Here is a 57671-nt window from a genome sequence, read left to right on the forward strand (position 1 = left end):
CACGAACGAACCCGGGGCTACTTCGAGTTGTTCCCCTCATCAAAGGAAACGCCTTCACCGAGCACATCGAACAAAACGAACGCAATGAGCGAAACGAATGCAACGGCACACATGCGCCCACCGATCAAAACGAACAGGGGGATTTAATATCGGTGTGTTCCTTTCGTCAAGCGATACGCCCTCACCGAACGCATTGAGCGAAACGAACAAAACGAACCAAACGAAAGACATCATTCTATGAACTCTACACGAATCACCGTCGCGAACCAGAAAGGTGGCGCAGGGAAAACAACCGACGTGATCCACACCGGTGGCGCACTATCCGCTCGCGGGCACGACGTCCTCCTCGTCGATATCGATTATCACGGCGGACTCACGTGCTCGCTCGGGTACGAAGACCTGTACTACGATACCGAGCGGACCACGCTGTTCGACGTCCTCGACTTCGAGCAGATGGGGTCTATCAACGACATTGTCGTCGAGCACGAGGAATTCGATATACTTCCGGCCAGTGAGAAACTCGCAAACAACAAGAACATCCAGACACTGCTCGAAGCCCCCAAGAGTCGGGAACGGCTTGGAATGGCGCTCGACGAACTCGAATCCGACTATGACTACATCATCGTCGATACCCCACCATCGCTCAACGTTCTCACCGACAACGCACTGGTCGCGACAGGTAACGTCCTGATCCCCGTGATCCCCGAGAAACTCAACGCCAACAGTCTTCAGATCTTCGCCAAGCAGTTGAGTTCGCTCGAACCAGCCTACGGCGACATCAACCGACTCGCCATCCTCTGCAATCGTGTCGAGCAAAACGGCGAACATCGACGCACGATCGACGAGATCAACGACGCATACTCTCTGCCCGTCTTCGAGATACCGAAGCGGACGGACCTCTCACAATCGATCGGCGACGGCGTCTCCATATTCGGCTTCGGTAAGGAGAACAAGCGTGTCGAAGACGCCCGCGGGCTATTCAACGAAATAGCCGATCTGTTCGACGAGACCTTCGAAAAGGCTGCGACTGAGCAGGTGACAGCATGAGCGACGGCTGGGGGGATGCCTCCGGTATCGAGGGCAACTACGATGACGACGACTCCTCGGATACAGATGTAGAGGAGGAACCGGCTGAAGCCAGTTCGTCGACGGCACCGAACGAATCGAGCTCCACGAGTGAATCGACTGCAACGAACGAAACGAACGAAACGAACGAAACGAGCAAAACGAAGACGAACATCAAAGACGAGTGGAACGGCCGGACAATCTATATCCCGGACGGCATTCTTGGCGACCTGGAAGATACTTATCTGGAATCACAACTGAAGCTCAGGAAAGCGGGCCAGGACGAGTTCAAGAAAAATCGGCATTTTTACCCCCTCCTCGTCCAGTTTGGCCTCGAAGGACTCGCCGACGCCGATGCCGATGAACTGCAGAATCGATTATCCGACCTCTGAAAGGAGTAGTGGAGACTCATCCGGGGATTCCTACTCTACTCTGTCAGGGTTCGTTTCGGACTCGATCAGCGCACGCCGGAGGACCGTCAGCAACAGATACGTTTCGTATTTTTGTGTCCGGCAGTGCTCACACGGAGCCATCTCTGCCCCGACCGAATCGAGGACGTCGCCGTACTCGGACCGTAGTTCGGAAGCGAGTTTCGACACCTGAGGCGCAGCGGCGTCGATGAGCGGCCCGAGGTCCTCCAGCGCACCATCCGGTAGCTGGTACGAGAGCACGATCGTATTTGCCCGGTAGTGCTTGGTAGTGCCACCTCGGCGTTCCTCGAGGCGTGCAACGTCGACGAGACCCGCGTCGCGGAGCTCGTTCACGTGATGGCGGACCGTGTTCTCGGTGCGTTCGTACCCCCGGTCGGCTAACTCCTCGCTGATTGCGGCGATCGTCATCTCCGACTCGGCGAGCATATCGAGAATCATTGCTCGCGAAGGTTCGTCGACCGCGCTGGAGATAGCCGGATCGCGGATGGCGACGTCTTCGAGGCCGACGTCGGTGGTGAATTCAGTCATCAACTGAACAGTACAGTAGCCTCCCAGTAGAACCGTTCGGTTCGCTCAGCAAGCCCCAAACGAGCCATTGTACCGGCCCAACAGCTCGTAATTGTATCCAAACATATCATATCGATAATACTTATGGGTCGATGGGTGCTACGTATACTCGTCCAATGAACGAAACACTCCAACTCAGGGTGCTGGATTTTAGCTGTCCAAGCTGTGCGAACACAGTCGAACGAGCGATCGGGAAACTAGATGGGGTTGCAGACGTCGAAGTCCACTTCACGACGGGTCGGGTCGAGGTCGAATACGAAGAATCGGCGGTCGCGACTCGGGATATCGAGACAATTATCGAGAAACAGGGCTACACGCCCCAACCCGCGTGAGCAGCGATGATGGCTCGACTCGAACGAATCAAACTGACAGTCCGACGTAACCGTACCGCGGTAGTGGCGGCGATGAGCGGGCTGTTCTTCGTTGTCGGCTGGGCGCTCGATTTCGCTACGTCCTACCAGACGGCGAGTTCGGTACTCCTCGTCGCCGGGGCAGTCGTTGGCGGATTCGACATCGCAAAGAAGGCGTACTACACGCTTCGGAGCGGGACCGTCGGCATCAACACGCTGGTAACTCTGGCCGCAATCGGTGCGATCCTCATCGGCGAGTTCTGGGAGGCCGCCGGCGTTGTCTTCCTGTTCTCGCTCGGGAACTATCTCGAAGCGCGGACGATGAGTAAGACCCGGACGGCGCTCACGGAGTTGCTAGAAATGACACCGGACACGGCGGTGGTTCGCCGTGATGGCGAGCAAGTCGAGATCCCCGCCCGCGAGGTCGAGACTGGCGAAACTGTAATCGTCAAACCCGGAGCCAACATTCCGGTTGACGGCGAGGTCGTCGACGGCGAAAGCGCGGTCGATCAATCCCCTGTCACGGGTGAGAGCGAGCCGGTCCACAAGGCCGCCGGCGACGAGGTCTACGCGGGCACGATCAATCAGGAAGGGGCCATCGAGGTCGTGGCGACGGGGACCGGCACGGATACGACACTCCAGCGGATCATCCGGCGGGTCGAAGCGGCCCAGGAGGCCAAAGCCCCGACCGAGACGATCATCGAACGGTTCGCGAAGTACTACACGCCGAGCATCATCCTGCTGGCTGCGGGAACGTATCTGGTGACCGGCAATGTCATCATGGCGCTGACGCTACTCGTGATCGGCTGTCCGGGTGCGCTCGTCATCGGCCCGCCGGTCAGCATCGTCTCCGCTATCGGGAACGCTGCCCGCAACGGCATCCTGCTGAAAGGTGGCGAACACCTCGAACAGGCCGGCAAGATCGACGTTGTCGCCTTCGACAAGACGGGGACGCTGACGAAAGGGGAGACGGTCGTCGCGGGCGTCAAAGGGTTCGCGGGCGACGCCGAGGAGGCGCTCCGACTCGCTGCGATCGCCGAACAAAAAAGCGAACACCACCTCGCCAGTGCGATTCTCGACGCCGCCCGAACCAGTGGTGAGGGACCGAGCATCGCGACGGATGGCGGCACCGCTGTTCGTGACGTCGACGAGGAGGCTTCCGAGCCATCGATTCCCGAGTCGGATCGCTTCGAGGTGGTTGCCGGCAAAGGAGTCATCGCACGATACGACGGCCACGACATCGCCGTCGGAAATCGGACACTGCTCGACGAACGGGATATCTCGATACCCCCTGCTGTCGCCGACCACGTCCGCGAGCGTGAAGCAGACGGTGAGACGGCTGTTCACGTCGTCCACGACGGCGTTACTGTCGGTGTGATCGCCCTTCGCGACGAACTTCGCGAGACTGCACCGGACGTCGTGCAGGCGCTGAAAGACAGCGGGATACGGACCGTGATGCTCACCGGCGACAACGAGCGGACAGCCCACACAGTGGCCGACCAGGTCGGTATCGACGACTACCGGGCGGAACTCCTCCCCGAAGAGAAACAGGAGGCGATCCAGTCGCTCCAGAGCGAGGAGCACGTCGTCGCGATGGTCGGTGATGGGATCAACGACGCCCCGTCGTTGGCGACCGCCGATGTCGGGATTGCCATGGGTGCGGCCGGCACCGATACCGCCATCGAGACGGCGGATATGGCGCTGATGGCCGACGATCTGGAACGAATCCCGGAGGCAGTGTCGCTCAGTAAGGCGACTCGCCGCAACGTCTTCGAGAACATCGGCATCGCCGTCGCGACGGTCGGCCTGCTACTCGCGGGCGTGTTCACTGGCTACGTCCACATGACCACCGGGATGCTTGGCCATATCGGTAGCGTTCTCCTGGTCATTCTCAACGGGATGCGCCTACTGCAGAGCTAACAGACAACTACCCCGATCTCCACTACAATGATCCAACAGAACGAAAAGAAACAGACGAACTGGAACGTCGAGTACGACACCGTCGAACCGATTCGGCTCCGAGATCCTGTCGCAGAGGCGCTGGCAGTTCTGGGGCCGGGTGATCCGTTCGTCATCAGCTATGCGGACGTCGTCAAGGCGGCCGGTCACTCCTGTCCGACGGCCGCGGGGGCCTTCCGAATTACTCAGATCGGGCTTGGCGCGCTCTATCTCGAGGGAATTCCGGTCCGCGGCGAGATCGAGGTCACCATGGGCGGGCCGAAATCGGATCCCACCTACGGCGTGCTGTCCCGACTCGTCTCGTACATCACCGGGGCCGCCGAGGAGGACGGCTTTGCCGGCCTCGCTGGCGGCTACGGTGGACGTGATGAGTTGCTCGACTTCGGCGAACTAGAGGCTGACGGGCCGACTGTCGCCTTCGAACGAACCGACACGGGCGACCGCGTTACCGTCACCTACCACGTCGACGAGATCCCGGCCGCTGGACCTGCAACGCAGCATCTTCAGAAGATAATCGACGGGAGGGAAACGCCCGAAGAGCGCGCCGCATTTGCCGACGAGTGGCACACTCGCGTCCAGACGATACTGACTGACGACGACTGTTTCACCGTCTCGACGGTCCGGCGGTAGGCGGACCTAGAGCTACCAAAATCCGGTGACGTGAGCGTTCCCATTTTGGAGGAACCTATCTCACTTCTCAGAGAGTGATTGCGAACGTGTTCGCAACACGAGCCATGCAGTTACTCCACAGAGTAATGGATACGATGACAGAGATCGATGTCAGGGAGATCCCGCCCAACGAGCGACACGACCGGATCCACGCCACTTTCGACGGCCTCGATGCCGGCGAGACGCTCACGATAATCAACGACCACGAGCCCAAGCCGCTCTACTACGAGATGGCCGCTGAAGTGCCAGCGTTCGACGAAGACGGCTACGATGTCGAGCGCGAGGGCGCGTCGAAGTTCATCGCCCGGTTCCCGAAGGTCGACACTGACACCTCGGACCGAACGGAGCAATGAGCGCGCTTACAGCTTCCCTGACCAACCCAACCAACCGACCACGAGTTATAGACCGATGACAGAAGACACCAGACTCGACCGACGACGATTCGTACAGATCACCGGAGCAGCGGCCGCAAGCATGTTTCTTGCGGGTTGCTCAGGTAGTGCCGACGGTGACGACGGTAGCAACGCAGACAAATTGGGCGACGAACCGGACTACGAAGGCTGGTTCAGCGACGTCAGTAACTATGATGGGACAGTGGACAAGACCGGGAGCGACGAAGCGACCGTCGATGTCGGTGCCGGGAACGGTTTATCATTCGGACCTGCTGCAGTCGCTGTCTCCCCTGGTACGACCGTCGTCTGGGAGTGGACCGGTAAGGGCAGTGACCACAACGTCTCGGCGGAGAACGGTGACTTCGAGAGTGAGACCACAGGTGAAACGGGCTTTACCTTCGAGCACACCTTCGAGGAGTCCGGCGTTCACAAATACGCGTGTACCCCCCACAGATCCGTCGGCATGAAAGGTGCAGTCGTCGTTCAGTGACGTCGAGCGATCACAGATAATATCAACCTATGACACACAGACCACAACAACGACCGAAGACGACGAACGACGACGAGAGCAAAGCGGCATCCGACGAGGAATCCGACTGGCTGCTCCCCGGATTCAAGCGTCGCGACTTCATGAAGGCCGGCGCGGCTGCCGGTGGCCTCGGCGGACTGGCTGGCTGTACCGACCTGCTTGGGGGCGACAACAACGATGGAACGGCTGCTGCAGACGCCAACCACTCGGTTCCACCGGGCGAGCACGACGAGTACTACGCGTTCCTCAGCGGCGGCCAGTCCGGCGGCATCCGCGTCTACGGGCTGCCATCCATGCGCGAACTCGCCCGTATCCCCGTGTTCCAGCCCGATAGCGGGACCGGATACGGCCACGATGACGAATCTCGCGAGATGCTGGAGGAGGCTGGCGGATACACGTGGGGTGACACACACCACCCGCGGATCAGTCAGACCGACGGCGACTACGACGGCCGGTTCGCATACGTCAACGACAAGGCAAACGGTCGGATGGCTCGGATCGATCTGACGTACTTCGAGACGGACGCCATCGTCGATATCCCGAATCAGCAGGGGACCCACGGATCCTGTGCGCAGCTCCCGGACACCGACATCATCTTCGGCGTCGGCGAGTTCCGTATCCCGATGCCGAACGACGGGCGCGACCTCGATGACCCGGACGCCTACGAGTCGGTGCTGGCCGCGATCAACCCCGAGTCGATGAACGTCGAGTGGGAGGTGCGTGTCGACGGCAACATGGACAACGGTGATGGGAGCAAGGAGGGCCGGTACTTCTTCACGACTGGGTACAACAGCGAGGGCGCCGTCACCGAGCAAGGGATGACCCGCTCGGAGCGCGACGACGTCAAGGCGTTCGATATTCCCCGAATCGAGGAGGCCGTCGAGAACGGCGAGTACGAAGTCATCAACGAGGTCCCGGTCGTCGACGGTCGGAAGGACAGCCCGCTCAATCAGGGCGACGACCCCATCGTCACCTACATTCCGACGCCGAAAAGCCCCCACGGCGTCAGTGTGACGCCGGACAACAAGTACGCAATCGCGAGCGGGAAACTCGACCCGACCGCATCAGTCATCGATATCGACATGATCGACGAGGTCGACGACCCGACGGATGCGATTGTCGGGCGCCCCCAGCTTGGCCTCGGGCCGCTCCACACCGCCTACGACGGTCGTGGCCACGCCTACACCACGCTGTTCATCGACTCACAGATCGTCAAGTGGGACATCGAGGAAGCCGTCGAGGCGGAACCAGGGTCCGAGAGTCCAGTGATCGAGAAGCTCGACGTCCACTATAACCCGGGCCACCTGATCGCCGCGGAGTCCTACACCGAAGACCCCGCCGGCGACTGGCTCATCTCGCTGAACAAGCTCTCGAAGGATCGGTTCCTGCCCGTTGGGCCGCAACATCCGGAGAACGACCAGCTCATCTACATTGGCGACGATGAGGCGGGGATGGAACACGTAAAGGACTCGCCCGCACACGCCGAGCCCCACGACGCGTCGATCTGTCACCGCTCGAAGCTCGATCCCGCGGCAACGTACGATCCGGACGACCTCGACCTCGAGTATACCGACGAGGGCGACGAGACGATGGAGCGCGTCGAGGATGACCGCGTCGAGATCAAGATGTACTCGACACGGAACCACTACGGCTTCCAGGAGATGACCGTCAAAGAGGGCGACACTGTCGAGTTACAGGTGACGAACATCGAGTCAACAAGCGACCTGCTCCACTCGGTGGCGATCCCGGAACACGACGTCCACATGCGGGTCGCCCCGCAGGAGACGCGAAAAGTGACGTTCACTGCCGATGACCCCGGCGTCTACTGGATCTACTGCGCGCACTTCTGTAGTGCGCTACACCTGGAGATGCGCTCACGGCTCATCGTCCAGCCGGAGGACTGACTCCATGCGATCATCGCTCGCGCGTTTCATCGAGATCCGGCGGGCGCTACCGCTTCTTGCAGCGGTGCTGCTGATCGCCGCACTGTTGATCCCGGTCTGGGAGATCACGCTCACCGCACCACAGTATCCCGGCGATCCGATGATCATCGAGCTGTACGTGTATCCGCATCTGAGCGGCGATTTTGTCGAGATTCAGGGCCTCAACAAGTACGCTGGGTTCTACTTCCCTGATCCGGTGTACGTCGAACCGAACTACGACGTACACGAGAAAGCAATCGACACGCCGGAATGGGTTCTCGGCCCCGTCGTGTACCTCCTGCTTGCACTGACTGGGATATTCGTCTCCCTTGCGCCGACGGTGCGAAAGCTCAAAATGGGCCTGATGGCCCAGTTCGCCGGCACGACGAGTGTCTTTCTGGGTATGTTTGTCCTCATCCAGTACCGCCTGTATCAGGCTGGACATACACTCGACCCCGACGCCCCACTTCGGGGTATCGAGGGGTTTACGCCACCACTGCTCGGAAGCTATGAGGTCGCGAACATCAGCGGATTCGCCTGGTTCGGCCCTGGCGGATACATGACTATCGCCGCCATCGGCCTGCTAGCTATCGCGTACCTTGCCCGGGATACGGAAGCGACTGTTCTGGATCTCCCGGCACTACTGCGGACGATCCCGGAAACAATCCGCGAGAGAGTTACCCACCGCCGCCAGCGGGGGGATCATCACGATGACAGGCCAAACGGTACGGAGGACCGAGAAGACCATGCGTAAAAACTCTGCCGAGGTGGGGTTCCTGCTGGCAGTCTGTGCGGTCCTATTTCTCGCACTCGCGGTGCCGGTGTTCGCGGCAGGAAGCGCAACGCCAGCGGAGTCGGATTCCGCCCCCGAGGTCCGGACCGATACCGCTGCGACCTCCGTAACCGCGCCGGAGATGGATGGGACCGCAACCGTCGGAGATGAGCGCTACGAGACGGCAGAAGCAGCGGTCCAGGCGGCGGCTCCGGGCGAGACGGTCGTACTCAACGGCGCGTTCGACGAGCGATTGAACGTCTCGACTGACGACGTCACGGTCACCGCCGGCGACGACGGTGCCGTCCTCGATGGCAGCGGCGAGGAGCGCGTCCTGACGATCAGCGGCGAGAACGTCACCGTCACCGGGCTCTGGATCCGTGCATCCGGTAGCGACATCGGGTCCGAAGACGCCGGCGTGTTCGTCTCGGGCGACGACGCCCGGATCGATACCCTCCGGATCACCGACTCCGCGTTCGGTATCTGGATCGATAGCGCGGACGACGCCGTAATCGAGAACGTCCGTATCGAGGGGCGCGAAGACGTCTATCCGGTCACCGAACGTGGAAACGGCATCCAGCTTTACGAGACGACGGGGACGGTCGTTCGTGACAACGAGATCACGGACGTCCGTGACGGAATCTACTTCACCTGGGCGACGGACGTTCTCGCCGAGAACAATACGATCCACAAGGTCCGATACGGCGTCCACTACATGTACTCGGACGACAACCGCCTCATCGACAACGTCGCGGCCGACAACGGCGTCGGCTACGCGCTCATGGTGAGCGACGGGCTGACGGTGCGGAACAACACCGCGATCCGCAACGGCGACACGAGCGGCCACGGGATTCTGGTCAGGGATATCGAACGCTCCGAAATAAGCGGGAACGTTCTCGTGGACAACGCGAACGGGCTGTACGTATACAACGCACAGGACAACGACCTCACCGACAACCTTGTGCTTGGAAACGACATCGGGATTCACAGTTCCGCCGGCAGCGATGGACAACTCGTCGCCGGAAACAGCTTTATCGGGAACATCGAGGACGTCAAGACGCCGCGGAACTCGCTCGTCGAGTGGAACGCCACTGATCGGGGCAACTACTGGTCCGACGCGAAGACCGCGGATCGAACCGGCGACGGCGTGAGCGAGATCAGATACCGACCGTCAGGACTGGTCGAACAGATCACAGCGGAGCATCCACAGGCGGCCGTCTTCGCGAACAGCCCATCGTTCGAGGCGATCCGACTCGCGGAGAGTTCGTTCCCGGTCATCGAGGCACCGGGAGTTATCGACCGGAAGCCGCTCGTCGAGTCGCCACACGACTGGCAGCAGTACACGGACCGATCCCGATCGGAGGACGACGATTCATGAACGTTCTAGCCACTGACGTCCGCAAGACGTACGACGACGTAACTGCACTCGATGGCCTTTCACTGTCGATTCCGAGCGGTGCCACGTTCGGGGTCCTCGGCACGAATGGAGCCGGTAAATCGACCCTCTTCAGACTGCTTGTCGGCCACGACAGGCCGGATGGGGGAACCATCACCGTTGGCGGGCGGGACGTCACCGAAGAGAGCCGTCAGATCAGAGAGCACATCGGCTATCTGCCGGAGAACATCGGCTTCCCGCCGGCGCTCACCGGTCGAGAGGTATTGGAGTTCCATGCGACCGTTCGAGGACTCCCGGATGACGGTCGGATCGAGCGAGCGGTCGACCGCGTCGGCCTCGACCCGGCGGAAGCCGACAGGGCTGTCTCCGGGTACTCGAACGGGATGCAGCGTCGACTCGGACTCGCGACGGTACTGCTTCCGGATCCCTCCGTGTTGATCCTCGACGAACCGACCGCAGGGCTTGATCCCCGCGGTGTCGACGAGTTCCACCGAATCGTCGAACAGATCAACGACGAGACAAATGCGACAGTCATCTTCTGCTCGCACGCGCTTGCAGAGGTCGAGCGACTCTGTGATCGAGTCGCCATACTCCACGAGGGGAGCGTTTGCACGGCGGGACCGGTCGAGGAGATAGTCGGCGACGCCGTCGACGCCAGCACCGGCCGTTCCGGATTACGGAGAGCGTTCAACGAACTCGTCACGGACACCGGTGCCGAAGCGGCGGCGGAGGTGTCGCGATGACCGACTCGGATCGGCGAGACGTGGAGGCCGATGCTGCTGCGGAGGCCCGCTCTGACGGTGGCCACGCAGATGCACGTCTAAACTCGGGCGAAGCCGCTAACCCGACTACTGAGACGGTCGCTCAGTCGACCGGCAGTGACGGTTACCGGGCAGCACTTCGACACATGTTCACCATCGCGGCCACGGAGTATCGGCTCGCCGTTCGCGGCCGGTGGGCGCTCGCGCTGACAGGGCTGTTCACAGTGTTCGGCGCGATGCTGCTGACGTTCAGCGGCTCGGCCGTCGGCCCGGAGGGGGTGGATCGAATCATCGCGTCCCTGACGAGCCTCGTCGTGTACCTGGTTCCGTTGGCGGCGCTGACGTTCGGCTACGACGCTATCGTTGGCCGGGAAGAGGAGGGCTGGCTCGCAGTCGTCTTCTCCCTGCCGGTCCGACGAGGCGAAGTAGTCGTCGGGAACTATCTGGGCCGATTACTCGTGCTTGCCGGATCGATGGTTCTCGGGTTCGGATTTTCCGGGTTCTTGCTCGTCCGCGAGTACGGGACGGCCCGATGGAGCGCGTTTCTGACCTTTCTCGTTGCGACAGTCGCCGTTGGCGCAGTGTTTCTCGCGCTCGCCGTCCTGCTCTCGACTATCGCCCGGGAGAAGACCCATGCACTCGGTGCCGCGCTCTTGGTCTGGGTCTGGTTCGTCCTCGTCCACGACCTCATCGCTCTGGGCGTTCTCGCGGCGTTTACGCTTCCCGACGTCGTCCTCTCGGCGCTCGTGGTTGCAAACCCGGTAAGCGTCTTCCGCGTGCTGGTGTTGAGCGAGCTAGGGACGGCCGCCGGAGGCGGGTTCACCGCTGCACTCGCTGGAGCGGGGCTCTCACAGGCGCTTCTCATCGGTGCGCTCCTCGTCTGGTGTATCCTCCCTGTGGCATCGGCGTCTTGGCTCGTCAGGCGACGCCGACTCTGATCCACGTCCTCGCGTGGCCCCTTCGAGAAACGAACGCTACGGATCATCTCGGGGGAAGAACGACCATTCACCCGAACGGCTTCGGCACCTTTCCGGCGACGCCGAAGCGCTACCCGAATACCGTGAGCGAGTCGCCAGGGACCACCCGACGGTACTTAAATAACCGAATAGTTCGGGAGTAGATACCTGCAGGATTCGGACGAACTCATAGTCATGGGCATACCCTTCCGCTTGACGGTAGCCAGTATATCTTGGCGACCCGGTCCCCGTTCACGGGAAGACAGGTCTTGCGCCGCCCCCCGGGACGGCGCTGGCCGTTTCTTGCGACGGAGTACTGTCGATCGAACGACGGAGTCAGACACTGCACAGACCAATGGATAGACGAGCTATCGTAATCGTCCTCGTGGTGCTCGCGGTGTTGATTCCGACGTGGTTCGTCGCGATGCACGGTGAACCACCGTCCGAGGAGATCCGAATCGATCAGAGCGTGAGCGAGATCCAGCCACTCGATGGAGTCGTCGATACCCCGAACAAGCTCTCGCCGAGTCAGGTTGGCGTCATCGTCTGGGTCGCGCTGTTCGGCCTGTTGGGCGTCGTCTCGTTCTTCCATCGGTTCATGAACGAGGCGGCCCGGCCGACCGAGGAGAGTGGCGGATCGGCAGACACGACTGCCGCGGACGGCGGCACGACTGGTAGCGCACCGCATGCGCGAACGACCGTACCGTGGCTGGAAACCGAGCACCGCTGGATCGTCGAGTACAAAGACGCGAGCGACGCCAAAACGGGACTGATTGCGATGGGCGGCCTCACCGTCCTCGCAATCACGTTCGCGGCGCTGTTTACCGTGGAGTATCTCACCCTCGCTCGCACCCAGTACTTCGGATTCTACACGTTCGGCATGTTCATGTCGCTCACTGGCTCGACAGTCTCGTACTACGCGTGGTTCATGCCCCACGTCGAAGTCGCCGAACGGAGGGATCACTGATGACGGAGGATACCAACGACTCACGACCGACGGCGAACCGAACCCACACCGACGGACACCTGCACCCGGACGGCGGTGGCAACAGCGAGGTCGACGACTGCACCGAGACGGACGCGTGTGATGCCTGCCCTGACGGTAAGGGCCCTGATATCGAGCCGAGCATCTACGAACCGTTCTGGGAGGACACTCGAGCGGCACTCGAACGGCGCGACTACGCAAAGCTCCTCGCGACAGTCGGCGGACTCACCGCACTCGGGAGCCTCATCGTCCCGGTCTCCGGCCTCACGCAGGTCTTCGACCGCAAGTACCAGGGGCCGGTCTACTCCGAGGGCGTCCCGCTCGTCGACGAGACGGGTGCCCGGATCGCTGAGGACACACTCGACGTGGGCACGCAGTTAACGGTGTTTCCGGAGCCACGACCCGGAATCGGGGACGCCCCGACGATCCTCGTTCGGTTCGAGGAGTCGGCCTACGGCGACGACGTCCGCGACGAGTACACGGTCGGCGGCTACGCCGCGTTCTCGAAAGTGTGTACGCACGCCGGCTGTATGGTCGACGACCGTGACGGCGACGTCCTCGTCTGTCCGTGTCACTCCGGACGGTTCGACCCGTTCACCGGTGCACAGGTCGTCGGTGGGCCGCCGCCACGAGCGCTCCCGCAACTTCCGATCACGATATCGGGTGATGGCTATCTCGTTGCGACCGCCGATTTTCAGGGGCCAGTCGGCCCCGGAGGTGACTGATGTCTCGACTCGAAGCCGCCTACGACTGGGCCGACGACCGGCTAGACCTCGACGACGCGCAGGACTTCATGGGGAAGGCGTTCCCCGCGGAGGACTCGTTCCTCCTCGGCGAGGTGGCGCTGTTCTGTTTCCTCATCCTCGCCGCGACGGGCATCTTCCTCGCGTTCTTCTACGAACCGAGCACGACAGCCGTCGAGTACGAGGGCAGCGTCGCGCAGTATCAGGGTCAGGAACTCCCTGCGGCGTTCAAGAGCGTTCTCAACATCACGTACGACGTCGAGTTCGGGATGTTCATCCGGCGGCTCCATCACTGGGCCGCACACCTGTTCGTGGCGTCGATAGCGCTTCACATGCTCCGCGTGTTCTTCACGGGCGCGTACCGCAACCCTCGCGAGCCGAACTGGGTCGTCGGCACCGGTCTCGCCGGACTGGCTATGTTCGCCGCCTACACCGGGTACGCGCTCCCCTACGACGAGTTCGCGAGCACCGCCGTCGGCATCGGCTACAACGTGGCGAGTTCGATCCCGATCCTTGGCGATCCCATCGCGAGCATCATCTTCGGCGGATCGTTCCCGACCAGCGCGACGATACCGCGGCTGTACTTCCTGCACGTCTTCGTCATCCCGGCGGCCATCGCGGCCCTGATCGCCGTGCACATGTTCATTCTCATCCGGCAGAAACACACCGAGGGCGTCCGTGACGAGGACGTCGTCGGGCCGATGCCGGCGGACGCCAGTTCGGAGAGCCCATCGGTCGAGGCAACCGACGGCGGCGTCGAGACCGTCGACAAGGACGACGACAGCATCGTGATCGGTCTGCCTGCGTTTCCGAACCAGGCCGCCGTGAGCGCGATGGTGTTCTTCGTCACGATGGCGTTCCTCTCGTTACTGGCCGGTCTGCTACCCGTGCACAACATCGCAGAGTATGGCCCCAACGATCCGGCGGCGACGCCCTCGCTCATCATGCCGGACTGGTTCCTGATGTGGGGGTACGGCTTCCTCAAACTCGTCCCCTCCTGGCTGAGTTTCGACCTGCTGGGCGTCCACTTCAGTTCGGAGTTCATCGGCGGGCTTCTGGTGCCCGGTATCGTGTTCGCGCTCGTCGTCGTCTGGCCCTTTATCGACCGGACGGACGAGCCGGAGCACTTCAGCCGGAACCCGCTCAACCACCCGTTCCCCACTGCCGTCGGCATCGCCGCCATCACGTTCATCATGGTCGCATCGGTTGCCGGGATGGACGTGATCCTCGCCGAGGTACTCGGCACGTCGACCGCCGCGCTCAGATCGTTCCTGATCGGAGCACTCGTTCTCGTTCCGACCCTATCGGGCGCCATCACCTACGCCGTCCTCGGTGGATGGGAGGACGAGGAACCGCCGGGCAACGAGAAGAGCGCAGCAGGCGACCGACCGGAGCGCCCCAACGAGGGTGTAGCCGACGATAGCGAGGTGGCGAGCGATGACTGACGCGACCGCTACCCGCGGGCCCGCACTGACCCCGCGTCGCTACCGCTGGGTGGACCGGCTGACGAAACTAACCGGCCTGGCGCTGATCTCCGTCGGATTCCATACGGGCATCACGACGCTTGCCGGTCTCGTGCTTGTGCTGCTCGGCCTCATCTCTGGCCTCGTAACTGTACTTATTGACAAACAATGACTGACTCAACCGACCCTACTGACGAACAAGCAACTGACGGCCTCGATACCGCCCGCCGTGACTTCCTCAAGGGAGCCGGCGCAGCCACCGTCGTCGGCGCAACCGGCCTCGGCATCGCCGACGACCTCCTGCAGATGGACGGTCTCGACGTCGTCGACGATCCGATCGGCAACTACCCGTATCGCGACTGGGAGGACCTCTACCGCGAGGAGTGGGACTGGGACAGCAAGGCCCGGTCCACGCACAGCGTCAACTGCACTGGCAGTTGCTCGTGGCAGGTGTACACGCGAAACGGGCAGGTGTGGCGCGAGGAACAGGCCGGTGACTACCCGCGCTTCGACGAGTCGCTCCCCGACCCGAACCCCCGGGGCTGTCAGAAAGGCGCGTGTTTCAGCGACTACGTGAACGCCGACCAGCGCGTTACGCATCCCCTGAAAAGCGTCGGAGAGCGGGGGAACGGGCAGTGGAAACGGATCTCATGGGACGAAGCGCTCACCGAGATAGCGGAGGAGGTCATCGACACCGTTCAGGACGAGGAGTACGACGCTATCAGCGGGTTCACGCCGATTCCCGCGATGAGTCCAGTCTCCTTTGCCTCCGGCAGTCGCCTCGTGAACCTCCTTGGCGGCGTCAGCCACTCGTTTTACGACTGGTACTCGGATCTGCCGCCGGGCCAGCCGATCACGTGGGGTACCCAGACCGACAACGCCGAGAGCGCGGACTGGTACAACGCCGACTACATCATCGCGTGGGGGTCGAACATCAACGTCACCCGGATCCCCGACGCGAAGTACTTCCTCGAAGCGGGCTACGACGGCGCGAAACGCGTCGGCATCTTCACCGACTACAGCCAGACGGCGATCCACTGCGACGAATGGATCGGCCCCGAACCTGGCAGCGACACCGCGCTCGCGCTCGGAATGGCCCGCACCATCGTCGACGAGGGACTGTACGACGAGGCCCATCTCAAAGAGCAGACGGATATGCCCCTGCTCGTCCGGGAGGACACCGGGAAGTTCCTTCGCGCAAGCGAGGTGCCCGGGCTGGACGTCGACGCCGACCGACCGGAGAAGGTGTTCGTCATGCAGGCCGCGGACGGCACTCTCCAGACTGCACCGGGGTCTCTCGGCGAGCGGGACGGTCAGCACGACCACTCTGTGAGCATCGAACTCGACTTCGATCCGGATCTCGCCGTCGAGCGCGACGTCTCGACAACCGACGGCACCGTCGAGACGCGCTCGGTCTGGCTCAACCTCCGCGAGGAACTCTCGGAGTACACGCCCGAGCAGGTCAACGAGATCACGGGCGTCGGCGTCGAGACCCACCAGAAGATCGCCCGCGAGTTCGCCGCGGTCGACCGCGCGAAGATCATCCACGGGAAGGGGGTCAACGACTGGTACCACAACGATCTGGGGAACCGCGCGATCCAGTTGCTCGTCACGCTGACGGGGAACCTCGGCCGACAGGGAACTGGTCTCGACCACTACGTCGGCCAGGAGAAGATCTGGACGTTCAACGGCTGGAAATCGCTCTCCTTCCCAACCGGGAGCGTCCGGGGCGTCCCGACGACCCTCTGGACGTACTACCACTCCGGCATCATGGAGAACACGGACCCCGACACCGCCGAGAAGATTCAGCACTCTATCGACGAGGGCTGGATGCCACTCTACCCGAGTGAGCGGGATACCGGCACCCGTCCTGATCCCCGGATGATGTTCATCTGGCGAGGGAACTTCTTCAATCAGGCCAAGGGTAACATTGCTGTCGAAGAAGAACTCTGGCCGAAACTGGATCTCGTCGTCGACATCAACTTCCGGATGGACTCGACCGCGCTCAACAGCGATATCGTCCTGCCGACGGCGAGCCACTACGAGAAACACGACCTCTCGGTCACGGATATGCACTCGTACGTGCATCCGTTCACGCCCGCCGTCGAGCCGCTGGGCGAGTCAAAGACCGACTGGCAGATCTTCCGCGAAATCGCCGCGAAGATCCAGGAACTCGCCGAAGAGCGGGGGATCGAGCCCATCGGAGACAGGAAGTTCGACCGGGATATCGATCTGCAGTCGGTCCACGACGACTACGTCCGCGACTGGCTCGACGAGGAACCGGGCGGGCTCGAAGAGGACCGAGCCGCCGCGGAGTTCATCCTCGAACACTCCGAGGAGTCGAACCCCGAGGACACCGAGGAACAGATAACGTTCGACGACATCGACGAACAGCCCCAGCGGCTTCTCGAAGCGGGCGACCATTGGACCTCGGATATCGAGGACGGCGAGGCGTACACCCCGTGGCAGGACTACGTACAGGACAAGAACCCATGGCCGACGTTCACGGGCCGCCAGCAGTACTACATCGACCACGACTGGTTCCTCGAACTCGACGAAGCCCTGCCGACCCACAAGGAAGGGCCGGTGCTTCAGGAGAAATCGGAGTACCCGCTCGGCTACAACACACCACACAGTCGGTGGTCGATCCACTCGACCTGGCGTGACGACACCAAGATGCTTCGCCTACAGCGTGGGGAGCCGACCGTCTTCCTGAACCCCGACGACGCCGAAGAACGCGGCATCGAGGACGGCGATATGGTTCGCGTGTACAACGACCTCGACTCCGTCGAGGTACAGGCGAAGCTGTATCCGAGCGGCGAACCCGGGACTGTCCGGCACTTCTTTAGCTGGGAGCGGTTCCAGTACCCCGACCGGAACAACTTCAACTCGCTCGTTCCGATGTACATGAAGCCGACACAGCTAGTCCAGTATCCCGAGGACACGGGCGAGCACCTGCACTTCTTCCCGAACTACTGGGGACCGACCGGTGTGAACAGCGACGTTCGCATCGAAGTCGAGAAAGTCGAGAGCGCCGAGAGCCAGGAGTCGGTCGACGGCAGCGGCGTCCTCGATGGGATCACGGGATTACTCGGGGGTGACGACTGATGAGCCAGTCCGATGACACCGGCGTCGACCTAGCCGACGGCATCGACCACCAGGTTGCGATGGTGATGGACCTGAACAAGTGTATCGGCTGTCAGACGTGTACAATCGCGTGCAAGACCAACTGGACCGAATCCGGCGGCCGCGAGTACATGTACTGGAACAACGTGGAGACCAAGCCCGGTGCCGGCTATCCGCGGGACTGGGAGGAACTCGGCGGTGGCTGGGACGAGGAGGGTGAAGAACGCACACCCGGCGAGTTGCCCGATCAGGAGGACTACGGTCGGGCGTGGGAGTTCAACCATGAGGCGATCATGTACGAGGGCAGCGACGAGCCGCTTCGTCCCCTCGAAAACGCGGACTGGGGCCCGAACTGGGACGAGGACGAGGGGGCGGGCGAGTACCCGAACTCCTATTACTTCTATCTCCCCCGGATCTGCAACCACTGTACCCACCCCTCCTGCGTGGAGGCCTGCCCGCGCTCGGCCATCTACAAGCGCGAGGAGGACGGTATCGTCCTCGTCGATCAGGACCGCTGTCGGGGCTACCGCTACTGCGTCGAGGGGTGTCCCTACAAGAAGGTGTACTACAACGCCCAGACGAAGACCAGCGAGAAGTGTATCTTTTGTTACCCGCGCATCGAGGGCGAGGGTCCCGAGGGCGAAGTTCGACCGCCATCGTGTGCCGAGGACTGCCCGCCACAGCTTCGTCACGTCGGCTTCCTCGACGACGAAGAGGGGCCAATCCACAAACTCGTCAACGAGTACGAGGTCGCCGTCCGCCTGCATCCGGAGTACCGGACCGAGCCGAACGTCTACTACATCCCGCCGTTCGCGCCCCCGCAGACGTCCGAGAGCGGGGAGACGGTCGATGCCGAGCGCATCCCGCGGGACTACCTCGAAGAACTGTTCGGGTCGCAGGTCAACGAAGCGCTGAACACGATCAGCCGCGAGCGCGACCGTGTCAGACGCGGCGAGGAGAGTGAACTCATGAACCTACTTACGACCGTCAACAACGACGATCAGTACCGCCTGGAGGTGTTCGCCGATGACGACTGAGGAGTCTGGGCTCGCTCGCCTCGGGACACGGGAACTCGTGCTTGCCGCCGTGCTCGCGCTTGCTATCGCGACGTCGGCCGTGGCATTCCCGATGCTCGTCGACGCGCGCCCAGCCTACGAGATTCCAGTCGATCAGCAGGGTGATCCGGCCGATCTGGCCGAACCGACCGGGGACGCCTGGGAGGAAGTGCCGGCCGCGAGCGTCCCGATGAGTAGTGCTGGCGCGGCCGTACCGGGGGGCGACGACACCGCCATCGAGGGCGCGCGCGTCGAGGCGGCACGCACGAGCGATCAACTGTACATCAGGCTCTCCTGGGGCGATACGAGCGAGAATCGGTCGACTGAATCCCTCAACGAGTTCGCGGACGCCGCCGCCGTACAGCTACCGGCGAACGGGACCGACCGACCGCCGATCGCGATGGGTTCGACCAGTAATCCTGTGAACGTCTGGTACTGGTCCGGGGACAATACCTCCGAGGCGCTTCTCGCCGGCGGGGCTGGCACCACGACCGAGATAGAGGAGACGACCCTTGAGACCGCCGCGACCCACGAGGACGGCCGGTGGAACGTCGTGTTCACGCGACCGCTCGCCGCCGATGGCGAGAACGTGGCAGACGCCACTGCGACCAACGAGATGGACGTCGCCTTTGCGGTCTGGGAGGGATCGAACGCCGAACGGTCCGGACAGAAGGCAACGACTGAATGGTACTATCTTGCGCTCGAACCCGACACGAGCGCCGCACCGTACGAGACGATCCTCTGGACAGTGGCGGGACTCGCCATCGTCCTCACGACGCTCGTAACGATCGAGGGCGTCAGACGAACGCGGGGTGACTGAGCATGTCCGAACCGACTCCGGACCGTGATAGCTCCCGTCCCGCTGTCGATATCGACACCGAGGCGCTAGACACCGCGACCGGAGCGCGTGGATCAGTGTACGCGCTCGCCGCCCGAGCGCTTTCCGATCCGGACCCGGAACTATACGCCGCCCTGGCGGACGGTTCGATCGATTCGGCCGTGGCCTCGCTCGTCGACCAGGCCGGACTCGACATCGAGGCTCCCGACCTCACCGTCGAGGACGACCGGGATACGCTCGCGGCCCGCTACAACGATCTATTCGTCGTCGGCTACTCGGAGGTGATCGACGGGACGGATGGGACGATCGACAGTCAGGGGCCGCCGGTCTCGCTGTACGAATCGACCTACCGGTCGGACGTCTCCTGGAACGACGTGAACCTCGATCTGGCCCGCGCCTACGAGTTCTTCGGCTGCGAGATCGGCGGCGAGGAGCGCCGTCACCACGATCACATCCGGCTGGAACTCGAATTTGTGGGCTACCTCTGTCGGGTGGCCGCCGCAAACGACGCCATCGGCAAGCGTGGCGACGACCCCAACGTGAACCGCGCTCGACTCGACTTCCACGACCGCCACCTCACGATTCTCGTCTCCGGGCTTCGCGAACGGATCGACGACGAACCGGGGACCGGGTTCTACGGTCGGTTCGCCCGATTCCTCGACGAGTTCATCACCGCGGACGTCGAGGATCTCGCAACACGGCTCGACGTCGGTGCCGGTAGCGAGCGAGAGCACGTCCAGCAGACCGGTTCGAACGCGGGTGGGAACTCGTGAGTTCTCCCACGGCAGATGTCGACAGAGACGGCGACGGTACGACAACCAGGACCGGACTGATCCGTGGCCGTCCTCTCGGCGTGCGACTGCTCGCACTCAGCGCGCTTGCGACGCTTGCAGTCGCGGCCACGACCGGGCTACACGTGCTCTACAACGTCCCGGTCGACCCGGCCAACGTCTCTACTCGTCTGCTCTCGACGGTGGGCACGGGGGCAGCGGCCCTCGTCGCGCTGGCGCTCGTCGCAGTCGCACTCGCGAGCACTCGTCCCGGCGTCCGTATCGGCTTCCTGTTCGCCGGCGTGTTCGGCATGCTCGCGACCCTTTCGAACGCCGCGGCGGTCCCGGCAGTCGTTGCGATCACGGGTGGCGCGGCGGTCGCGCTCGGCCCGGGACTCGGCAAGCCGTCGACGTACGACGAGTTCAGACGCCGTGCCCTCGGAATCGCGTTTCTCGCCGCCATCGGGCTTTCGCTTGCCTCGACGACGGGGGTCCTCGATGCAGGCTACCGCGGGACGGGGTCGGCCCTCTTTCTGGTGGCACTGACACTGCTCGTCGTTCGCACAGGGAGCGATCCGGTCGCACTCGTGGCGGGCGTGGCCGGCCTCGTCGCGGTGCTCGCCGTGAGTACCAGTGCGCCGTTCATTACGGGGAGCGCCCTGCTGATCGCGTTCGGCGTCGTCGGCGGGCCACACCTGCTCGCCGCGACGGCAGTCTTCGGCGGGGTGGCGGCCGCCGTGGCCGGACTCCGGGACGGCGACTACGCACTCGTCGTCGGTGCGGCCCTCCTGCTCGTGGCGGGCGTCCCGGCGTCGCCAGCGGCCGCGATGGCCGTCTGTCTCGGTGCGACACTCGCCTGCATCGACGTGGGGTCCGTTCTCGGGAAGACGGACCAGCGGGCGACACTCTCGGGGGTGAGTGACTGATGAGAGATGCTGACGAGGCGACCGACGGACCCACCGACCCGCGCGTCCACCCCGAGGAGAGCCCCGGCTTCGGCGAGGACGCCGACGGTCTCGAAGATATCGAGGTGAGCCGCGACGTCACGATTGGAGAAGCGACTCCGCGAGAACTCCAGGCGACCGACGTCGGGCCGATGGCGAGCGACGATGCCGCCGCCAAGATCGAAACACTCGCCGAGGGCGATGCCGTCGAACGCCGCCGGGCCGCCCTCGCGCTCGCTGACGAACGACCTACCGAGGCAGTCATCACCGCGCTCGTTCAGAACGGCCTTGGCGACGGTGACGAGGACGTCCGGCAGTTCGCGGTCGAAGCGCTCGGCCAACTGGGCGGCGAGCGGGCCGGCGAAGCCGCGGTTGCAACGCTTGACGATGACGATCCGTGGGTGCGCGCAGAGGCCGTCGTCGCGCTCGACCGGACCGACCGCGTTGCCTACGCCGACGCAATCGAAGCCGCACTGGACGACGACCATCACGCCGTCATCAGAAACGCGATGGTCTCGCTGTTCAAACTCCGCGGCGAGGCCCTGCTTCCCGTGCTCCTGGAGCACTCGGCGGCCGAGAGCGAGCGCCTCCGCGAGTGGGCGGTCCACCTCCTCGCCGGCGTCAAGGACGACCGAGCGACCGAACGCCTCGAAGCGGTCGCGAGCGATGACGAGGAGCGGCAGGTGGTCCGCAGCACCGCGGCGCGTGCACTGGAGGCCGACTCCGGAAAGTTCCGTCGCCAGTTCAGCGGGGGCACCGAGAACTCCAGTGCGGACCTCCCCGGAGAGAGCACGCTCAACCGACAACCCGATCTATAATGACCGAGAACACTGTCGATCCATCGGATGCCGACGCACCGACCGCCACCGACGACGGTGGTGAATCTACAGCAGGCCAGACGCTCTCGACGGCGGCGGTAGAGGCGGCACTCAAGCGCGTTCGCGATCCGGAGACCGACATGACCCTGTTCGATGCCGGCGTCGTCGAGAACATCGAACTCGACGGTCGGCGCGTCACGATAGAGGCGGATCTGCGGGAGTTCCCCCCAGAGGCCGCCGAGCAGGCCTCCGCAACCATGGTCCGGGCAGCCTCAGACGTCGAGGGTGTCGAGAACGCCCGCGTCGAACAGATCGATCCAAGCCCGGATCTCGACGGCCGGAGGTCCGGCATCGAGACGGCGGACCGCGTCATCGCAGTCGCAAGCGCCAAGGGCGGCGTCGGGAAGACGACAGTCGCAACGACGCTTGCGTGTGCACTCGCCAGCGAGTCCGACTCGGTCGGCCTCTTCGATGCCGACATCTACGGGCCGAACGTGCCGGAGGTCCTCGAAGCGAGCGGGCCGGTGTACAGCGACGACGACGGCAACCCGGTACCGGTCGACATGGACGGACTCGAAGTGATGAGCATGGCGTTGCTCTCCGACGGCGGCCCCCTCGCCTGGCGCGGCGCGATGGCCCACGACGCGCTCTCGGATCTCTTCGAGGAGACCGCGTGGAGCGATCCGGATACCGTCGTGGTCGACATGCCCCCTGGAACTGGCGACGTCGCCCTGACGACGCTTCAGGAGGTGCCCGTCGACGGCGTCGTCCTCGTCACGACGCCGTTTCACGCGGCCGTCTCGGACACTGGTCGCGCGCTCGAACTGTTCGAGGAGAACGAGGTGCCGGTGCTCGGCGTCGTCTCGAACATGGGCGAGTTCGTCTGTGACGACTGCGGCACCGCCCACGACCTCTTCGGCGGCGACGATCCGATAGCGGCGCTCGACGTGCCGGTGCTCGCCGAGTTCCCGTTCACTCCGGAGATGCAGACGACGCCCGAGCCAACCCCCAACGGGGTTCCCGAGTACGGGACCGACCTCGCCGCCGCCGTCGAGAAGCGCTACGAGGACGTCTGGACGGTCGACCCGCCCGAGGGGGCCGTCGACCTCCGTGGCCTCGACCCCGACACCAGAAAGGAGCGAGTGCAGGAGCGCTTCGAGGCGCTCGACGCCGGCGAGGAGTGTTTCCTCGTCAGCGACCGCGATCCCTCGCCAGTCCGTGGCTTCCTGCTCGAACTCGCCGAGACGGAGTCGCTGCCAAGCTTTCAGGTCAGACGACAGAACCCCGAGACGTGGTTCGCGCGAGCGACCCGTCCGTAACATCAAAAACACCACCTACCATCATGCGCTGGCCCAGCCAATGTCGTTGGCACTGTTTTCATGTCGTGAGAACGAACAACGATACTATACTTGAGAACGTAGATGCTCCAATTGGTATGGCAGACGGGATCCATGTCCGGTTGGCGGTTGACGGCTGCGATGGCTGCCCGGTAGCGACGCTATCGGAGCGGACGACGGTAGAGGACCTTCGCGTCGATTCCAGCGACGAGCGAGTCGAGTTCGTCACGACTGATCCGCCCACCGACCCGCCGGAGACGGTCGAACTCGTCGATTTCGGCGGCCAGACACATGGCCGGTACGACCTTTTGACGGAGCCCCACGCTACCGACGGCGGCGTACGGACGGCCGTGTCCGCAGAACAAGGAGCCGTCACCGGTGACGAACCCACGCGCGGCACCAACGAAGCCCCACCGGCTAGCGACACTGGCGACCACTCTGACGACCCCGGGTGCGACGACTGTTCCTGCCGGGGGATTACGTCCGTGTTCGAGGCACTACCAGTCAGACCTCGCGAGACGCGAATCGAAAACGGCGAACTACTCCTCTCGTTCGTTCTAACCGGGCACGAGGAACTGGAAGCCATCGTCGACGCCTTCGCCTCGGTTGGACTCAACGCCGAACTCCGGCAACTGATCGTTGGCCGGGACTGTGGCGATGACTGCGACGTCGTACCAGTCGATCTATCCTGTGTGACGACGCGCCAGGCGGAGGTCGCCGCCATCGCGGTCGAACAGGGATACTTCGAGCCCGGGGGCGCCTCCGCAGCGGAGATAGCCGCCGAGCTAGATCTCGCAAAATCCACCGTTTCGGAACACCTCCGGATAGTGACTGCCACGCTCTTCTCACAGTTGTTCGCGGACGAGTCTCAGTAGGTAGCAGTGGGTTCGGACACGGCAACTCCGAACGTGTTCGCGACACGAACCATGGACATAGAGAACCGAGTAGAGAATACAATGACCGAAATCGACGTCAGAGAGATTCCGCCCAACGAAAGACACGACCGGATCCACGCCACTTTCGACGGCCTCGATGCCGGCGAGACGCTCACGATAATCAACGATCACGATCCGAAGCCGCTCTACTACGAGATGGCCGCTGAGGTGCCGGCGTTCGACGAAGACGCATATACTCTCGAGCGCGAGGAGCCCTCAAAGTTCGTCGCGCAGTTCCCGAAGGTCGAGGCCGACCCGACGGTAGATCGGGCCGATATCGGCGCGCTCGACGGCGAACCACACGCCGACGTGTTCCCCGGCCAATCGCCGAAAACCGTCCGTCTCTCGCTGACCGCGGGAGAGAGCCTCCCCGAACACGAGCACCCCGAGCGAAACGTCCTCTTCCAGGTGCTGTCGGGGGCGGTAGATCTCTCTCTGGACGGTGACGTTCATCGCGTCAAAGCGGGCGAGATACTTCGGTTCGACGGTGACAAGCGTATCGAACCGGTCGCGGACGAGGACAGTACCGCGCTAGTCGTGCTGGCTCCGAAAGCCGCCGAGTGACCGAGAGGCGTCCGTCGCCGTTCGGCTCGGCCCGGAAGTATTGTGTTTCGCCTCTCGAACAAAAGACTCAGTCGTTCTGATACTCCTTTTCGAATCCCCGGAACTCGGTCCGGTGGGCCTCCTCGTCTGCAAGGACCGTCACAGCGAGGTCTTCGGTGACAGGGTCGTCGGCGTCCTTGGCGGCGTTGATAAGTGCGCGATACGTCTCGATAGCATCCCCTTCGGCGTCTAGAACGCCTCGGATAACCGAGAGGACGTCGGTCGAATCCTCCGGTGGTTGTAGCGAGTCCTGACGTGCGGTGAACTCCGCGGAACTGGGTGGTCGCGCATCCAGTTGCTTGAGACGGTTTCCGAGCTGTTGGGCGTGGGCCAGTTCCTCCTGAATGTCCTGCTGCAGGCTCTCTTTGATCTCTTCGGCGCGAACGCCGTCGAGAACGATTGCGTTCGTCTGGTAGTTCATCACGGTCTCCATCTCGTCGCCGTACGCTTTCTGGAGGAGTTCGATGACGCGGTCTGAGCTCATACAAATACGGATTCTCTCTACCTGAGGATATAGCCATCGCCGAATCCCGCTCGCTTGGAATACCCCACCGACTTTTCAGCCGCTTCAACCTGAGGCCGAAGGGATCTCGACCGTAGTTGGGAAAGTAGAGTTTGCAGTCTACCGCCCATTCCATAGTTTGCTGGCAGACCAGCCATACCAATCAGGGTTACCCCACGCGCAAAAATGCAGGTACTCTGCCTGTTCCTTATAATCACCATGGCGCACCATACTAAAGAAAAATATCGCAGGACGTTCTACACAACCATGACTCCCTACCACACCCCCTGCCCCTCAATGGGCGTTCCAGACGGTCGGGAGTCAAAATATGCTATTGGATGGGGACGGTGCTCATCCTACCGTTCACATCTTCTGACCGCGGGTGGAGCCGTCTGTCACATACGCCCCTCTCTCTTGGAGGATACTTTTGGCAACAATCGCATGTCTCAGTCGGGCAGTCACGACTCGCCGGGAGTATTCATCACAGGAGTAGATACGTCCGAGAAGCGGTCGGACGTAGGGCTCTGGCCCTCAGTTCACTCGTTGCTCTCTTGGAGTAACTCTTTGATTTCGCCGAGTTTGATGTAGGTAGCGAGTCCGAGAATCGTCCCGGGCCACAGGCCGATAAACTCTCCACGCTGTTTGTTCCCTCGGACGTAATAGTAGTAAAGAGCCAGAGCGACAGAACCGACAGCAGCCATCACAGTCAGATCGAGATTGTTTTCATCAACTTCTACCACGGTCTCTGCTGCTCCCTCTGTTGTTTCACTCACATATAAAATTCAGGAGTCTGTACGTAAACCACCTTCGCAATGACACACCATGCAGTTTATATAATCGCTTCGGTGCATCGGCTGCGGCCGAGTTTTTCGTCCTGCATGCGCGGTTACTCGGCAGTGTCTGATCTATCGCTTTCGATATAAATAGACTATAACTCTAGACCACTCGTAAGACGATGAGAACACCTGCACTACGTGGATGGGAAGTGTATATTAGAACAGATACCATACCACAAGGCATGCCTGAAGCACTTGCCGATCAGGACTGTGAAGCATGCACCTCCGAGGACGAACCCCTCACAGAGGAGGAATACCGCGAGTATGTTGCAGAGATCGACAGCGAGGTCTGGGATGTCGTCGACGACCACCATCTCGAGGGCATGTACGAGTTCGAGGATTTCCGCGACGCACTGGAGTTCACCTACGAAATCGGTGAACTCGCCGAAGACGAGTGGCACCACCCCGATATCCATCTCCAGTGGGGAGAGGTAACGGTCGAGATGTGGACGCACAAAATCGACGGGCTACACAAGACGGACTTCATTATGGCCGCACGGATGGATCGAATCCACGACGAGTACGTGCCGGAGTGAGCGACCCGCGGGATGCGGCCTGCACTACACTTCTGTTGGACCACATGTCTGGACAGAATACGAAGACTCCGTAGAGCCGACCGTTTAGAACGGGGCCTCGAAATCGGGCGTTGCCGTCCCTGTGGATTCGCCAATGTCGGATTTACCGATCTGGACTCTGAACTCGCCTTGTTCTTTCTTCTGGTACTCCCAGCGGAACTCCGCACCCGCTTCGGCCTCGAACTGGTGATAGAGCGGCTTTGGGTCGTGGTCGTTGATCAGCACGAATCCCTCCCCGTCCTGTAGCGCCTCGTAGGACTCGAAGATCAGTTCGTGGCGTTTCGCCGGTGGGAACTGCCGGACGTCGAGTTCGTCAGTAATCGTCAGTTCCTCGCTAGACTGTTGATCCTGGGACTCGGACTCTCCCGTGTCGGCATCCCCCTTCGTGATCCAGACACGACAGCGGCCATGCTCTTTCTCCCGGACGTCCCACTCGAACCGCTCGCCGTACTGCTGGCTGAACTCCCTGTGAAGCGGTCGTGGCTCGTGGGGAGCGATCAGCTCCAGGATATCCCCGGCCGAAAGGTTGCTGAAACGGTGATGGATGGTCGGATGTCGCTCCTGTTTCGGTATCTCGCGGACGTCGAAGGACGCCGCCACGGCCTCGTTCCCACTGGTGCTGGTCTCCGTTTTGAGTATCTCCACTTTCCAGGCGTCCGACTCGCGACTGCGATACTCCCAGTCGATACCCTCACCGTGCATGGAACGGAGTTCGTGATACAGCGGTTTCGGATCGTGATCGTTGACGAGAACGAACCCGTTGCCTGGGTCGAGATTTTCGAATGTTTCGGTCAGGATCGAGTGTCGTTGCTGTGGCGGTAGCTCGCGGACGTCGAACTCGGTCAGTTCTGCGGTACTCTCACCGGTCGGGCGAGCGGTAACAGCCCAGGTGTCCGGTCCGTCTTCCTCGTATGTCCACGTTAGCGATCGATCCTCCGTAATCTGGGCCTGATAGAGCGCTGGGCCGGGGTCTCGATCAGCAGTGATCGTCACTACGTTATCCGGTTCGGCCTCGTGGAGTGCTGCCAGAATCTCCATCCGTGCTTGACCAGGCGGCGTTTCAGTCACGTCGATATCGGATACCATTATCTCGTATCCGACGTCGCCGGCATGATGGGTAGGTCCTGTGGCGAACAGATTCGGGACATGCAGTTCGTGGCCAGCGTTCGGAACAATCGTTAGGTGCTGGACAGCGTATGGGAGCGTATGCATCTAGAGACCCTTTGCATCGACGGGTCGGTATCGGTACTCTTTCCGCCAGAACTGCTGCGCGAGAAGTTGAGCGACCTACCAGTCGAGATTGTCATCCTCGACGATTCGATAGACGAACTCTCCACAGACCAGGGTGTGGTGACACTCGCTTATCGCGAGGCGTTCCTCGACGCCGGATGGGTTCACTCGGTCCAAGCGGGGGTCGATCGCTTCCCTCTCGATCGGTTCCAGGAGGCTGACGTCTATCTTACGAACTCGACGGGCATCCATGGCGACGCGATCGGAGAGACCGTTGCGAGCTACCTTCTCGCGCTCGCCCGACGACTGCACGAACACGTGGCGAATCAGCAACGAGCGAACTGGTCACAGCCCGACTGGAACGAAGCGTGGACGGTTAGCGGCGAGACGGCCTGTGTCGTCGGTATCGGTGGGCTTGGGCGAGGTATCGTCGACCGACTGAACGGTCTCGGACTCGACGTGATCGGTGTCCGGCGAACACCGACACCGGAACCCGGTGTCAAGAAGGTCTACACGCCTGATCAACTACAAGCGGCCGTTTCGGACGCGCGGTTTGTCGTTCTGGCCGTTCCGCTCACGGAGCAGACCCGTCGGATGGTTGGTCGTGACACCTTCGAAGCAATGCGCGAGGACGCGTATCTCGTCAATGTAGCTCGTGGCAGTGTCGTCGATCAAAATGCACTCGTGACGGCGCTCGAAGACGGATCTATCGCAGGGGCCGCACTGGACGTCTTCGAGACCGAGCCGTTGCCCGAGTCCTCGCCCCTATGGGAGATGGACGACGTAATCGTCTCGCCGCACTGCGGAGCCTTCACGCGCGACTACTACGAGCACGTCGGAGCGCTGGTCCGCGAAAGCGTTACTCGAATTCGTACCGGCGATGAGCCGGTTAACCGAGTCGTTTGAGGCGTATATCTTCGACGAACACCCACGCAGTTTCGTGAAGATGGATCGGACAGGAACTACCGGGTGGATCAGTGCGGTCCAGCAGAGTATATCGCCACAGTGCTAGAGGAGTATCTCACTCGGACTGGAACAGTCGCCCACAGTCGGGACATTCCCCCTCAACTACCGCAACCTCCCGCTGACAGTCCGGACAGTACTTTCGGCGACAGGGTTGTTCGCCCATTGGCGAAATTTTCGTTCCGAGAGTTGAAAAATCACGTGCACCCCCTCACCGGGTCCGTGCTATCGGATGTTCCGTCGACGACAGAGGAGTTCCTCGCCGTTCTGAAGCCGTTGGTTGCCCTATAAAAACACTCGCGAAGATATTCGTCAAAGAGTATTCCCGGCATGGTAACAACACAATGAGATATGTCCAAAAGAGCGAGGCGATACGAGGGACGTGAACCGGTCACCCGTTGCGTACACGACCGACCATGGGTTGCAAATCTCGAGTCCTCCGCACACGCAATCGACCGCGGATTAGTCGTCAGCGAAGCTATCGACGCCATCGAGCAAACGGTTCCGGGGACCCGTGTCGACCTAATTACTCACAAGCGTCATGGAGACCCCGCCGCGTATCTGTATTCACGGCTCGAATCTCGGTTCGATCATATCGGCCTCTCGGCCGATGGGCGATGTCACTGTGGCGGATACGTGACCTCGGTGGTGGTCTAAGATGCCGCGAATCGACTTCGATGCTGAACGGTCCTACGACGACGAGCAGTTCACGGCAAACGGCGTCTTTCAAAGCGATCACAAAAAGGTCGTCTGTGGCTATTTCGAGCCGGAACAGTTCATTCCGGTCCACGCACCGAGCAGCGACCTGACGGTCATCGTTCGGTCCGGTCGGGGGGTCGTCCGCGACGGCGACACCGAACACGATGTCGAAGAGGGCGATATCGTCATCGTCGAAGCGGATACGGAGCGCGGCATCAAAGCCGATGAGGACTCCAGATTGGAGGCGGTACTGGTGACCGCACCACCGCCAACCGACGCCGAACACGACCCAGTACGCGAGGGGCTTCGGACCGGACAGTTCGATCCGCGCAGTGAGCAGTCATGACGACTGCTCATACTATCGACGACCACGACGGCGAGCCATGCGCGAACTCCGTTCCGAGAAGTTGCTCGGCGAGGCTAACTCACTCTTCGTAGTAGTATTCGCCGCTGGCCTGTTGCTTCCTGTCGAGTTGGCTCCCCGGCTTGTTGACCCGCGGTCGGCCCGTCCCTTCGTCGCGCCGGAAGGTGATGCCGAGCGAGGAGAGAAACGCGTTCATACCGTCTCTAAGTGACTGTGGCGGGGTTGCACGGCCGTTCTCTCCTGACGTCCCCTCGAACACAGTAACCCGGTCGGCAACCCGGTCGATCACGAAGAGGTCGTGGTCGACGACGAGAACGGGCTTGTCCGTCTGATCGCTGAATCGGGAGATCTGATCGGCGAGGGAGACCCGCCGGTCAACGTCCAGAAACGCGGATGGCTCGTCGATGAGGTACAGATCCGCCTCACGGGCGAGGCAGAGCGCGATGCCGACTCGCTGGAGTTCGCCACCGGAGAGCGAGTCGAGCGACCGGTCGTACAACGACTCGATTTCGAAGGGATCGCGGATCCGCGTTATGAAGGCCTGTGAACGGATGTCCGTGATCGGTTGGAACTGGCTCCGAACCGTTTGGTCACTGTCTGCGCTGAGATGCTGTGGCTTGTACGAGACAGTCGGCGAAACCGGAACGGTCCCGTCGTCAGCATCGAGGCTTCCGGCCAGGAGTTTCACGAACGTCGTTTTCCCGAGCGCGTTCTCTCCGACGATACCGATGGACTCCCCTGCGTGAATCTCTCCGGGGTGGACGGTGAGCGAGAACCCCGGGAACGACTTCTCCAGTTCCGGATAGTCGAGCACGGTCTCCGAATCGGAAAACGGATTTTCGAGAGCCTGGGCGAACTCGATCGACCGGCGTCGGATTTGGACGTTCTCCTCTTGCAGATAGCCCTCAAGAAACTGGTTGATGCCGTCACGGACGGATAGCCGCTGAGATACGACGCCGAAACTACCTGGTTCGCCGTACAGGACGTGAATCCCGTCCGAGACCAGGTCCAGTGTAGCCAGATCGTGTTCGACGACGAGCGCCGCCGCATTGGACTCCCGGACGTGATCGTGAATCGCCCGTGCGACGGTGGTTCGTTGCTTGACGTCGAGAAACGAGGATGGCTCGTCGAACAGATAGAGGTCTGCATCGGTCGCCAGCGTCGAGGCGATAGCGACCCGCTGGCGTTCGCCGCCAGAGAGATCAGCCAGGGACCGCTCCAAGATCGGTCGCAGTCCGAGTTCGTCGACGAGTGGATCCGAATCCTCTAATCGATCAGCCAGAAGTTCTCGGACCGTCCCGGCGTCGTCGGAGAGGGTGTCGACCCGCTGCTCTTTGTAGGCCGTCGTAATCTCCCCGTCCCGAAGCCGTTCGAGATGGGTCTGGAGGGTCGTCCCGCGGAACGATGTGACCGCCTGATCCCAGTCGAGTTCCTCCTCGGCGCCGAAGTTAGGGACGGAATCGCCGGCCAGGATTCGAAGGGCTGTACTCTTTCCGATCCCGTTCCGGCCCAGAAGTCCGACGACCTCCCCATCCCTGGGCGCAGGGAGGTTGTGCAGTCGGAACCCGTTGTCTCCGTACTGGTGGACGAGCTGGCCGCTCGCGGACGGGAGCGGAAGGATTTTGATCGCATCGTTGGGAATCTTCTTCTCGATGAGTTTGTGTTCGGCCATCACGTTCGCATCGTCGATGTGGAGTTCGCCATCGTCGGTGACGTGAAAGCCTTCGTGCCCTGATCGGTTCAGCGGGTCGTACTTGAGCGCGATATCCCGCACTTCGTCGGTGACCTCGTACTGGTCGATGATCGCGACGTATTCTTCTGATTCTGTGTTTGTCATTATCGTATTGCCGCTCGGGTCGCCCGTGCTGAGACGTGAGTGCTGCGTTCGTCGAGGAACCGACAGTGGGGCGAAGACGCCTCACCGATGCGGCGGTCGGTTACGGCACTCCGTCAAAAAATCGCGCTCGACTTCCCGCGTCTCGCAGACCCTCCCGGTACGTTCCTTGTTCGCCCTTTGGTGATCACCGAATGTGGGCTTGACGGTACAGATTGTCCGTGATAGGAGTGAACATCTCAAGACTAAGTAGCTCATTCAAATTATTTTTCTTTAGATATATAACAGCAAATTACTACTCACTATACGTCGAATTATTTATTGAAGATACTCTTAATTTCTAATACTATATTTTATCACACGCTGAATATAGGCCGCAAATCGTTCACTCCCCGCCTGCTAGATATTGATCTCGAACAACGTCTTGATATGGAATTGAAGTAGACGGACGTAGTCGTCGCGGCTCTCGTCTACCCTCCTGAAACGATTAAGCGGATCTCTCTCGTAGTTCTCGTATGTCGACAGTTGGTACAGATCGATCACGCGAACTCGATCAAAGTGAGGGGGTTCTGTGAGTCTCTTCGGACGGCTCTCGTTCGTCATACGGTCGTGGGCGAACGCTCTGTTGAACCGAGTTTCCGATCCAAAGGCTGAACTGGACTACTCGTATGAACAACTGCGCGACGAGTTACAGGCGATCAACCGTGGAATCGCTGAAGTCACGACCCAGAAGAAACGTCTGGAAATGCACCGCACTCGCCTTCGCTCGAACGTCGAGAAACACGACGATCAGGTCCGCGAAGCGATCCGTCAGGATCGGGACGATCTGGCCAGGCGTGCGCTCGAAAAGAAGCACACAACCACCGAGCAGATTGCGGATCTGGAAGAACAGATCGAGCGTCTCCAGGCGACGCAGGACCAGATGGTCGAACGTCAGGTCGCGCTCCGCGGCCGAATAGAGGGCTTCCGAACACAAAAGGAGGTGTTGAAAGCTCGCCACGAGGCCGCCCGGGCCTCTGCCCGCGTTGCCGAGTCGTTCAGCGGCGTCGGCGGTGATCTAACGGACGTGAACCGCGCCATCGAACGCGCGACCGAACGTACCGAGCAGATGGAAGCGCGAGCGGCCGCCCTCGAGGAACTAGAGGAGACCGGCGCCTTCGACGACATACTCGCCGAAGGCGACGAGATCGACCGCGAACTGGACCGTCTCTCAACAGATCACAGAGTCGAGCAGGAACTCGAGGATCTGAAAGTCCAACTGGGGCGAGACGCGGAGCTCCAGACGGAACTCGATGACCCGGCCAGCTAAATGTGGTTATGAACGGATCGTCTCTACGAGCTTCGAGGAACGTGATCAGTCAGACTCACAGGCACTGTCGGCTCTGTCGAAACCCTAAATCGGCGATGTATTTCGGAAGTCCTGCTGAACACAGGGCGCATAGTTTGCAAGGTGACGGGTGACGTTTCGTCAAACTGGGACGGTTGCTGTAGGCGAGATACAACTCACCCGGTTTTAAGCGATCACAATAATGGGGTGGAATATATAGGTTTTGATGGTGTATACCCAGTAAGATGGGGGTACTCGAGATCCTACGCGGTGAACGAGATGGCAGTAGCTGTGATCTCTACGAGTGTCGGAACTGTGGGGTGAAAGTCTCCCCAACGATAGATGAGTGTCCAATCTGTGGATCCGCCGAAATCGCTTGCTTCAACTTCTAGATTCTGCATTCCGACGCCACCGAGAATCCTCATTGAAGGCTTCCATCCAAAGAGTTCAGTCCGATAAACGTAGCCTCTGTATCTTGACACGCGTTTCTTTCCAAACTCGGAGCAGATCAACGACATCGGCACTACGTTGCCCATCTGTATTGACCGCACCATGGGTCTGAATGTGGTATCTGCTGAGGATTTCGACAAAGCCGACTGAATTGATGATTCGCTTCGCCGTCAATCACACCGGTAAATACCGAGCATCTTTTGATTTCCCCTACGTCTACGAAAGTATGGCCCGTACCGCTGTCATCGCCGGCGTCGGCCCTGGGCTTGGAGAATCGATCGCGCGACGGTTCGCCTCCGAGGGACTGGCAGTCGGCCTACTCGGCCGGAGTACAGACTATCTCGAATCGCTGGCAACCGAGTTACAGGGGGCAGCAGGCGACGCTATCGCCGTTCACTGTGATCTGGCCCAGCCAAGTGATATCGAGCAAGCATTCACCGAATGTCGGGAGGCGTTCGGCCCCGTCGACGTCCTCGTTAATCACGCCAGTTCAGCCTCCTGGAAAGGGATTACCGACGTGTCCGACCGCGAGTTCCAGCGAGCGCTCGATGTCGGCCCTCGCGCAGCACTGCACTGCTCACAGGAAGCCGTCGCGGACATGCGGTCGACAGATGGGGACGGCACGATCGTTTTCACGGGGGCGACCACGTCAGTCCGAGGCCGGGAGAACGCCGTCGGTTTCTCGGCGGCAAAGTTCGCCTGTCGCGGAATGGCCGAGTCGATGGCCAGAGAACTCGGTCCGGAGGGCATTCACGTCGCTCATGTGGTCCTCGACGGCCAGATACTCCCCCCGGACGGCACCGGCACACGCGACGAGGAGGAGTTCCTCGACCCGGATGCCATCGCCGAGAGTTACTGGCATCTGGTCGAACAGGACCGCAGTGCGTGGACTCTCGAACTGGATCTACGCCCCCACGTCGAGGAGTTCTAGTTCCCCGGGAGACGTGCTCCGCCTCGACGACTGGCTGTCAGCGCTGGACCTGTGGATACGATTGGCTCTGGCCCGAACTGTTCCGGGCGATGATCTCGGCGATGGCGTTGCGGCGGTCGTCATCGTCGACCTCGGTTCGCTCCGCGTAGTGGAGAACCGTCAGATCGAGACACGCGTGCAGCAGTTCGTTTGCACCGAACCGGTAGCGATCACTGGACGAGCCACGGTCGACCGGGTCGTCCGTCCTGAGGTGGTGCTGGACGAACAGCACGCCACCGGGAGCAAGCGCCTCCTTGATGTCCGGGAAGCGATCGATAGCCCTGTAGAAACTGATCGTGACGAGGTCGTACGTCGCTGGCTGGAACTCGTACCGCGTGGCATCGGCCTGGATCCAGTTGATCCGGTCCGCGATGCCGCGCTCACGGGCGTTTTCCCGGGCGATCTGCAGTCCTTCTTTCGACTGATCGATCGCATCGACCCGATAGCCCTCCGACGCGAGGAAGACCGCGTTCCGACCGGTGCCTGTCGCGATATCGAGCGCTCGACCGTCCGGACAGCTATCGAGATACCGACGTAGCGTCGGCGAGGGATCCGGATCCGTCGGATAGGATCCTTTCCGGAACCGCTCGTCCCAGGAGGTCATACGATATCACGCCCGAGTCTATTCCTCGGCAACTCTCTGGCGGGAGCGTCTGCTACCGATCCGGAATCACCAACCCTGGATTCTGAGACCAGATCGACGCCCTTCCAGCAGTCCGAATCGTCGACTTCGCCTGAAGCAGGCGCGTCGTGTGTTCGCAGGTCAGACATCGTATCGTCTGTGAGTGCCACGTATGATAACTCTCCCGTCGGTCGCCCTGTTTTTGCCAGTGGCATCTGATCGGCAAATACTCCTCATCTCGACGCCCTCGCTGTGAACAGTCGGTCAGACCACCGGAATTGGCGACACGAATCCCAATCCGAGATTCGACCCGCTCAGGAGGACATTATACCGCTGGACCGAGTAGGACTTCGAAATGCCCGTCGAACTCGAATGCGAGTCCTGTGGACTCCGTCACACTATGCGCGATCGCGTGTTCGATCGCGATGAAAAACGAATGGTGTGCCCCGAGTGTGGTGCGTACCCGTTTTCGGTCCATCGAATCGGCATTACGTGGCACCCGTCCTCAGACGGACAACCGTAGCACATGCCGGGTCGAATCTCTCGCTTGACCCCGTATTGGGTAGCCCCAAGGGGCCGGATCCGATAGAGGTGAGTTCTTTCCACGGGTAGTACGGCCAGTAGTCGATTCGAGGGCCTACTGCCCTGGGCAGATGCCGATTCAGTCGGCGACGTGCTCTGCCTGCCTCGTCTTATCGACGTCTAACGGATCTGTCGAGGACGTCGCAGTCACCAATCGTAGGAACTTCCCGGCGTTCGTGAGGAGCTTGTTTTCCGCCTTCCGGAGGTGTTCTTCGTATGTCGACCGAGCGACGGCCGTCTGATCGGCCAGATCACGGAGCGACGTCTTCCGTGGTTGCTCGTAGTAGCCGCTTTCGAGCGCAAGTCGAAGCGCCGCCATCTGCCGATCAGTTACCTCCTCGAACAACTGATCGACGGGCGCCAACATGCTGTGTGGGATCTGTTGTTCCGAAATAGCGATCTTCGAGAGCACTTCGATGTCCCTGTCGTTCTCTAGATTCTGCAGGAGGGCTCGAACGTCGGCCTCGTCGAACGCGATGACCGTGTAGTGTTCCCAGCCCTGTCGATGGATCGTCGGTGGCTGATAGAGGCTGTTAAACTCCTCGAACCGTTCGATAATCGAGTCTTCTAGCGAGCAAAGACAGGACTGTGTGACGACGTGGAGACCTGACTCGTCGTTCGAGCGGTGGAGGATCGTCCCCAGTTCCTCGATCTCTGTGAGTAGTTCGTCGGGTGGGGATTCCGGCGCGGTGATCTCGATCACCTGACAGTCACTCAGATACCACTCCCGGATCGTCAGGTCCGGGTACTGTTCCGAGATCTCTCGATACGGACATTCGTGTTTGACTCGGAACGAGGCCTCGTACAGGCTCATACGGGAGAAAAGGGGTTTGAAAATATTAAGGGTACCGGTCATGTCCGGCAGGACCCATATCCTGATACCCCGTGTATAACTGAGCACTGATGCCAGAGATCAACCCCAATCGACTCAGCGAGCGTTTGCGAACAGACGGCGACGACGTAGTGGTCCTCGACGTTCGCCACGAAGCAGATTTCGACGAGTGGCACATTCCGGACAGCCGCAACATCGATGTCTACGACTCACTCACTGCCGACCCCGACTCGGCGAAGGACGCGCTGTCAGATCTCCCCCGAGACAGGGATATCGTCACCGTCTGTGCTGCGGGCGTTGTATCACAGACCGCGACGGACGTACTTCGGGAGATGGATTACAGTGCCATTACGCTCACTGACGGAATGAACGGCTGGAGTCGCGTCCACCGGCATGCAGACGTTCCAACCGAACTCGATGCCACGGTAGTGCAGGTCGCCCGGCCGGGCAAGGGCTGTCTCTCACACGTTCTCATCTCTGACGGAGCCGCCCTCGTCTTCGATCTGTCCCACTACCTCGACGAATACGAGGCGATCCTCGACGACCACGACGCCGAACTGATCGGTGTCTTGGACACGCACGCCCATGCTGATCACGTCTCCGGGGCTACGGACCTCGCCAAGCGACACGGCGTTCCGTACTATCTCCATCCGAAAGACGCGCTTGCTATCGATGCGACCCCGATCGAGGACGGCCAGACCGTGACGGTCGGCGATCTGGAAATCGACGTAATCCATACGCCCGGACACAGCGAAGGGAGCGTCTCCTTCGATATCGACGGTGCGGCTCTGATCACTGGCGATACGCTCTTTCACGAGAGCGTGGGGCGCGTCGAACTCGGCGTCGAAGCCGGGATTGAGGATTCCGGCCTCGAAGAGAACGCCGGGACGCTGTACGAGAGCCTCCAGCGCTTGCTGGACCGGTCGGACGATACCGTCGTCTTGCCGGCACACGATCCCGGCTCCCCCGAACCGCCAGCGATGGCAACGCTGGGCGAGGTGAGAGCGCAGAACGCTGATCTCGGACGTGACCGCGAGGAGTTCGTCGAGACGCTTGCTGCCGACGTTCCGGAGCATCCACCGAATTTCGAGCGTGTCAAGCGAACGAACGTCGGACAGGAATCAGTTCCTGCCGACGAACTGGCCGACCTGGAGATGGGTCCAAACAACTGCGCTGCCGAGTAATCCATGAGTACGACAACTGAGCTCAAACAGGGAATCCGCGAGCATCTCGGACAGTTCTCGCTCCACGTCCTGCTGGTTTTTGCCACCGGGCTGACGATCGGGTCCGAGCGCGCTGTTGTCCCCGTCCTCGGTCGAGACGTTCTCGGCGTCGAGTCACTGTTCGTTATCGGGTCCTTCGTCGTCTCGTTCGGGATCGTAAAATCGATCCTCAACCTCTACGCAGGCAAATGGGGCGAGGAGTACGGCCGCAAGCCCGTCCTCGTACTCGGCTGGGCGACGGCACTACCGCTCCCGCTTATTCTGATCTTCGCGCCTAGCTGGGGCTGGATCACCGTCGGGAACATTCTGCTCGGCATCAATCAGGCGCTAACCTGGAGTATGGCGATCAACGCCAAGATCGACCTCGCCGGACCTGACCAGCGCGGTCTCGCGGTCGGTATCGACGAGGCGTTCGGCTACAGCGGTGTCGCAGTCGGTGCCTGGATCACGGGCGTCATCGCCGGCCAGACCAGTCTCCGACCCGAACCGTTCTACTTCCTGGCTGCCGTGGTCGTGCTGGCGTTTCTCATCTCGATCTTCCTGATCAAGGAAACGCTCCAGTTCGCACAGGCAGAAGGTGACGACGACCATCAGGATGCGAACCTGCCGTTCATGGCCGTACTCAAGCGCGCGACCTACGGCGATCGGACGCTGTTCGCCGCGGCACAGGCCGGCCACATCGAGAACTTCGTCGACACGCTCTTCTGGATCGCTGTCCCGCTGTACCTGACCAGTCAAGGGCTCGGGATCGCGGCGGTCGGCGTCGTGGTCGGCGTCCACAGCGCGATGTACTTCCTGCAGATCGCAACTGGGGGACTCGCAGACCGCATCGGTCGTCGTCCCCCCGTTATCGTCGGGATGTTCCTGGCTGGAGGCGGCGTGCTCGGGATGGTGCTCGTCAAGGGCTACCTTCCGTGGGCCGTTCTGGCGGCGGCCTCCGGGCTAGGGATGGCGTTGCTGTATCCCAACCTGATGACCGTGCCGAGCGATGCCGCCCACCCGACGTGGCGCTCCGCCGGCATGGGCGTCTACCGGATGTGGCGTGACTCGGGCTATGCAGTCGGCGCAGTCCTGATCGGCCTCGCGATGCAGTTCGTCACCATCGAGGCTGCGTTCTACATGACTGCAATCCTGATGTTCCTCTCGGGTGCTATCGTGTACATCTGGATGGAAGAAACCCATCCCGACTTCGGCACGCACGAACCCCCGTCACCTGCACCGGAGCCACCGACGCAGGTGATGTCTGAGGACTGATCTCTCTTCGCGGTAAGATCCAGAATCTGCGTCTCAGGCCACCATCACGGTCTGCCAGCCACGGTGGGTTTCGTACGTACCAGCGACCGAAGCGCATCGCTCCCGCCCAACGTGAGCGGTGTCCCGTGGCCCATACAGGCAACCTCGAAACCGGGTGCTCGTTCGACGAGTGATTTGATACTCTCGCGCACCTCGTCCGTGTCGTAGCTCATTACCCAGGGGGACGATTCCAACTCCCCATCCGATTCCGTGACCAGGTCGCCGAGGAACGCAACATCCCGCCGCTCGCTCACGTACGAGAAGTGCCCCGGCGTATGTCCGGGCGTGTGGTACGCGGTGAACGACCCGATCTGATCGCCGTCTTCGACGGTATAGATGTCCAGAGATGGCTCAGTCACGAGGAAGCCGATAGCTCGCTGGAGAGCACCTTTGTGGTTGGTGAACGGTGGTGAGCGGTTTCCGGTCAGGACACCGCCATCGAACTCGCCCACGTAGACTGGCGCGTCGAGTGCAGGCTCCAGCGCGGCGAGCGTGCCGACGTGATCGAGATCGTAGTGGGTTACCAACACACGTTCGATATCGCTGACAGCGTACCCAACCTCGGCGATTCCCGTTCGGAGGGTGTCTTCGTCGAACGGTGTGCCGGCGTCGACGAGCGTCAAAACGTCGTCGTCGACCAGATAGGCGTTGACGCCACGAAGGTCGAACTGCCAGACTGACTCGGTTACTCTGGAGACCATATTACTATAGTGTACACAGTGTGACAAAGTATATCTTAGGTAAATACTCCGCTGTGGGACGAATTCGGCAATGTGTTCCTGAGTGATTGGGAACGTGAGCAAGATGTGACTATGGCGATTCACGCCGCAGTAGCGGAAGCCAACACAGTCGACGCCGATACTCCGATTCCATGTTACTCGAATTCCAATTTTGCCCACTCCATCCCGGTCGGATCCTCGGGCGGCTCGAGCGGGCTCGATGGCAGGTCCCCTCTGAGCACCGGTTTGTTATATGCTCGCGGGGCGACATCGTTCGGTCCGCCGGGGGAGAACAGTGACGCGAGCAGTTGGATATGCCCACGCCCGACACAGAGTTCACACTGGCCCTCCCCGTAGATACTGATGTCCTGGTTCTCACAGTACTCGATCGTATCGAGGAGTGACCGGACGGTCCCGAACCGCGATGGGGCAATCGAACACCACCGCGGTTCGAACGGCACGTCACGAAGGTCGGCCACGCTCCTGATCGGCGCGCCCCACGAGAGGCGATCCGCATTCGCCGCAAGCAGGTCGCGAACGGCGTCGGAGACGGCAGGGTCTGCCACGACGGCGTCGGGGAACGTCTCGAAGACCCGTTGATAGAGCGTGGAATCCGGGGGGCGGCCGTCGTCGGACCCCTCGGGCTGGCCGTTCAGGTCGAGGACACGGACCGCATCGGTCTCCGCGAGCGTCGCAAACGTCTCTGCAGTCCACGCGTCGGTCGGTTCGAGTGCGAACTCGCAGCCGGGGTTGCCCGCGAGTATCTCTTCGACTCGAGTGGTATCACCCTCCGGGACCGGTGGGCTGGCGACGAATCGAACCGATGGTCGCTCCCGGTCGAGGCGAGCAGCCAGAGTCGTGTCGTTTTGCTTGAGTGCGAGGTCGAGTGCAGCACTCTCGACCGCCCAGCGCCGATAGGTCCGCGAGATTTCCTGCTCGGGGGGCTTCGTCGGGAAGAGGTCGACGTCTTCGAGCGACCGCGAGAACCCTTCGAGCGTATACTCGCCTTCGAAGTCGAACACCGGCGGCTCGGGCAACGCCTCGTGATCCACCGGGTCGTGCGTGACGTCTTCGCCGGCGCCGAACTCGTCGTCTGCCAGCAGGACAAACGTGGAGGTGACACGAGTCGCATCGCCCGCCATCTCTCGACGGCGGCTGGTCCGATCCGTGCCCGACACTCTCAACGGGAGGTCCGCAACGCGATTGTATAACGTCATCTCGCGGGCCCGTAAGTGTACGCGAGCGGCGACCCAGTTCCGGTGCCGGTACTACGGTAGAACACACTCGTGAACGAACACGACCAGTAGCCGTGGTGGGCCTGTAGTTCCATTGCATAGAGTATAGTGTGGTATTCACAAAACTATTGGGTTCCGCTCGGCAATCGGTATCCGGGCGGATTACCCCCCGCACCCTCAAGTCAAAAGGAAATGAATAACAGGCCACTCAGGACCACGACACCCAGCACGACAGAGACGAGCCTCCCCAACATGTAGGTGCCGAGAATCCACGCCAGAATGGCTTTGAGGAACGTATTCGCGACCGCGGCGATGACGATTCCCGTCGTGGCGACCTCTGTGGAAACAGTGCCTTCCGCTGCGAGTTGGCTCAGCGTTATCGTCATCGCATCGACGTCGGCAAGACCGGAGAAGAACGCGGTCGCGTATATTCCCGACGAGCCGAACCACTCGTTAGCGGATTCTGAGACGAGCAACACGACCGCGAAGATGACCCCGAAGAGGAGGGCTGGCCGGAGGCGAAACGGGTTGCTGAGCTCTTCGGCTTCGACCGTCTCGTCGGACGCAGTTAGCCAGTACAACCCGCCGGCAGCGACTGCTCCGACTACGGTCATCGCTCCTAATGGTACTGCCACACTCGGGAGCAACTCGGGGTTGACGACCGCGATTTCGATGAGCGCTCGCGGGAACATCACGATGGAGGCGGTGACGACCGCGAAGGCACAGACGTGATAGAGCATCGCGCTCTGAGTCGTTTTCTCCGCCATCGAAACCGTCGTCGCGGTGGAGGAGACGAACCCCCCGACGATTCCAGTGATCGCAATACCTCGCTCGGGACCGAGCGCCTGACCGAGCACGTAGGCCACGAATCCAAGGCCGGTGACGAACACGACCATCAACCAGACGAACCTCGGATTGAGTCCGTAGAGGAGATCGACCGACCGATCCGGCAGGGCAGGGAGGACAACGAGGACCACGAGAATGAACTTTGCCGATGCCCGTCGTTCGCTTGCTTCGATCTGATCGGCGAACTCGTGGACGGGATCTTTCACCGAGAGCAACACCGTGACAAGCCCACCGATGATGATCGCGACGACCGCTCCTCGGTTCGAGTGCATCGTCATCGCTCCGAGGACGACTGTGATGAGGGCCGCCACGAGCGTCGTCAGGCCGATGTCGCCTTCGTACCAGACTTTCCCGACGTACGCAATGGTAAGCGGCACGGCGAGTGTTCCCACAACGAGCGGAAGCATGCCCGGAAAGAACGCCTGAACGAGAGCCCCATAGAGTGCGATGAGCGGGAACGTCCTGCTCCCGGCGAACGATCCGCCCGACTCGCTTTGCTCTCGCTCCAGACCGATGAGTGCGCCGAGGCCACCCGCGAGAAGGAGATGGATGATAATTTCGGCGAGTGGAGTAGTCATAGGATCGATCATTATGTAATGTATCAATCCAGTGGGTTATCAAACAATAGTACGGGCGCATTGCGTGCGCTGATTCGTTTAATTCTGGCTAGCGTAGGCCCCGATCTTACGAGGGGCAGCTACCGCCTCGATTCGTAGCTCTCTCCAAGGGATCCGGCGGAACAATTACTGATACAAATGGTGGACAGAGAGAACATGAATCGATCAGTGCCGCCAAAAATTACCCTGTCTGATGCTTCCTCGTCGACGAGCCGTTATTTCACGTCGGAACTCGACGCACGGGAGAGCAGAATACACTGCGACACCACCGAAAAGGAGAGCGAGGATGGTCAGGACGGCCACACCGGGGACGACTCCATTCAGGGCACCATCAAACCACGTAACCTCGATGACGGTCATCACGTCCTGATCGACCATGAGCGAGCGTGTCGCATCGACGCCGTAGGTAACGGGGTTGAACCGGGCGAACGTCTGAATCCAATCTGGAAGTGCCTCGAGAGGGAGGAACGCACTCGAGAGAAACAGTAGCGGGAACTGCAGCAGGTTTGCACCGATGATCGTCGATTCCTGATCCCTCGTGAGAATCGCCAGTGCGTTCGAGAACGCGACGAACCAGAGCGAAAACAGAACGCCGATGGCGATGATGCCGACGACACCAACGAAACCAGTGAGAATCTCTGCGCCAAGCAGGACGCCAAGGCCGACGATAATCTCCACCTTGAGTTGGGGTTGCCGCTACCGACTTCGGAGTTAGTCGCTCTCGCTAGTTTCGGGACGCCATTCCCACTACCGCTTGCGTGAATCATTGTTCCCCAATAGCTTATCGCATGGTCTTACATCGAGGTCCACTGCTCGGGGCGCTTGAGCCAATTTTTCTCGAAAAGGTCAGTACCGTCACCGAGGTCGGTATCGAACTCGTCGAGCAGGCGCTCCGTGGGGGTAACGTAGCGGCGACGCTCCACGGCCCCGACAACCCTGGGACACGCACCTACGTTTCGGTACCAACACTACTCGTCACTGGTCAAGAGGACCTGCCCCACCGCTGACAGAATCCGTCGACGGGCCGAGCGGTTTTTTTCCTCGTGTGCATCCTGTGTCACGCCCGCCACTAAGAAATGCGACAGATACGAGCGGACGTCCGGAGAATCAGTTCCGAAACCAGCACACAACGGGGCGGCCCTATCATCACGGATCTGTATCTCTCGTCGAAATTTCGGGGGCGAAAAGATTGAAATCTGTCCTAAGCGGCCTATACTGTGGGATGTGTGGGGAGTAAGCCCAGCAATTTGTTCTATTGAGAGCAATTAACTATAAAGTCTTACACAAAGGCAGGCGTATGAGTTCACTGGTAGTACTCAAGTTTGGCGACATGGACGGTGCGGAAGCGATGCGTGACAGGATGTACGATTTACAGAAAAGGGAACTGATCAAACTTGAGGATGCGGCGGTGGTCGTCCGCAATGAAAAAGGGCGCGCGAAGGTCAAACAGGCATACAGCCTCGTTGGCGCAGGAGCCCTCGGCGGCGCCTTCTGGGGTATGCTGATCGGGTTGCTGTTTTTCGCCCCGTGGCTTGGCCTCTTGGCCGGTGCTACTGCCGGTGCAGTCTCCGGAAAACTCGGCGACATCGGCATCGACGACGACTTTATCAAGGAGGTGCGGGACGCGATCGACCCCGGAAACTCCGCGCTGTTCCTGCTAAGCCGGGAGGGCAACCTCGAGCGCATCGAGGAGGAACTATCGGACTTCGAGTACGAATTCGAGATCATCGATACGAATCTATCACCCGAAGACGACAGGCGCCTCCGCGAGACCTTCGCCGCAGAAGAAGTGTCCGGGTAAGCCGACAAGGCCCCGGCCACCCCGGCGGAACCGATTTATACGAGCGGAAACCCCACCGACTGATTGTCTGGAATGCTTGTACGACTGGCACCTTACCATCACATGCGACTGGCCCAGATGTCGATCCCCGAGAGAACCCGATCCGCCCTTTTCGACGCGATCGGTAACCAGTTCACAGGAGAGGTCGACCGTAATACAATCGTTCGCGCCAGATATGTCGAGACGAATATATTTGCCGGGCAACTGCCGGAACTACAGACCGCGCAGGTGGTCGCTCCTGGGGCGACGCAATGAGTTCTGACGGGGATGAACTCCGGGACGAAGTCGACGACGTGGAAAAGCATCAGGGTGCACTATCGTACTGGGGTCCGGCCATCGCGGTGAGCTTGTCAATGTTCATCGCAGTCATAGATGCGACCCTGATGAACGTAGCTGTCCCCGCTATCGTCTCGGATCTGGACACCACCGTGCCCGTCGTGCAGGGCGCGATAGCGGTTTACTCACTCGTGATGGCGGCACTGATGCTTCCCGCTGGTAAGCTCCCATCGAGGTACGGCGTCCGACGGCTGATGCAGGGTACGCTCGTCGTCTACACCGTCGGGACGCTATTGGCAGCTGTCAGTTGGAGCCCTGCAGTCCTATATTTCGGCTGGTCCATCGTTGAGGGCGCCGCGGCGGCCGTGCTTATGCCTCTGACGTTTACCGTGCTCGTGGTCACCTACGAGGGGAAAGACCGCGCGAAGGCGCTCGGGCTACTGGCGGGGGTGAACGCTACCGGCGCGGCCATCGGGCCGATACTCGGCGGAGCACTGACGACATTTGCTAGTTGGCGGTGGGGGTTCGCCCTCGAGGCAGTCGTCGTGCTCGTCGCGTTGGTGTTCGTCCGCTACGTGAGCGCGGCCCCGCTGACGCAGGATAGCGACTCCCTGGACATCGGTGGGACGGCCCTCTCCATGGTCGGCGCGACGTCGCTCGTCGTCGGCCTTCTTCTGGCTGGCAAGTTCGGGTGGCTGGTCGCGACGCGGCCGTTCGTTGTCTTCGGCGTCCAGTTCAACCCCTTCGGCACATCGCCGGCGGTCTGGGTGATTGGGCTGGGGTTGCTCGCGTTCGCCGCATTCACCCAGTACGAACTCCGCCTGGAACGAGCCGGTGGCTCACCGCTCGTCCCGATGGAGATTCTGACGAACCGCCCGTTCGTTGCGGGGTCGCTCACGTTCGGTGCCCGGTCGCTCGTCATGGCCGGGTTCATTTTCGTCATCCCGGTATACCTCCAGTCAGGGCTCGGCTACACTGCGTTCGAGGCCGGGGTCGCAATGCTCCCGTTTTCAATCGGGACGCTGCTCGTCTCGACGTTCACGACTGGCTGGAGCGCCTACGTCTCGCCGAAGATTCTCGTCCAGACCGGCATCGTGCTAATGGGCGTCGGCCTCCTGTTGCTGTTCCAGGGGACGACCCCGGACCAGACCGTCAGGAGCATGGCCCCCCCGATGGCAGTTATCGGCGTCGGCGTCGGATTGCTGATGCCCCAGCTCGTCAACACGACGCTGTCGGCCGTCTCACAGGCGAACTCCTCGGAGGCATCCGGCGTAATGAACGCTACCGGGATGCTCGGATACGCGCTGGGGACGGCCGTCGTCGGTGCCTTCCTGCTCGGGCAGTTCTACCGGGGAGTGATAGACGGCGTGCTCCGGGCGAGCGACGCCGCCGTGTCGGTAGAACAACGCGACGAACTGGCACGGACGCTCCAACAGGCGTCCGAGACGGCAACAGAGGCGACCCGGCAGGCGTTCATTACCCGGCTGACCCCTGCCGAACAGGAACTGCTAGAGGGCATCTTCAAGGCCGCCATGGTCGACGCACAGCGGGCGACGTTGCTACTCCTCGTTGTTTTCGTGTTGCTCACCCTCGTCACTTCGGCGTTCATTCCACGCGACTCAGGGCGGCCCTGATCGGCTCGGCCGCTCCTTGGAAAACGCTGCGAATTAAGGCACACGACCGCACCGGGACCTCTCGGGTTTCGTGATGGCAGCGATGAGACGCCAAGAACGGAGGTGGTGACACAGCCTGACCGCGTTCGTCAGCGGTTTGCCGACCTCGACTCGAGTCGATCCCCCAGTTGGTCGGAGATGCCGGTCAGGTACGTCGTCCCGAAGACGGCGACAAGTATGCCACCAATACTGTTGTACATGAGGTCCAGAACGGTGTCGTCAAGCCCGTACTGTGTGAGCACTTTGGGGATGCCGAACAGGTCCGCGCCCACGGCGATGTAAAACTCGAGGAGTTCCCAGATCACGCCGAAGGCTAACACGAAGATCAGCAGGTAGACGAACATGAACTTCGGTCCCAGATGGATGTGTTCAGTGTGTTCTTGGAAGGCTCGCGTCACCGCATAGCCCGAGGCGACGACTATCGACGAGGACAGCGCGTGGGTCAGATGGTCCCACCACCACGTCGCACCGTACAAACTCTGGAAGTCGAGTCCAGGGAGCGGCACCGTCCCGAGCGCATGCAAGAACACCGCCATCGTGATCCAGATGACGAGCCACACGTCCATGACGATCTGGTATCGACCCTCCAGGATTGCGGGTAACTGTGTGACGAAGAGCCCGATTGCGGCGTAGAACGCGAATACGACGTTGCCGGAATACAATCCAAACCCGAGCATGGCGACTAACAGGACCTGGAGGACTCTGACGATAACCACTTGCGTGCGATGAGAGACGTGCATGCGGGCCCGAATGTTCATTACGCACTCACCCCTTCGCCGCCGACGTGGTCGAGGTTAGCCTTGAGTTGCCGCTGGAAGTACAGCCGAAAGATGCCGCCGGCGACGAACGCTGCTAGTGCCGCGGCGTTGAAAATCATCATCAGCTCGTCGTTGGTTTCGACGAAAGCCGTATCGAAATAGTAGGCCGAACCCGCCGACAGAATCGCCCAGAGGCCTGCAGTCGCCATCGTGGCGAACACGACGAAGAACACGGCGAAGTTCGGCGTCATCCGAACTGACCCCGTCGATTGGAACGCAGCGACCACGAGCATCCCCAGCGCGGCGATACTGAGACCGGTGACGACATCGACGAAGAAGCTGATCCCGAGCGCTCCCGTCGAGAGGGGGATCGTACAGATCAGTAACAGCGGCCACGGAACCGTTCGAGTCCACGTTCTCTCGACGAGCGCCGGGGTGATGGCGACGAACGCCGCAAAGGCAGCGAGCGCCATCCGGGCGAGCAAGAACTCCAGAAACGCGGTTATCGCGACGATGACGAGAGCGCCGACGAGCACCCACGTGATAGCCGCGTTGATCCGAGTGTCCTCGAGAAACCACTCTTCGGGTAGTTGTTGACTCATGCTCGGGGTTGCTCCTTGAGACGATCAGTATGGACTGTGTCGAGCGGCGACTTCATCCTTGACTCCGTTGGGTGGTGTGTTGTGCGACCGAGTTACGACTCTCCCATCCGAGGAGGATCACCGAGACGCCGGTCACGATCAAATTAATCCCGAAGAGAACACCGATAGCCCAGACCGCGTCGCTCGGGAATCCGATCCAGAGGAGACCGCCGAGCACGAACGAGATGCTCCCGCTGGCGAGCAGCCACGCGGATCCGGGCCGGCCGCGGCTTCGTATCCCCCACGCGACCTCCACGATGCCGTCGGCGATGAAGAAGCCGACAGCTAGTAGGGTCAACGTCAACAGCCCGACAACGGGGTTCGCCATAAAAACAATTCCGGCGACGCCGTAGAGTACCGCAAGTATCACTTGACCGAGCTTGTCTCTGAGCGTCCCTGCAGAGAAGGCGTGTGAAACGTGCACAATCGCGCTGGCAACGAGGACAATGCCGAGTAAAACGGACAGCGAAATTCCTGTAACAAACGGAAATATCAGCGCGAGGGCTCCGAGTACCGCGAGCATCGCTCCGGCCACTGCAGCGGTGCTGCTCCCAGTACGGTTCGATTCTGGGTTGACTGTGTTAGCTGGACTCATCGGGTATATCTCGCCGGCTTACATTAAAAATAGTATATATCGTTCATTACATCACAGACCTAGCTAGAAGCACCTTTATTTTGATAAGTGATCCAAATTAAACATGTTGGCCGACTCAAGACGCCTTACTGCGGATCGTCGCGAGGGACTCCGGTTTTCAACCGAATCACGGCCCAATAGTGTAAAGTAACATATGATTTATGGCTACAATAACACAGAGATACCTCCGACCGGTCACGACTCGGTTCGAAGCGCGCCGATCCCCGCGTAAACTCACGAAAGCGACCGGTCAACGGGCGAATAACAGAGTGTAATCGATACCACTGGAACGTATAGATGTTCCTGATACAACAATGGGTTCCAATTGACCTGCAGCAGTTCATTCCGTCGCTCACGAACGCGATTGTGACGACGCTGCTATTCATCATCGTGTTTCTCGTCGTTTACCGACTCGGGCGGTCCCTCGTGACTCAAGCGGTCGAAAGTAGCCTCAAACGCCGGGACTTCGACGAGACGCTCGTCGGCTTCGCTGTGAGTATGACTGTCGGGGTGATGACCATCTTTGCAGCCGCGCTGGCCGCAACGATTGCCGGATTCGGGAGTGTTCTCGCCGCGTTTGCGACCTTGGGAGGTGCACTCACGCTTGCGATCGGCTTCGCCGCACAGGATCTCATCGCGAACTTCGTTGCCGGCGTGTTCGTCATCAAGGACAGGACGTTCACGGTCGGCGATTGGATCGAATGGAACGGGAACGACGGCGTGGTACGTGAGATCCACCTGCGGGTAACGAAACTCGACACCCTCGACAATCAACTGATGACGGTGCCGAATAGCGACCTCGCTAACGCGGCGGTGATCAACAACGTTGCAAACGATCGACGCCGGGTGTCGGTCGGGTTCGGCGTCGAATACGACGAAGATATCACCCGAGCACGGAACGCCATCGTTGAAGAGGGCGCCCGTATTGACGGCGTCCTTGCTGTTCCCGAACCGACAGCCCCCCTCGTGGAACTGGGTGACTCGGCGGTTAGCCTCTCGGGACGAGTCTGGATCGACCCGTCTGAAAGCAGTTACCCGGCGGTTCGTTCGCAGTTTACCGAAGCAGTCAAACACCGCTTCGACGCCGAGGGGATCGACATCCCGTATCCCAATACGGAACTTTCGGGCGGCCTCGAGGTCACAAACGTCGCTTCCGAGGAGGGGAGTTCATCATGACGGGTTCTGATCCTGTTTTCTGGGTGATCGAACTTCCCTAGTCAATCTTTTCGGCAACACTCCGAAGGTGCGACGCGATTTCGTCTCGGCTCTGGGCGCTCTCGGATTTGAACAGTACTTCTTCGTGGATACGCTATCTTGGTGTGTATTCAGACAGTTGACATCCTCCCCGTCCTGAACGGGGGGTTTCGCCTGTTCCTCAGATGAACCTGACAGTCGATGGCAGTCCGAGTGGTCAAAAGCGGCGATAGATATCGAATCTTTTTGTTATCGCTCGACAAATTCACACATGTGAACCTCAGTAAGGGGTTTGTCCTCGCCCTCGTCGTCGCCCTGCTGGTGTTATCGGCCATGGTGATCCAGCCGTTTCTCCAGTACGTCCTCGGTGCCGTCCTCCTCGCCTACGTGCTCTATCCGCTGCAGATCCGTCTCGAAGCGTATGTATCGCCGATGATCGCCGCACTCTCGCTCCTGATTCTGGCAGTCGCGGGATTCGTCGTCCCATTCGTGGTGATCCTCGCGACAGTCGTGGATGGTGCCGACCGGATTCTGAAAGACTTCGACACGAACTCGCTGCAGATCGAAGTGGTCGAATCCCGGATCGAGGAACTCACCGGACGAGAGATCGATATCGCCGGAGAACTCGTCAGCTCAGGGCGGGAAATCGGAACGATCGTATTCGAGCGGTCGACCCAGGCGTTCGGTACGATCACCTTCCACCTCATCGGGATCGCGTTAGCGCTCTTTCTCGTCTACTACCTTCTCAAAGACGCCGATGACCTGCTCGACTGGCTCCACCGAACGATCCCCCTCCCGACGGACATCCAGCGCGACCTCTACGCCGAGATCAACGACGTGATGTGGGGTGTTCTCTTCGGACACGTCTTTGTCGCCATCGTCCAGGGGGTCGTCGCCGGAATCGGACTCGTCGCTACTGGCGTTCCCAATGCGGTGTTCTGGACGGCCGTTATGATCGTTCTCGCGATGGTTCCGCTCGTCGGTGCGATCCCCGTCTGGGGTGGGGCGGTGGTCTACCTGTATCTCACGGACGAACCGGTGCTCGCCGCCGGATTATTCGTCTACAGTGTTATCGTGGTTGGACTCACCGACGACTATCTCCGACCATTCGCCGTCGACAGGTACGCTAAGCTGAATCCGGCCGTCATCCTCCTCGGTATCCTCGGAGGCGCGTACGCATTCGGGATCATGGGACTGTTCTTCGGCCCCGTCGTCCTCGGCGGACTCAAAGCCGCTCTCCGCATCGGCTTGGATAACTGGTCACGGATCGACGAGAGAGAGATCGGCTGACCGAGCGTTCGTGATCAGTCGAACAACAGCAGTCCGAGCCTCGTCCTCAGATTCGGCGTGTCAAACCGGCGGCAAAACTCCAGGAGAACCTGTCCGGCGACGAGGGGGAGGACGTCATTCTGATGCCCGAGATTCGAATATTCGGCTATTCAGTACGGATAAGACCACGTTGAGCAGGAGGAATACGACGAATCCAACGGCTATCCATCCCCACTCGAGAAGGGTGAGGGGAACGACTTGGTAGAACTCGTGAAGTGGTGTGTACAGGACTGCGAGGTGGACGAGAAGTGACACGCCGATCGCACCGACGAGCCAGAGATTCGAGCGAAGTGTCTGATCGTACCGCGAGCGGATCACCTGGATGCGGATCAGCTCGACGACGACGATGAAGGTGAACAGGAGCGACTGAGCGCGAAGGAGCGAGCCCGTGCGGTCGAGGGAGTAAAAGAAGATACTCAGACCAGTCACTGCTAACAGAACCGCGATAGTCAGTATCGACACGAGGACACGCGTGTTAATCACCCCTTCATCCGAGGGTCGTGGGGGCCGATTCATAAGTCCCTCTGCGTGTGGGTCCGCACCCAGCGCGAGCGCTGGAAGCGTATCCGCGACGAGATTGATCCAGAGAATCAGGATCGGTGTCAGAATCAACGCCTGCGACGTCCCAGAGAACTGTCCGGGGAAGAACAAACTCCCGAGCAACACACCCAAAAACACCACCAGTACCTCACCGGTGTTGGTCGAGACGAGATAGTTGACGAACTTGCGCACATTCTCGAAGATGCCCCGCCCCTCTTCGACGGCATCACGGATCGTGGCGAAGTTGTCGTCCTGCAAGATCATATCAGATGCCTGTCGAGCGACGTCGGTACCGCGCTGTCCCATCGCAACCCCGACATCCGCTTGCGTGAGTGCTGGCGCGTCGTTGACGCCGTCGCCCGTCATCACAACGTTGTGTCCGTTCTCCTGAAGCGCATTCAGAATACGGACCTTGTGATCCGGTGACACCCGGGCAAAGACATCGACATCCTCGATAGTTTCCCCCATCTCCTCGTCCGACTGCTCGGCGACATCGCCGCCGGTGAGCGCACCAGCCGGGTCAAGCCCGATTTGCTCGCCTACAGCCCTGGCTGTCATGAGATTGTCACCGGTCGCCAGCACAGTCCGGATGCCGGCCGACCGACAGTCGGCGATTGCGTCCTCGACTTCCTCTCGGGGTGGATCGAGCATCCCTTGTAAGCCGAGAAACACCATTTCGTCCTCGATTCGATCCGCGTCAGCCGATGGGTTCTCAACGGGCTTCGAAGCGAAACCTAGCACCCGGAGTGCGTCCTCTGCGAAGGATTCCGTTTGGTTCAGGATCTCCCGGCGCTGTTTATTGGTGAGTTCGTGTACGTCGCCGTCTTCGAGGTAAGAGTCACATCGCTCGAGGACGACTTCCGGAGCTCCCTTCATGTAGGCCGTCGGCTCCCCGTCTTCGACGATAACGGTCATCCGCTTTCGCTCCGAGGAAAACTGGATCTCCCGGATCCGTTCTCCGCTCGGGTCGATCCCTTCGTCATCCGCTACTTTTCGGAGGGCAATCTCGGTCGGCTCACCACGATACTCGTCGTCGTCCGTTCGGTCCACGTTGTTGCAGAGAGAACCGCATCGCAATAGCTGGCCAACGTCTGGATCACGACTTTGATCCCCGTTCGCAACAACCCGCCGGCCGTCAACGTCACCATTCCCTGATTTCGAGTTCGATTTAGACAAGTTAACAACGGATCCCGAAGCGTATAGTCGAGTTACTGTCATACGGTTTTCCGTCACCGTGCCCGTCTTGTCGGTGACGATAACGTCGACCGAGCCCAGGCTCTCCACGACCGGAAGTCGTCTGACCAGCGCATTCCGGTCGACCATCTCCCGTGCACCCAGTGCCAGGGTAAACGTTACGACTGCAGGGAGCCCCTCCGGGACACCCGCAACGGCGAGGGTGATGCCCACAAGCAGAATCGCGGTCGACTCTGTCGCCGTGAACAAGAACTGGACAACGACGACCAAGACAATCAACGACACGACGAGTCCCCCGATCTGTTTGCCAAGATGTTCGACTTCGGTCTGGAACGGCGTCTGCCGGTCGTCGGCCTCCTCCAACTGGGTGGCGATCCCACCGACTTCCGTCTCCATACCGGTTTCGACGACAACCGCTCTTCCCCGGCCTTTTACGACGGTCGTATTCTTGTAGACCATATTGCGGCGCTCGGCCAGTGGCGTGTCGTCGTCAACGCATTCGGTCGTCTTCTCGACAGGTTTGCTCTCCCCGGTGAGTAGGGACTCGTTCGTCCGTAACTCCTCGGCGTTGAGTACTCTGGCGTCGGCCGGAATTGCATCTCCCTGTTCAAGATAGATGATATCCCCTGGGACGACCTGCTCTGCGTCGATTAGCTGTTTTTTTCCGTCACGGAAGACGGTCGCCTGCGGCGTTGCGAGTTCACGAAGTGCTTCGATAGACCGGGCGGCCTGGTAATCCTGGACGAATCCGAACACCGCATTAGCAGTGATAATAAGTACGATGAACACCGCCTCAGTGTAACTCGGCTCACCACCGGGAAGGAACCCTGTGCCGAGTGACAAAAGCGCCGCTACGACGAGCAAATAAATAAGCGGGTTACGGAACTGGGAGAGGAGTAAATCAAGCGTCGACGTCCGTTCGGCCTCGTGGATGTCGTTTGTTCCGTACTCCGACAGTCTGCGATCCGCCTCGTCTGTCGAAAGCCCCTCTTCGTCGGTCGCCAACGCCGAGAAGATGTCACCCATTGCTGTCGCATGCCAGGGTTCCGAAGGGGTCGTGTCCGCATTTGAACGAGTCATACTGTCAAAGGCTCCGATTGAGAAACGCCGTACTTCGGTTGGGTTCTATCCTTAGAGTCGTACAGTTCTACTCTCTCACATATTACGGGTGAGGTAAAAACACAGTCGGAGGACCAAAATACGTCCCGAAGACCTTCCATTGTATTAGTGGATTTCTTCTGTGTCAGGGTCGGGTGCTGGAACCGTCAATACTGGAATAGGCGACGTCCGAATAAGATACTCGGTGACGCTGCCAAGGACGTATCGGTCAAAGCCCGTGCGCCCGTGGGTGCCGACGACGACGAGGTCAATGTCGTGTTTGTCGATATACGCGAGGATCGCTTTGTGAATGGAGGCGCCGTATTCGACCGTTTTCGACGTTTGTTCGACGCCAGCGTTTTCCGCAACCGTCGCGGCCTCGTCGAGAAGTTCGTGAGCACTTTGCTCCAATAAATCCATCTGGATATCGGTACGGATATTAACCCCCAACGCCGCAACAGCAATAACAGAGAGGAGATGCAGTGCCGCCCCCTCGGTATCTATCAGATCAACTCCGAGAGCGAGCGCTTGATTCGCACAGTCGCTCCCGTCGGTCGGGACGAGGATATCCTGATGGGGATACGTAATGGTGCCATCAGCGTCTGGGTGTATCGTGAGCACAGGGACATCCGCTCGGCGGACGACTCGCTCGGTCGTGCTCCCGAGCAGAAACCGTTCAAGTCCCCGGCGTCCGTGCGTTGGCATCACGACGAGATCAAGCCCGTTTGTTTCGGCATACCCGACAATTTTGCGGTACGGCTTCCCCTGGAGAACCTCCGTGACGGTGTCGATGCCGCGCCGACGTGCCTGGTTAGCCGCCTCACTAACGAGTCGTTCCCCCTCCTGTACGAGTGCGTCAACCTCGTTTTCCTGCATCTGTGGGACGCTGACTGGTGTCGTATTTGCGACGTTAAGGATGTGGATGGTCGCGTTGTGGCGTGTCGCGAAATCTAAGAGATGGTCCAACGCGACTGCTGCCCCGTCACTTCCGTCGGTAGGAAAGAGAATTCGGTTGAACATAGCTTCGATAATGACACGAATACACAAAAACGGGTGTGGGGGTATCGCCGTGATGGTGACGGTAATGGCTCCTCCGGTGAGTACGAACGCTCGCCGATAGTGACAGCCGATAACACGCCCACGCTACTGAAGAAGGAGACCGGAATTGGGTAGAAGGCTGCTCAGTCCGGGTGAACGCCGAGGTTTTGAGTGGCACCACTGGTAGCAGACTCGGAACTCTCCCGAAATAGTTAGTAGTATAACTGGAATGGCCATCCAAGAGTTGAACTGAAGAAGTCGTCGGTCACAGAATCCACCGAAACCACGCATGACAGCACCAGTGAACTACCCCTGCCTACTCGGCGGCTTGCGCCGCCTCCTTGAGGCAGGGGCTTCCTGAATCAACGACGCGACTTGCAGATACGGCAAGCGTATCCACAGTGGTCGCAGTCTCCGCAGGCGTGTCTTCGGAGTGAACCACTCCTAGTCGAGTCCAACCACGTTGTTGGACGTTCAACGCAGCGTTCCAGTCTCGGTCGATTTCGAAGCCGCACGACGGGCAAGAGTGCTCGCGGACCCACAGCGGCTTCGCGGTTTCTACACCGCATTCAGCGCATTCTTTTGTCGTGCCTCGCGCTTCGACTTCGACGACGTGACACCCGTTCTTGTTGCCGTGGTGTTCGAGAATCGTGAGGAACTCACGCCAGCCCACCTCGGCCTTGTTCCGAGCGCTCTGGTATCCTTCCAGCATACTCTTCACATTGAGGTCTTCGACGAACACTGCGTCGTACTCTGTCGTGTAGAAGTGTGCGAGTTTGTGCTTGAAGTCCTGTTTCTTGTTCGACATCCGCGCGTGGATTTCGGCGACGCAGCGACGCTGTTTCTCCCGGTTGTTCGAGCCTTCCTGTTTCCGTGACAGGGACCGTTGTTCGCGTTCGAGCCGCTCACGGTCACGTGACAGGTCGAGACGCTTCACTGAACGTCCGTCCGAATCGTGGATGAAGTTGAGGACGCCGAGGTCGAGTCCCACTGTGTCTTCAGGGTCGATGTCTTCAGGCTCGGGGTTCTCGGGAGCAGCGGTGTCGATGGTGAACGACGCGTACCACGCGCCCGTTGCGTCTTTTTTTAGCGTGACTTCCTTGATGGCGTCGTGGTCGGGGAAGTCGCGGTGAAGTCGAACTGGAATTTTGCGGGTTTTACCAGCAAGTTTCTTGAGTGTTAGGAGTGCGTGTCCGTCGGGGCCACTCTTCTTGTCGAGTTTGAAGCCCGATTGACGGTACGTGAAACTCCTGAATTCACGTGGTTTCTTCCAGTTCAGCGACCCTACCTTGTACCCTTTCGCTTTGAGTTTCCCGAGGTTGTTGATGTTGTCACGGATACGTTCAACGGCTTTCTGCAAGACTGTGGAATACACCTTGTTCAGGTCGGTCCACCAGTCTTTCAGCGCGGGGATGGTGTCGCGGACCATCCAGACGCGCTGCCGGAGTGTGCCAGCGTCTTCGGGGATTTTGTTGAATTCTCTGAGTGCGTGGTTGTAGAGTTGTCGTATGGTGTCGCGTTGCCAGTCCAGTGCGTCCTGTTGCTCTTCGTTTGGGAAGAGTCGGTAGCGTGGACTGTATTTCATGCGACGTGTCTCCAGCTATGACTTATTGATAGTTAAGTATTCTGATTAATAGCATATATAACTCGTGCGGGCGCTGTATCACCCGCCCTACTCGCTCCCTTCGGTCGCTCCTTGAGGACGGGGGCTTAGCGCCCACACTTTCAGCTAACCCCGCTGTTGTCTCAACTTTCAAATTCTAGCAGAAGTTGAGACTGGTGTTTTCAATGCACAGCTGGTAGCAATTCAATCCACTTCGATCGCTACTCCGTGATCAGTCCGACGACGTCATTGACAGTAAACAGATGAAGATCGTCCCGTTCCGATTCGGCTTCCTTGACTGCGGACGAGAATCCAGACCGACTGAATAGCGCATACGTGTACTCTGGATCACCACTGCTTTCTGGATGCCAATCTACTTTCGGGGCTTCAGATTCGAGTTGACTGAGGACATCGTATCCAATCACGTCCTGTCGGAACTTCACCTCACCAACGAGGAGTCTCTCTCCATTCGTCGGAGCCACGATGTCGATCTCGCTTCCACTACCATCCCACCAGTTCCCAGGTTCCTCTACGAAACGATACTCGTCGCCGAACGCGTACAGGACAGCGTGCTGGCACAACTGCTCGAACGTCCCACTGACGAAGTCCGGCAGTTCTGGATCGATGAGGTCGGTGTAGGCATCCTCGCCATACACCTCGTACCGTGCTGTCCGCCCATAGACGAATCTGAACTAGAACCGGAACAATGGATCTGTGATCGTATACCGACCTTTCCGGCTGCGATCCG

At 60.5% G+C, this 57671-nt stretch carries 53 protein-coding genes and 3 pseudogenes; 37 read left to right on the forward strand and 19 right to left on the reverse strand.

What is annotated here, in order from left to right; genetic code table 11:
- The first annotated feature begins 237 nt into the window (after window positions 1-237).
- Both ACFQL3_RS00530 and ACFQL3_RS00535 read left to right on the forward strand, forming a co-directional pair.
- Complete coding sequence (locus ACFQL3_RS00530; protein WP_377050431.1) at window positions 238-1047, forward strand: ParA family protein; 810 nt, start codon at window positions 238-240, stop codon at window positions 1045-1047.
- Window positions 1044-1457 carry a hypothetical protein gene (locus tag ACFQL3_RS00535; RefSeq protein WP_377050433.1) on the forward strand — a complete coding sequence of 138 codons (414 nt, stop codon included), beginning with the start codon at window positions 1044-1046 and terminating at the stop codon, window positions 1455-1457. The genes ACFQL3_RS00530 and ACFQL3_RS00535 overlap by 4 nt, the downstream gene beginning before the upstream one ends.
- A 30-nt stretch (window positions 1458-1487) precedes the next feature.
- Here ACFQL3_RS00535 and ACFQL3_RS00540 read toward each other — a convergent pair whose 3' ends face one another.
- A complete protein-coding gene (locus ACFQL3_RS00540) occupies window positions 1488-2024 on the reverse strand; it encodes a winged helix-turn-helix domain-containing protein (RefSeq protein ID WP_377050435.1) in 537 nt (178 codons plus the stop codon).
- 155 nt (window positions 2025-2179) lie between these two features.
- Between ACFQL3_RS00540 and ACFQL3_RS00545 the strand changes: the two genes are divergently transcribed.
- The 23 genes from ACFQL3_RS00545 to ACFQL3_RS00655 all read left to right on the forward strand — a co-directional run bounded on the left by ACFQL3_RS00545 (window position 2180) and on the right by ACFQL3_RS00655 (window position 25347).
- Window positions 2180-2395 carry a heavy-metal-associated domain-containing protein gene (locus ACFQL3_RS00545; protein ID WP_377050437.1) on the forward strand — a complete coding sequence of 72 codons (216 nt, stop codon included), beginning with the start codon at window positions 2180-2182 and terminating at the stop codon, window positions 2393-2395.
- Window positions 2396-2404: 9 nt separating this feature from the next.
- The gene (locus ACFQL3_RS00550; RefSeq protein WP_417587230.1) at window positions 2405-4333 is read left to right on the forward strand and encodes a heavy metal translocating P-type ATPase; all 1929 of its coding nucleotides are present in this window, start codon (window positions 2405-2407) and stop codon (window positions 4331-4333) included.
- Between the two features lie 27 nt (window positions 4334-4360).
- Window positions 4361-5002, forward strand: coding sequence for a hypothetical protein (locus ACFQL3_RS00555; RefSeq protein ID WP_377050441.1), 642 nt, complete (start codon window positions 4361-4363; stop codon window positions 5000-5002).
- A gap of 134 nt (window positions 5003-5136) precedes the next feature.
- Entirely contained in the window at window positions 5137-5394 is a 258-nt protein-coding gene (locus ACFQL3_RS00560) for a DUF2249 domain-containing protein (RefSeq protein WP_377050443.1), read from the forward strand.
- Between the two features lie 55 nt (window positions 5395-5449).
- A complete protein-coding gene (locus tag ACFQL3_RS00565) occupies window positions 5450-5923 on the forward strand; it encodes a halocyanin domain-containing protein (RefSeq protein ID WP_377050445.1) in 474 nt (157 codons plus the stop codon).
- 29 nt (window positions 5924-5952) lie between these two features.
- Entirely contained in the window at window positions 5953-7866 is a 1914-nt protein-coding gene (gene nosZ, locus ACFQL3_RS00570) for a TAT-dependent nitrous-oxide reductase (protein WP_377050447.1), read from the forward strand.
- Window positions 7867-7870: 4 nt separating this feature from the next.
- Entirely contained in the window at window positions 7871-8638 is a 768-nt protein-coding gene (locus ACFQL3_RS00575; RefSeq protein ID WP_377050449.1) for a hypothetical protein, read from the forward strand.
- On the forward strand, window positions 8631-10034 hold the full coding sequence (gene nosD / locus ACFQL3_RS00580; protein WP_377050451.1) for a nitrous oxide reductase family maturation protein NosD: 1404 nt from the start codon (window positions 8631-8633) through the stop codon (window positions 10032-10034). The genes ACFQL3_RS00575 and nosD overlap by 8 nt, the downstream gene beginning before the upstream one ends.
- A complete protein-coding gene (locus tag ACFQL3_RS00585; protein ID WP_377050453.1) occupies window positions 10031-10795 on the forward strand; it encodes an ABC transporter ATP-binding protein in 765 nt (254 codons plus the stop codon). The genes nosD and ACFQL3_RS00585 overlap by 4 nt, the downstream gene beginning before the upstream one ends.
- Window positions 10792-11751, forward strand: coding sequence for an ABC transporter permease (locus ACFQL3_RS00590; RefSeq protein ID WP_377050455.1), 960 nt, complete (start codon window positions 10792-10794; stop codon window positions 11749-11751). Before ACFQL3_RS00585 ends, ACFQL3_RS00590 begins: the two co-directional genes overlap by 4 nt.
- Before the next feature lie 373 nt (window positions 11752-12124).
- A complete protein-coding gene (locus ACFQL3_RS00595) occupies window positions 12125-12736 on the forward strand; it encodes a hypothetical protein (protein WP_377050457.1) in 612 nt (203 codons plus the stop codon).
- Window positions 12736-13479, forward strand: coding sequence for a ubiquinol-cytochrome c reductase iron-sulfur subunit (locus tag ACFQL3_RS00600; protein ID WP_377050458.1), 744 nt, complete (start codon window positions 12736-12738; stop codon window positions 13477-13479). The genes ACFQL3_RS00595 and ACFQL3_RS00600 overlap by 1 nt, the downstream gene beginning before the upstream one ends.
- Window positions 13479-14942, forward strand: coding sequence for a cytochrome b (locus tag ACFQL3_RS00605; protein WP_377050460.1), 1464 nt, complete (start codon window positions 13479-13481; stop codon window positions 14940-14942). Before ACFQL3_RS00600 ends, ACFQL3_RS00605 begins: the two co-directional genes overlap by 1 nt.
- Window positions 14935-15132: a hypothetical protein gene (locus ACFQL3_RS00610; RefSeq protein ID WP_377050462.1), complete on the forward strand. Its 198-nt coding sequence runs from the start codon at window positions 14935-14937 to the stop codon at window positions 15130-15132. Before ACFQL3_RS00605 ends, ACFQL3_RS00610 begins: the two co-directional genes overlap by 8 nt.
- On the forward strand, window positions 15129-18068 hold the full coding sequence (locus tag ACFQL3_RS00615) for a molybdopterin-dependent oxidoreductase (RefSeq protein WP_377050464.1): 2940 nt from the start codon (window positions 15129-15131) through the stop codon (window positions 18066-18068). Before ACFQL3_RS00610 ends, ACFQL3_RS00615 begins: the two co-directional genes overlap by 4 nt.
- Complete coding sequence (locus tag ACFQL3_RS00620) at window positions 18068-19123, forward strand: 4Fe-4S dicluster domain-containing protein (protein WP_377050466.1); 1056 nt, start codon at window positions 18068-18070, stop codon at window positions 19121-19123. The genes ACFQL3_RS00615 and ACFQL3_RS00620 overlap by 1 nt, the downstream gene beginning before the upstream one ends.
- Window positions 19113-19961, forward strand: a complete 849-nt coding sequence (locus ACFQL3_RS00625; protein ID WP_377050468.1) for an ethylbenzene dehydrogenase-related protein — start codon at window positions 19113-19115, stop codon at window positions 19959-19961. The genes ACFQL3_RS00620 and ACFQL3_RS00625 overlap by 11 nt, the downstream gene beginning before the upstream one ends.
- Before the next feature lie 2 nt (window positions 19962-19963).
- A complete protein-coding gene (locus tag ACFQL3_RS00630) occupies window positions 19964-20752 on the forward strand; it encodes a molecular chaperone TorD family protein (protein ID WP_377050470.1) in 789 nt (262 codons plus the stop codon).
- Complete coding sequence (locus tag ACFQL3_RS00635; RefSeq protein WP_377050472.1) at window positions 20749-21675, forward strand: phosphate ABC transporter permease; 927 nt, start codon at window positions 20749-20751, stop codon at window positions 21673-21675. The genes ACFQL3_RS00630 and ACFQL3_RS00635 overlap by 4 nt, the downstream gene beginning before the upstream one ends.
- On the forward strand, window positions 21675-22511 hold the full coding sequence (locus tag ACFQL3_RS00640) for a HEAT repeat domain-containing protein (RefSeq protein WP_377050474.1): 837 nt from the start codon (window positions 21675-21677) through the stop codon (window positions 22509-22511). Before ACFQL3_RS00635 ends, ACFQL3_RS00640 begins: the two co-directional genes overlap by 1 nt.
- Window positions 22511-23830, forward strand: a complete 1320-nt coding sequence (locus tag ACFQL3_RS00645; protein ID WP_377050476.1) for a P-loop NTPase — start codon at window positions 22511-22513, stop codon at window positions 23828-23830. Before ACFQL3_RS00640 ends, ACFQL3_RS00645 begins: the two co-directional genes overlap by 1 nt.
- Window positions 23831-23946: 116 nt before the next feature.
- Complete coding sequence (locus tag ACFQL3_RS00650) at window positions 23947-24723, forward strand: helix-turn-helix domain-containing protein (protein ID WP_377050478.1); 777 nt, start codon at window positions 23947-23949, stop codon at window positions 24721-24723.
- Window positions 24724-24804: 81 nt separating this feature from the next.
- Complete coding sequence (locus ACFQL3_RS00655; protein WP_377050480.1) at window positions 24805-25347, forward strand: DUF2249 domain-containing protein; 543 nt, start codon at window positions 24805-24807, stop codon at window positions 25345-25347.
- A gap of 67 nt (window positions 25348-25414) precedes the next feature.
- Here the strand turns inward: ACFQL3_RS00655 and ACFQL3_RS00660 are convergent, their stop codons facing one another.
- Both ACFQL3_RS00660 and ACFQL3_RS00665 read right to left on the reverse strand, forming a co-directional pair.
- The gene (locus ACFQL3_RS00660) at window positions 25415-25870 is read right to left on the reverse strand and encodes a ferritin-like domain-containing protein (protein ID WP_377050482.1); all 456 of its coding nucleotides are present in this window, start codon (window positions 25868-25870) and stop codon (window positions 25415-25417) included.
- A 554-nt stretch (window positions 25871-26424) separates the two neighbouring features.
- Window positions 26425-26661 (reverse strand): hypothetical protein, encoded by a 237-nt coding sequence (locus ACFQL3_RS00665; RefSeq protein WP_377050484.1) that lies wholly within the window; start codon window positions 26659-26661, stop codon window positions 26425-26427.
- A 245-nt stretch (window positions 26662-26906) separates the two neighbouring features.
- Between ACFQL3_RS00665 and ACFQL3_RS00670 the strand changes: the two genes are divergently transcribed.
- Entirely contained in the window at window positions 26907-27260 is a 354-nt protein-coding gene (locus ACFQL3_RS00670) for a 4a-hydroxytetrahydrobiopterin dehydratase (protein ID WP_377050486.1), read from the forward strand.
- Window positions 27261-27344: 84 nt separating this feature from the next.
- On the opposite strand, the gene ACFQL3_RS00675 is transcribed toward ACFQL3_RS00670, so the two are convergent.
- The gene (locus ACFQL3_RS00675) at window positions 27345-28385 is read right to left on the reverse strand and encodes a DUF2249 domain-containing protein (protein WP_377050488.1); all 1041 of its coding nucleotides are present in this window, start codon (window positions 28383-28385) and stop codon (window positions 27345-27347) included.
- Between the two features lie 120 nt (window positions 28386-28505).
- On the opposite strand from ACFQL3_RS00675, the gene ddh reads away from it, so the two are divergent.
- Both ddh and ACFQL3_RS00685 read left to right on the forward strand, forming a co-directional pair.
- Window positions 28506-29435 (forward strand): D-2-hydroxyacid dehydrogenase, encoded by a 930-nt coding sequence (gene ddh, locus ACFQL3_RS00680; protein ID WP_377050490.1) that lies wholly within the window; start codon window positions 28506-28508, stop codon window positions 29433-29435.
- A gap of 715 nt (window positions 29436-30150) precedes the next feature.
- Entirely contained in the window at window positions 30151-30537 is a 387-nt protein-coding gene (locus ACFQL3_RS00685; RefSeq protein WP_377050492.1) for a cupin domain-containing protein, read from the forward strand.
- Between the two features lie 79 nt (window positions 30538-30616).
- Here the strand turns inward: ACFQL3_RS00685 and ACFQL3_RS00690 are convergent, their stop codons facing one another.
- Window positions 30617-32392, reverse strand: a complete 1776-nt coding sequence (locus tag ACFQL3_RS00690; protein WP_377050494.1) for a ribosome biogenesis/translation initiation ATPase RLI — start codon at window positions 32390-32392, stop codon at window positions 30617-30619.
- A gap of 568 nt (window positions 32393-32960) precedes the next feature.
- Between ACFQL3_RS00690 and ACFQL3_RS00695 the strand changes: the two genes are divergently transcribed.
- Window positions 32961-33698, forward strand: coding sequence for a PspA/IM30 family protein (locus ACFQL3_RS00695; protein WP_377050496.1), 738 nt, complete (start codon window positions 32961-32963; stop codon window positions 33696-33698).
- Between the two features lie 694 nt (window positions 33699-34392).
- Window positions 34393-35097, forward strand: coding sequence for an SDR family NAD(P)-dependent oxidoreductase (locus ACFQL3_RS00700; RefSeq protein ID WP_377050498.1), 705 nt, complete (start codon window positions 34393-34395; stop codon window positions 35095-35097).
- Between the two features lie 37 nt (window positions 35098-35134).
- Here ACFQL3_RS00700 and ACFQL3_RS00705 read toward each other — a convergent pair whose 3' ends face one another.
- Window positions 35135-35740 carry a class I SAM-dependent methyltransferase gene (locus ACFQL3_RS00705; protein ID WP_377050500.1) on the reverse strand — a complete coding sequence of 202 codons (606 nt, stop codon included), beginning with the start codon at window positions 35738-35740 and terminating at the stop codon, window positions 35135-35137.
- A gap of 679 nt (window positions 35741-36419) precedes the next feature.
- Entirely contained in the window at window positions 36420-37154 is a 735-nt protein-coding gene (locus ACFQL3_RS00710) for a helix-turn-helix domain-containing protein (protein ID WP_377050502.1), read from the reverse strand.
- 89 nt (window positions 37155-37243) lie between these two features.
- Here ACFQL3_RS00710 and ACFQL3_RS00715 point away from each other — a divergent pair, with 89 nt between their 5' ends.
- Together ACFQL3_RS00715 and ACFQL3_RS00720 are read left to right on the forward strand one after the other, a co-directional pair.
- Window positions 37244-38356, forward strand: coding sequence for an MBL fold metallo-hydrolase (locus tag ACFQL3_RS00715; RefSeq protein ID WP_377050504.1), 1113 nt, complete (start codon window positions 37244-37246; stop codon window positions 38354-38356).
- Window positions 38357-38359: 3 nt separating this feature from the next.
- The gene (locus ACFQL3_RS00720; RefSeq protein ID WP_377050506.1) at window positions 38360-39649 is read left to right on the forward strand and encodes an MFS transporter; all 1290 of its coding nucleotides are present in this window, start codon (window positions 38360-38362) and stop codon (window positions 39647-39649) included.
- 44 nt (window positions 39650-39693) lie between these two features.
- On the opposite strand, the gene ACFQL3_RS00725 is transcribed toward ACFQL3_RS00720, so the two are convergent.
- From ACFQL3_RS00725 to ACFQL3_RS00740, 4 genes and pseudogenes are all read right to left on the reverse strand, one after another.
- Window positions 39694-40389 carry an MBL fold metallo-hydrolase gene (locus tag ACFQL3_RS00725; RefSeq protein WP_377050508.1) on the reverse strand — a complete coding sequence of 232 codons (696 nt, stop codon included), beginning with the start codon at window positions 40387-40389 and terminating at the stop codon, window positions 39694-39696.
- A 173-nt stretch (window positions 40390-40562) separates the two neighbouring features.
- Window positions 40563-41624 (reverse strand): hypothetical protein, encoded by a 1062-nt coding sequence (locus ACFQL3_RS00730; RefSeq protein WP_377050510.1) that lies wholly within the window; start codon window positions 41622-41624, stop codon window positions 40563-40565.
- A gap of 200 nt (window positions 41625-41824) precedes the next feature.
- Window positions 41825-43066: an MgtC/SapB family protein gene (locus tag ACFQL3_RS00735; protein ID WP_377050512.1), complete on the reverse strand. Its 1242-nt coding sequence runs from the start codon at window positions 43064-43066 to the stop codon at window positions 41825-41827.
- Between the two features lie 254 nt (window positions 43067-43320).
- Window positions 43321-43777: pseudogene (locus tag ACFQL3_RS00740) on the reverse strand (ABC transporter permease); the annotation flags it as partial.
- 116 nt (window positions 43778-43893) lie between these two features.
- Between ACFQL3_RS00740 and ACFQL3_RS00745 the strand changes: the two are divergent.
- From ACFQL3_RS00745 to ACFQL3_RS00755, 3 genes are all read left to right on the forward strand, one after another.
- Window positions 43894-44112: a hypothetical protein gene (locus ACFQL3_RS00745; protein ID WP_377050514.1), complete on the forward strand. Its 219-nt coding sequence runs from the start codon at window positions 43894-43896 to the stop codon at window positions 44110-44112.
- Window positions 44113-44435: 323 nt separating this feature from the next.
- Window positions 44436-44906, forward strand: coding sequence for a DUF1269 domain-containing protein (locus ACFQL3_RS00750; RefSeq protein ID WP_377050841.1), 471 nt, complete (start codon window positions 44436-44438; stop codon window positions 44904-44906).
- A 392-nt stretch (window positions 44907-45298) separates the two neighbouring features.
- Entirely contained in the window at window positions 45299-46855 is a 1557-nt protein-coding gene (locus ACFQL3_RS00755; RefSeq protein WP_377050843.1) for an MFS transporter, read from the forward strand.
- A gap of 128 nt (window positions 46856-46983) precedes the next feature.
- On the opposite strand, the gene ACFQL3_RS00760 is transcribed toward ACFQL3_RS00755, so the two are convergent.
- The 3 genes from ACFQL3_RS00760 to ACFQL3_RS00770 are packed head-to-tail and all read right to left on the reverse strand — an operon-like array spanning window position 46984 to window position 48888.
- Window positions 46984-47652 (reverse strand): hypothetical protein, encoded by a 669-nt coding sequence (locus ACFQL3_RS00760; protein ID WP_377050516.1) that lies wholly within the window; start codon window positions 47650-47652, stop codon window positions 46984-46986.
- Window positions 47652-48254 (reverse strand): hypothetical protein, encoded by a 603-nt coding sequence (locus ACFQL3_RS00765; protein WP_377050518.1) that lies wholly within the window; start codon window positions 48252-48254, stop codon window positions 47652-47654. The genes ACFQL3_RS00760 and ACFQL3_RS00765 overlap by 1 nt, the downstream gene beginning before the upstream one ends.
- A 52-nt stretch (window positions 48255-48306) precedes the next feature.
- Window positions 48307-48888, reverse strand: coding sequence for an HdeD family acid-resistance protein (locus ACFQL3_RS00770; protein ID WP_377050520.1), 582 nt, complete (start codon window positions 48886-48888; stop codon window positions 48307-48309).
- 336 nt (window positions 48889-49224) lie between these two features.
- Here ACFQL3_RS00770 and ACFQL3_RS00775 point away from each other — a divergent pair, with 336 nt between their 5' ends.
- Window positions 49225-50103: a mechanosensitive ion channel family protein gene (locus ACFQL3_RS00775; protein WP_377050522.1), complete on the forward strand. Its 879-nt coding sequence runs from the start codon at window positions 49225-49227 to the stop codon at window positions 50101-50103.
- Here ACFQL3_RS00775 and ACFQL3_RS00780 read toward each other — a convergent pair.
- Window positions 50081-50233, reverse strand: a pseudogene (locus ACFQL3_RS00780) (amphi-Trp domain-containing protein); the annotation flags it as partial. The gene ACFQL3_RS00775 and the pseudogene ACFQL3_RS00780 overlap by 23 nt on opposite strands.
- Before the next feature lie 161 nt (window positions 50234-50394).
- Between ACFQL3_RS00780 and ACFQL3_RS00785 the strand changes: the two are divergent.
- Window positions 50395-51411, forward strand: coding sequence for an AI-2E family transporter (locus ACFQL3_RS00785; RefSeq protein WP_377050524.1), 1017 nt, complete (start codon window positions 50395-50397; stop codon window positions 51409-51411).
- Window positions 51412-51525: 114 nt separating this feature from the next.
- Here the strand turns inward: ACFQL3_RS00785 and ACFQL3_RS00790 are convergent, their stop codons facing one another.
- The 4 genes and pseudogenes from ACFQL3_RS00790 to ACFQL3_RS00805 all read right to left on the reverse strand — a co-directional run.
- The gene (locus ACFQL3_RS00790) at window positions 51526-54264 is read right to left on the reverse strand and encodes a cation-translocating P-type ATPase (protein ID WP_377050526.1); all 2739 of its coding nucleotides are present in this window, start codon (window positions 54262-54264) and stop codon (window positions 51526-51528) included.
- Between the two features lie 144 nt (window positions 54265-54408).
- Entirely contained in the window at window positions 54409-55302 is an 894-nt protein-coding gene (locus ACFQL3_RS00795) for a universal stress protein (protein ID WP_377050528.1), read from the reverse strand.
- Between the two features lie 334 nt (window positions 55303-55636).
- Window positions 55637-56905 (reverse strand): RNA-guided endonuclease InsQ/TnpB family protein, encoded by a 1269-nt coding sequence (locus tag ACFQL3_RS00800; RefSeq protein ID WP_377050530.1) that lies wholly within the window; start codon window positions 56903-56905, stop codon window positions 55637-55639.
- 239 nt (window positions 56906-57144) lie between these two features.
- A pseudogene (locus ACFQL3_RS00805) lies at window positions 57145-57603 on the reverse strand (DUF234 domain-containing protein); the annotation flags it as partial.
- Between the last annotated feature and the right edge of the window lie 68 nt (window positions 57604-57671).

It is taken from the genome of Natronoarchaeum sp. GCM10025321 (assembly GCF_042663585.1).
In the GTDB taxonomy this organism is placed as follows: domain Archaea; phylum Halobacteriota; class Halobacteria; order Halobacteriales; family Natronoarchaeaceae; genus Natranaeroarchaeum.

Coding starts and splice junctions, on each gene's coding strand:
- ACFQL3_RS00675 (WP_377050488.1), bottom strand. CDS start 28,385: ATGGTATCCGATATCGACGTGACTGAAACGCCGCCTGGTCAAGCACGG.
- ACFQL3_RS00560 (WP_377050443.1), top strand. CDS start 5,137: ATGACAGAGATCGATGTCAGGGAGATCCCGCCCAACGAGCGACACGAC.
- ACFQL3_RS00715 (WP_377050504.1), top strand. CDS start 37,244: ATGCCAGAGATCAACCCCAATCGACTCAGCGAGCGTTTGCGAACAGAC.
- ACFQL3_RS00755 (WP_377050843.1), top strand. CDS start 45,299: ATGTTCATCGCAGTCATAGATGCGACCCTGATGAACGTAGCTGTCCCC.
- ACFQL3_RS00630 (WP_377050470.1), top strand. CDS start 19,964: ATGTCCGAACCGACTCCGGACCGTGATAGCTCCCGTCCCGCTGTCGAT.
- ACFQL3_RS00765 (WP_377050518.1), bottom strand. CDS start 48,254: ATGAGTCAACAACTACCCGAAGAGTGGTTTCTCGAGGACACTCGGATC.
- ACFQL3_RS00585 (WP_377050453.1), top strand. CDS start 10,031: ATGAACGTTCTAGCCACTGACGTCCGCAAGACGTACGACGACGTAACT.
- ACFQL3_RS00745 (WP_377050514.1), top strand. CDS start 43,894: ATGGTCTTACATCGAGGTCCACTGCTCGGGGCGCTTGAGCCAATTTTT.
- ACFQL3_RS00750 (WP_377050841.1), top strand. CDS start 44,436: ATGGACGGTGCGGAAGCGATGCGTGACAGGATGTACGATTTACAGAAA.
- ACFQL3_RS00700 (WP_377050498.1), top strand. CDS start 34,393: ATGGCCCGTACCGCTGTCATCGCCGGCGTCGGCCCTGGGCTTGGAGAA.
- ddh (WP_377050490.1), top strand. CDS start 28,506: ATGCATCTAGAGACCCTTTGCATCGACGGGTCGGTATCGGTACTCTTT.
- ACFQL3_RS00605 (WP_377050460.1), top strand. CDS start 13,479: ATGTCTCGACTCGAAGCCGCCTACGACTGGGCCGACGACCGGCTAGAC.
- nosD (WP_377050451.1), top strand. CDS start 8,631: ATGCGTAAAAACTCTGCCGAGGTGGGGTTCCTGCTGGCAGTCTGTGCG.
- ACFQL3_RS00710 (WP_377050502.1), bottom strand. CDS start 37,154: ATGAGCCTGTACGAGGCCTCGTTCCGAGTCAAACACGAATGTCCGTAT.
- ACFQL3_RS00535 (WP_377050433.1), top strand. CDS start 1,044: ATGAGCGACGGCTGGGGGGATGCCTCCGGTATCGAGGGCAACTACGAT.
- ACFQL3_RS00645 (WP_377050476.1), top strand. CDS start 22,511: ATGACCGAGAACACTGTCGATCCATCGGATGCCGACGCACCGACCGCC.
- ACFQL3_RS00540 (WP_377050435.1), bottom strand. CDS start 2,024: ATGACTGAATTCACCACCGACGTCGGCCTCGAAGACGTCGCCATCCGC.
- ACFQL3_RS00775 (WP_377050522.1), top strand. CDS start 49,225: ATGTTCCTGATACAACAATGGGTTCCAATTGACCTGCAGCAGTTCATT.
- ACFQL3_RS00730 (WP_377050510.1), bottom strand. CDS start 41,624: ATGACGTTATACAATCGCGTTGCGGACCTCCCGTTGAGAGTGTCGGGC.
- ACFQL3_RS00565 (WP_377050445.1), top strand. CDS start 5,450: ATGACAGAAGACACCAGACTCGACCGACGACGATTCGTACAGATCACC.
- ACFQL3_RS00640 (WP_377050474.1), top strand. CDS start 21,675: ATGAGAGATGCTGACGAGGCGACCGACGGACCCACCGACCCGCGCGTC.
- ACFQL3_RS00590 (WP_377050455.1), top strand. CDS start 10,792: ATGACCGACTCGGATCGGCGAGACGTGGAGGCCGATGCTGCTGCGGAG.
- ACFQL3_RS00650 (WP_377050478.1), top strand. CDS start 23,947: ATGGCAGACGGGATCCATGTCCGGTTGGCGGTTGACGGCTGCGATGGC.
- ACFQL3_RS00720 (WP_377050506.1), top strand. CDS start 38,360: ATGAGTACGACAACTGAGCTCAAACAGGGAATCCGCGAGCATCTCGGA.
- ACFQL3_RS00690 (WP_377050494.1), bottom strand. CDS start 32,392: ATGACAAACACAGAATCAGAAGAATACGTCGCGATCATCGACCAGTAC.
- ACFQL3_RS00550 (WP_417587230.1), top strand. CDS start 2,405: ATGGCTCGACTCGAACGAATCAAACTGACAGTCCGACGTAACCGTACC.
- ACFQL3_RS00670 (WP_377050486.1), top strand. CDS start 26,907: ATGCCTGAAGCACTTGCCGATCAGGACTGTGAAGCATGCACCTCCGAG.
- ACFQL3_RS00595 (WP_377050457.1), top strand. CDS start 12,125: ATGGATAGACGAGCTATCGTAATCGTCCTCGTGGTGCTCGCGGTGTTG.
- ACFQL3_RS00530 (WP_377050431.1), top strand. CDS start 238: ATGAACTCTACACGAATCACCGTCGCGAACCAGAAAGGTGGCGCAGGG.
- ACFQL3_RS00625 (WP_377050468.1), top strand. CDS start 19,113: ATGACGACTGAGGAGTCTGGGCTCGCTCGCCTCGGGACACGGGAACTC.
- ACFQL3_RS00790 (WP_377050526.1), bottom strand. CDS start 54,264: ATGACTCGTTCAAATGCGGACACGACCCCTTCGGAACCCTGGCATGCG.
- ACFQL3_RS00575 (WP_377050449.1), top strand. CDS start 7,871: ATGCGATCATCGCTCGCGCGTTTCATCGAGATCCGGCGGGCGCTACCG.
- ACFQL3_RS00545 (WP_377050437.1), top strand. CDS start 2,180: ATGAACGAAACACTCCAACTCAGGGTGCTGGATTTTAGCTGTCCAAGC.
- ACFQL3_RS00685 (WP_377050492.1), top strand. CDS start 30,151: ATGCCGCGAATCGACTTCGATGCTGAACGGTCCTACGACGACGAGCAG.
- ACFQL3_RS00795 (WP_377050528.1), bottom strand. CDS start 55,302: ATGTTCAACCGAATTCTCTTTCCTACCGACGGAAGTGACGGGGCAGCA.
- ACFQL3_RS00615 (WP_377050464.1), top strand. CDS start 15,129: ATGACTGACTCAACCGACCCTACTGACGAACAAGCAACTGACGGCCTC.
- ACFQL3_RS00800 (WP_377050530.1), bottom strand. CDS start 56,905: ATGAAATACAGTCCACGCTACCGACTCTTCCCAAACGAAGAGCAACAG.
- ACFQL3_RS00620 (WP_377050466.1), top strand. CDS start 18,068: ATGAGCCAGTCCGATGACACCGGCGTCGACCTAGCCGACGGCATCGAC.
- nosZ (WP_377050447.1), top strand. CDS start 5,953: ATGACACACAGACCACAACAACGACCGAAGACGACGAACGACGACGAG.
- ACFQL3_RS00770 (WP_377050520.1), bottom strand. CDS start 48,888: ATGAGTCCAGCTAACACAGTCAACCCAGAATCGAACCGTACTGGGAGC.
- ACFQL3_RS00660 (WP_377050482.1), bottom strand. CDS start 25,870: ATGAGCTCAGACCGCGTCATCGAACTCCTCCAGAAAGCGTACGGCGAC.
- ACFQL3_RS00760 (WP_377050516.1), bottom strand. CDS start 47,652: ATGAACATTCGGGCCCGCATGCACGTCTCTCATCGCACGCAAGTGGTT.
- ACFQL3_RS00600 (WP_377050458.1), top strand. CDS start 12,736: ATGACGGAGGATACCAACGACTCACGACCGACGGCGAACCGAACCCAC.
- ACFQL3_RS00735 (WP_377050512.1), bottom strand. CDS start 43,066: ATGACTACTCCACTCGCCGAAATTATCATCCATCTCCTTCTCGCGGGT.
- ACFQL3_RS00655 (WP_377050480.1), top strand. CDS start 24,805: ATGACCGAAATCGACGTCAGAGAGATTCCGCCCAACGAAAGACACGAC.
- ACFQL3_RS00610 (WP_377050462.1), top strand. CDS start 14,935: ATGACTGACGCGACCGCTACCCGCGGGCCCGCACTGACCCCGCGTCGC.
- ACFQL3_RS00705 (WP_377050500.1), bottom strand. CDS start 35,740: ATGACCTCCTGGGACGAGCGGTTCCGGAAAGGATCCTATCCGACGGAT.
- ACFQL3_RS00725 (WP_377050508.1), bottom strand. CDS start 40,389: ATGGTCTCCAGAGTAACCGAGTCAGTCTGGCAGTTCGACCTTCGTGGC.
- ACFQL3_RS00555 (WP_377050441.1), top strand. CDS start 4,361: ATGATCCAACAGAACGAAAAGAAACAGACGAACTGGAACGTCGAGTAC.